49 protein-coding genes (2 of these 49 cut by a window edge) are annotated in these 57,671 nt (G+C 71.8%); 17 read left to right on the forward strand and 32 right to left on the reverse strand.

What is annotated here, in order from left to right; genetic code table 11:
• The 10 genes from BJ981_RS07685 to BJ981_RS07730 all read right to left on the reverse strand — a co-directional run.
• Nucleotides 1-325, reverse strand: partial view of an LLM class F420-dependent oxidoreductase gene (locus BJ981_RS07685; protein WP_204070506.1) — the start only. 740 nt of this gene lie to the left of the window's left edge; the window shows 325 of its 1,065 coding nt (coding positions 1-325); its start codon is at nt 323-325; its stop codon lies off the left edge, out of view.
• Nucleotides 326-434: 109 nt separating this feature from the next.
• Nucleotides 435-1,199: an enoyl-CoA hydratase/isomerase family protein gene (locus BJ981_RS07690; protein ID WP_184609326.1), complete on the reverse strand. Its 765-nt coding sequence runs from the start codon at nt 1,197-1,199 to the stop codon at nt 435-437.
• Nucleotides 1,200-1,235: 36 nt separating this feature from the next.
• Nucleotides 1,236-2,204 (reverse strand): alpha/beta fold hydrolase, encoded by a 969-nt coding sequence (locus tag BJ981_RS07695; protein WP_184609327.1) that lies wholly within the window; start codon nt 2,202-2,204, stop codon nt 1,236-1,238.
• Nucleotides 2,205-2,300: 96 nt separating this feature from the next.
• Nucleotides 2,301-3,236 (reverse strand): phosphotriesterase family protein, encoded by a 936-nt coding sequence (locus BJ981_RS07700; protein ID WP_184609329.1) that lies wholly within the window; start codon nt 3,234-3,236, stop codon nt 2,301-2,303.
• Nucleotides 3,221-4,108 (reverse strand): MaoC/PaaZ C-terminal domain-containing protein, encoded by an 888-nt coding sequence (locus BJ981_RS07705; protein WP_184609331.1) that lies wholly within the window; start codon nt 4,106-4,108, stop codon nt 3,221-3,223. Before BJ981_RS07705 ends, BJ981_RS07700 begins: the two co-directional genes overlap by 16 nt.
• Before the next feature lie 3 nt (nt 4,109-4,111).
• On the reverse strand, nt 4,112-4,897 hold the full coding sequence (locus BJ981_RS07710) for a citryl-CoA lyase (RefSeq protein ID WP_204070507.1): 786 nt from the start codon (nt 4,895-4,897) through the stop codon (nt 4,112-4,114).
• A 100-nt stretch (nt 4,898-4,997) separates the two neighbouring features.
• The gene (locus BJ981_RS07715; protein WP_184609337.1) at nt 4,998-5,930 is read right to left on the reverse strand and encodes an SDR family NAD(P)-dependent oxidoreductase; all 933 of its coding nucleotides are present in this window, start codon (nt 5,928-5,930) and stop codon (nt 4,998-5,000) included.
• 7 nt (nt 5,931-5,937) lie between these two features.
• Complete coding sequence (gene tcuA, locus BJ981_RS07720; RefSeq protein ID WP_184609339.1) at nt 5,938-7,443, reverse strand: FAD-dependent tricarballylate dehydrogenase TcuA; 1,506 nt, start codon at nt 7,441-7,443, stop codon at nt 5,938-5,940.
• Between the two features lie 195 nt (nt 7,444-7,638).
• Entirely contained in the window at nt 7,639-8,688 is a 1,050-nt protein-coding gene (locus BJ981_RS07725; RefSeq protein WP_204070508.1) for an AbrB family protein, read from the reverse strand.
• Nucleotides 8,689-8,819: 131 nt separating this feature from the next.
• Nucleotides 8,820-11,105: a heavy metal translocating P-type ATPase gene (locus BJ981_RS07730; RefSeq protein WP_184609343.1), complete on the reverse strand. Its 2,286-nt coding sequence runs from the start codon at nt 11,103-11,105 to the stop codon at nt 8,820-8,822.
• Nucleotides 11,106-11,388: 283 nt separating this feature from the next.
• Between BJ981_RS07730 and BJ981_RS07735 the strand changes: the two genes are divergently transcribed.
• Nucleotides 11,389-12,234: a universal stress protein gene (locus BJ981_RS07735; RefSeq protein ID WP_184609345.1), complete on the forward strand. Its 846-nt coding sequence runs from the start codon at nt 11,389-11,391 to the stop codon at nt 12,232-12,234.
• A gap of 10 nt (nt 12,235-12,244) precedes the next feature.
• Here the strand turns inward: BJ981_RS07735 and BJ981_RS07740 are convergent, their stop codons facing one another.
• The 7 genes from BJ981_RS07740 to BJ981_RS07770 all read right to left on the reverse strand — a co-directional run bounded on the left by BJ981_RS07740 (nt 12,245) and on the right by BJ981_RS07770 (nt 22,527).
• On the reverse strand, nt 12,245-12,898 hold the full coding sequence (locus BJ981_RS07740; protein ID WP_184609347.1) for a response regulator: 654 nt from the start codon (nt 12,896-12,898) through the stop codon (nt 12,245-12,247).
• Nucleotides 12,895-14,196, reverse strand: coding sequence for a sensor histidine kinase (locus tag BJ981_RS07745; protein WP_184609349.1), 1,302 nt, complete (start codon nt 14,194-14,196; stop codon nt 12,895-12,897). Before BJ981_RS07745 ends, BJ981_RS07740 begins: the two co-directional genes overlap by 4 nt.
• A 121-nt stretch (nt 14,197-14,317) precedes the next feature.
• On the reverse strand, nt 14,318-15,730 hold the full coding sequence (locus tag BJ981_RS07750; protein WP_184609351.1) for a S41 family peptidase: 1,413 nt from the start codon (nt 15,728-15,730) through the stop codon (nt 14,318-14,320).
• A 255-nt stretch (nt 15,731-15,985) separates the two neighbouring features.
• A complete protein-coding gene (locus BJ981_RS07755) occupies nt 15,986-17,875 on the reverse strand; it encodes a SpoIIE family protein phosphatase (RefSeq protein WP_239139526.1) in 1,890 nt (629 codons plus the stop codon).
• A gap of 742 nt (nt 17,876-18,617) precedes the next feature.
• Nucleotides 18,618-19,895 (reverse strand): alpha/beta hydrolase, encoded by a 1,278-nt coding sequence (locus BJ981_RS07760; protein ID WP_184609355.1) that lies wholly within the window; start codon nt 19,893-19,895, stop codon nt 18,618-18,620.
• A gap of 77 nt (nt 19,896-19,972) precedes the next feature.
• Nucleotides 19,973-20,626 (reverse strand): response regulator, encoded by a 654-nt coding sequence (locus BJ981_RS07765; protein ID WP_184609357.1) that lies wholly within the window; start codon nt 20,624-20,626, stop codon nt 19,973-19,975.
• Nucleotides 20,623-22,527, reverse strand: coding sequence for a sensor histidine kinase (locus BJ981_RS07770; protein ID WP_184609359.1), 1,905 nt, complete (start codon nt 22,525-22,527; stop codon nt 20,623-20,625). Before BJ981_RS07770 ends, BJ981_RS07765 begins: the two co-directional genes overlap by 4 nt.
• Nucleotides 22,528-22,648: 121 nt before the next feature.
• Between BJ981_RS07770 and BJ981_RS07775 the strand changes: the two genes are divergently transcribed.
• The 4 genes from BJ981_RS07775 to BJ981_RS07790 are packed head-to-tail and all read left to right on the forward strand — an operon-like array spanning nt 22,649 to nt 27,944.
• Complete coding sequence (locus BJ981_RS07775) at nt 22,649-24,241, forward strand: ABC transporter substrate-binding protein (RefSeq protein ID WP_184609361.1); 1,593 nt, start codon at nt 22,649-22,651, stop codon at nt 24,239-24,241.
• A complete protein-coding gene (locus BJ981_RS07780) occupies nt 24,238-25,221 on the forward strand; it encodes an ABC transporter permease (protein WP_184609362.1) in 984 nt (327 codons plus the stop codon). The genes BJ981_RS07775 and BJ981_RS07780 overlap by 4 nt, the downstream gene beginning before the upstream one ends.
• A complete protein-coding gene (locus tag BJ981_RS07785) occupies nt 25,218-27,155 on the forward strand; it encodes a dipeptide/oligopeptide/nickel ABC transporter permease/ATP-binding protein (protein ID WP_184609364.1) in 1,938 nt (645 codons plus the stop codon). Before BJ981_RS07780 ends, BJ981_RS07785 begins: the two co-directional genes overlap by 4 nt.
• 3 nt (nt 27,156-27,158) lie before the next feature.
• Nucleotides 27,159-27,944, forward strand: a complete 786-nt coding sequence (locus BJ981_RS07790; protein WP_184609366.1) for an ABC transporter ATP-binding protein — start codon at nt 27,159-27,161, stop codon at nt 27,942-27,944.
• Between the two features lie 28 nt (nt 27,945-27,972).
• On the opposite strand, the gene BJ981_RS07795 is transcribed toward BJ981_RS07790, so the two are convergent.
• Genes BJ981_RS07795 through BJ981_RS07805 form a run of 3 tightly spaced genes read right to left on the reverse strand, consistent with a single transcriptional unit; the run spans nt 27,973 to nt 30,719 of the window.
• The gene (locus BJ981_RS07795; protein ID WP_184609368.1) at nt 27,973-28,719 is read right to left on the reverse strand and encodes a class I SAM-dependent DNA methyltransferase; all 747 of its coding nucleotides are present in this window, start codon (nt 28,717-28,719) and stop codon (nt 27,973-27,975) included.
• A gap of 18 nt (nt 28,720-28,737) precedes the next feature.
• Nucleotides 28,738-29,961, reverse strand: a complete 1,224-nt coding sequence (locus BJ981_RS07800; protein ID WP_184609370.1) for an ATP-grasp domain-containing protein — start codon at nt 29,959-29,961, stop codon at nt 28,738-28,740.
• The gene (locus BJ981_RS07805; protein ID WP_184609372.1) at nt 29,958-30,719 is read right to left on the reverse strand and encodes a class I SAM-dependent methyltransferase; all 762 of its coding nucleotides are present in this window, start codon (nt 30,717-30,719) and stop codon (nt 29,958-29,960) included. The genes BJ981_RS07800 and BJ981_RS07805 overlap by 4 nt, the downstream gene beginning before the upstream one ends.
• A 377-nt stretch (nt 30,720-31,096) precedes the next feature.
• Here BJ981_RS07805 and BJ981_RS07810 point away from each other — a divergent pair, with 377 nt between their 5' ends.
• Nucleotides 31,097-32,182 (forward strand): pyridoxal-phosphate dependent enzyme, encoded by a 1,086-nt coding sequence (locus BJ981_RS07810; protein ID WP_204070533.1) that lies wholly within the window; start codon nt 31,097-31,099, stop codon nt 32,180-32,182.
• On the opposite strand, the gene BJ981_RS07815 is transcribed toward BJ981_RS07810, so the two are convergent.
• The 6 genes from BJ981_RS07815 to BJ981_RS07840 all read right to left on the reverse strand — a co-directional run bounded on the left by BJ981_RS07815 (nt 32,153) and on the right by BJ981_RS07840 (nt 38,173).
• Entirely contained in the window at nt 32,153-33,283 is a 1,131-nt protein-coding gene (locus BJ981_RS07815; RefSeq protein WP_204070509.1) for an MFS transporter, read from the reverse strand. The two genes, BJ981_RS07810 and BJ981_RS07815, sit on opposite strands and share 30 nt — an antisense overlap.
• A gap of 300 nt (nt 33,284-33,583) precedes the next feature.
• Nucleotides 33,584-34,636, reverse strand: a complete 1,053-nt coding sequence (locus BJ981_RS07820) for an enolase C-terminal domain-like protein (RefSeq protein ID WP_184609376.1) — start codon at nt 34,634-34,636, stop codon at nt 33,584-33,586.
• An 18-nt stretch (nt 34,637-34,654) separates the two neighbouring features.
• Nucleotides 34,655-35,269 carry a sigma-70 family RNA polymerase sigma factor gene (locus BJ981_RS07825; RefSeq protein ID WP_239139528.1) on the reverse strand — a complete coding sequence of 205 codons (615 nt, stop codon included), beginning with the start codon at nt 35,267-35,269 and terminating at the stop codon, nt 34,655-34,657.
• Between the two features lie 395 nt (nt 35,270-35,664).
• Entirely contained in the window at nt 35,665-36,222 is a 558-nt protein-coding gene (locus BJ981_RS07830; RefSeq protein WP_184609378.1) for an MFS transporter, read from the reverse strand.
• 171 nt (nt 36,223-36,393) lie between these two features.
• A complete protein-coding gene (locus BJ981_RS07835) occupies nt 36,394-37,581 on the reverse strand; it encodes an acyl-CoA dehydrogenase family protein (RefSeq protein WP_204070510.1) in 1,188 nt (395 codons plus the stop codon).
• Between the two features lie 46 nt (nt 37,582-37,627).
• On the reverse strand, nt 37,628-38,173 hold the full coding sequence (locus tag BJ981_RS07840; RefSeq protein WP_184609380.1) for a MaoC family dehydratase: 546 nt from the start codon (nt 38,171-38,173) through the stop codon (nt 37,628-37,630).
• A 209-nt stretch (nt 38,174-38,382) separates the two neighbouring features.
• Between BJ981_RS07840 and BJ981_RS07845 the strand changes: the two genes are divergently transcribed.
• A complete protein-coding gene (locus BJ981_RS07845) occupies nt 38,383-39,180 on the forward strand; it encodes an SAM-dependent methyltransferase (RefSeq protein WP_239139529.1) in 798 nt (265 codons plus the stop codon).
• A 74-nt stretch (nt 39,181-39,254) separates the two neighbouring features.
• Here BJ981_RS07845 and BJ981_RS07850 read toward each other — a convergent pair whose 3' ends face one another.
• From BJ981_RS07850 to BJ981_RS07875, 6 genes are all read right to left on the reverse strand, one after another.
• Nucleotides 39,255-40,730: an MFS transporter gene (locus tag BJ981_RS07850; protein WP_184609383.1), complete on the reverse strand. Its 1,476-nt coding sequence runs from the start codon at nt 40,728-40,730 to the stop codon at nt 39,255-39,257.
• A 278-nt stretch (nt 40,731-41,008) separates the two neighbouring features.
• Entirely contained in the window at nt 41,009-42,076 is a 1,068-nt protein-coding gene (locus tag BJ981_RS07855; protein ID WP_184609385.1) for a solute carrier family 23 protein, read from the reverse strand.
• Nucleotides 42,076-43,251, reverse strand: coding sequence for an agmatinase family protein (locus tag BJ981_RS07860; RefSeq protein ID WP_184609387.1), 1,176 nt, complete (start codon nt 43,249-43,251; stop codon nt 42,076-42,078). The genes BJ981_RS07855 and BJ981_RS07860 overlap by 1 nt, the downstream gene beginning before the upstream one ends.
• Nucleotides 43,252-43,335: 84 nt before the next feature.
• Complete coding sequence (gene meaB, locus BJ981_RS07865; protein WP_184615786.1) at nt 43,336-44,316, reverse strand: methylmalonyl Co-A mutase-associated GTPase MeaB; 981 nt, start codon at nt 44,314-44,316, stop codon at nt 43,336-43,338.
• A gap of 37 nt (nt 44,317-44,353) precedes the next feature.
• On the reverse strand, nt 44,354-45,340 hold the full coding sequence (locus BJ981_RS07870; protein ID WP_239139530.1) for an aldo/keto reductase: 987 nt from the start codon (nt 45,338-45,340) through the stop codon (nt 44,354-44,356).
• Complete coding sequence (locus tag BJ981_RS07875) at nt 45,337-46,227, reverse strand: carbon-nitrogen hydrolase family protein (protein ID WP_184609389.1); 891 nt, start codon at nt 46,225-46,227, stop codon at nt 45,337-45,339. Before BJ981_RS07875 ends, BJ981_RS07870 begins: the two co-directional genes overlap by 4 nt.
• 73 nt (nt 46,228-46,300) lie before the next feature.
• Here BJ981_RS07875 and BJ981_RS07880 point away from each other — a divergent pair, with 73 nt between their 5' ends.
• The 10 genes from BJ981_RS07880 to BJ981_RS07925 form a co-directional block, all read left to right on the forward strand.
• Nucleotides 46,301-47,710, forward strand: a complete 1,410-nt coding sequence (locus BJ981_RS07880; RefSeq protein ID WP_184609390.1) for an amidase — start codon at nt 46,301-46,303, stop codon at nt 47,708-47,710.
• A 68-nt stretch (nt 47,711-47,778) separates the two neighbouring features.
• Nucleotides 47,779-49,323 carry an AMP-binding protein gene (locus BJ981_RS07885; protein WP_275422324.1) on the forward strand — a complete coding sequence of 515 codons (1,545 nt, stop codon included), beginning with the start codon at nt 47,779-47,781 and terminating at the stop codon, nt 49,321-49,323.
• The gene (locus tag BJ981_RS07890) at nt 49,316-50,494 is read left to right on the forward strand and encodes a thiolase family protein (protein WP_184609394.1); all 1,179 of its coding nucleotides are present in this window, start codon (nt 49,316-49,318) and stop codon (nt 50,492-50,494) included. The genes BJ981_RS07885 and BJ981_RS07890 overlap by 8 nt, the downstream gene beginning before the upstream one ends.
• The gene (locus tag BJ981_RS07895; RefSeq protein WP_184609402.1) at nt 50,485-50,922 is read left to right on the forward strand and encodes a Zn-ribbon domain-containing OB-fold protein; all 438 of its coding nucleotides are present in this window, start codon (nt 50,485-50,487) and stop codon (nt 50,920-50,922) included. Before BJ981_RS07890 ends, BJ981_RS07895 begins: the two co-directional genes overlap by 10 nt.
• Before the next feature lie 34 nt (nt 50,923-50,956).
• Nucleotides 50,957-52,522 (forward strand): methylmalonyl-CoA mutase family protein, encoded by a 1,566-nt coding sequence (locus tag BJ981_RS07900; RefSeq protein WP_184609404.1) that lies wholly within the window; start codon nt 50,957-50,959, stop codon nt 52,520-52,522.
• A complete protein-coding gene (locus BJ981_RS07905) occupies nt 52,519-52,932 on the forward strand; it encodes a cobalamin B12-binding domain-containing protein (protein WP_184609405.1) in 414 nt (137 codons plus the stop codon). Before BJ981_RS07900 ends, BJ981_RS07905 begins: the two co-directional genes overlap by 4 nt.
• Nucleotides 52,933-52,936: 4 nt before the next feature.
• Nucleotides 52,937-53,746, forward strand: a complete 810-nt coding sequence (locus BJ981_RS07910) for an IclR family transcriptional regulator (protein ID WP_184609407.1) — start codon at nt 52,937-52,939, stop codon at nt 53,744-53,746.
• Between the two features lie 528 nt (nt 53,747-54,274).
• Nucleotides 54,275-55,459, forward strand: a complete 1,185-nt coding sequence (locus BJ981_RS07915; protein ID WP_184609409.1) for an ABC transporter substrate-binding protein — start codon at nt 54,275-54,277, stop codon at nt 55,457-55,459.
• A 150-nt stretch (nt 55,460-55,609) separates the two neighbouring features.
• Nucleotides 55,610-56,476: a branched-chain amino acid ABC transporter permease gene (locus tag BJ981_RS07920; protein WP_184609410.1), complete on the forward strand. Its 867-nt coding sequence runs from the start codon at nt 55,610-55,612 to the stop codon at nt 56,474-56,476.
• Between the two features lie 8 nt (nt 56,477-56,484).
• Nucleotides 56,485-57,671, forward strand: the 5' portion of a protein-coding gene (locus BJ981_RS07925) for a branched-chain amino acid ABC transporter ATP-binding protein/permease (protein WP_184609412.1). 667 nt of this gene lie beyond the right edge of the window; only the first 1,187 of its 1,854 coding nucleotides appear in the window; its start codon is at nt 56,485-56,487; its stop codon lies off the right edge, out of view.

A 57,671-nucleotide genomic window follows, 5' to 3' on the forward strand; every position in this document is an offset into this window, starting at 1 on the left:
CGTACCAGCCTTCGACGACCTGCGGGCCGGAGAGCCCGAGCCCGATCACGGCCCGCCCTTCGGAGAGCTGGTCCAGGCTCATCGCGGCCATCGCCATCCCCGTCGGGGGGCGCGCCGCCATCTGGGCGATGTCGGTGCCGAGCCGCATCGTGCGCGTATGCGCGCCCCACCAGGCCAGCGGCGTGAAGCAGTCCGCACCGAACGCCTCATAGGACCACGCCGACTCGTAGCCCGCGTCCTCGATCGCCCGCACCGTCGCGGCGACGTCCCCCGGGTGTTCCGGGTCGGCCAGCCCGCCGATGGCGCATCCCAACCTTTCGATCACCGTGCATTCCTTTCGTCACTGGCCTCGTCATCGGCCTCGTTACCGGCCGTCATCGACCGCGTCTCCGGCTTCGTCATCGGCTTCGTCATCGGCTTCGTCATCGGCTTCGTCATCGGCCGCGGAACCGCGCGGGCCGGCCCTCGCGCGCCGCGGCCAGCCCTTCGAGCCGGTCCTCGCTCGTGAGGAGCCGGTCGTACAGCTCGGCCTCCAGTTGAACCCCGCTGTCGATCTCCAGCTGGGTGGACAGGTCGATGGCGCGCTTGGCCTGCGCGACCGCCAGCGGCGCCGCCGCGCTGATCTCGGCGGCGAGCGCGCCCACCGTGGCCTCGAGGTCGGCGGCGGGCACCGCATGGCTCACCAGCCCCCACTGCCGGGCCTCGGCGGCGGTGAACCGGCGGCCGGTGAAGATCAGCTCCTTCGCCCTGGGAAGGCCCACGAGCCGCGGGAGCAGCTGCGTGCCGCCGCCCGCCGGCATGCTGCCGAGGGACGTCTCGACGAGCCCCATGACGGTGTCCTCGGCGGTGACCACGATGTCGCAGCTGAGCGCCAGCTCAAGACCACCGCCCAGCGCGTAGCCGTGCACCTGTGCGATCACCGGGCGCGGGCAGTGATACATCGCCGAGAACACCCGGGGCACGAGCCGGCGCCGCCGCCGCAGGTCGTCGACCGTCATCGTGGCGCGTTCGGTCCGATCCGCGCCGACGCTGAAGGCTCTGCCCCGGCCGCGCACCACGACGCACCGGACGTCCGCCTCTTCCTCGATCTTCGCGAAGACCGCGAGCAGGCACCGGTACATCGGCGTGTTGACCGCGTTGAGCACGTCGGGCCGGTCCAGCGTCACGGTCGCGACGTGCCCCGAGATGCTCAGATCCACGAGCTCCTCGGCCCCGGTGCCTGCCGTTTCCATGGTCTACCGCCGGTGCTTGCCGAGGAAGGACAGCACCGTCTCGTTGAACGCGCGGTAGGACTCCCAGTGCGGGGCGTGCCCCGCCTCACTGAAGATCGCCACCTCGGCGTTGCGGACGTGCCTCGCCATCTCGCGCAGGCGCGTCGGCGGGAGGTACAGGTCGCAGTCGCCGGTGAGCAGGAGCATCGGCGTCCTGATCGACTCGATCGCCGGCCACATCAGCGCGTTCTGCGGGGGCTGCTGCACGGTCGTGACCGGCAGCTGCGCCTGCTCGGTCCACTGCGTCATCGCCGGCGGCTTCGCCGCCCGGTAGGACGGGCCGAGCTCGCGGAACGTCTCGGGCAGCGCGGCCCAGCCCGGCGGCAGGATCGCCGTGGTGCCCTCGTTCCACGCCGGCTCCTGGATCCCCGCCAGCGTCGAGCCCACCGTACAGCTCAGCAGCCGGTCCGGGACCGACAGGCCCGCGTCGAACGCCGCGAACGCGCCCGCGGCCAGGCCGACCAGGTGGAACTTCCCGACGCCGAGCGCGTCCATCAGCGCCACCAGGTCTCCGACGACCGTGCCGGGCCGCTCCGCCGGCCCGGCCTCCGACCCGTGGTATCCGCGTCGTGAGTAGCTGATCACCCGGTAGCCCGCGGCGGCGAAGGCTGCCTGCTGGTAGCCCCACGAGCCGCCGTTCCCGGTGTGCGGGTGCATGAGCACCACGGCCTGGCCCTTGCCCCGGCTCCCGTCGCCGGTGTCCCAGACCGCCAGCTTCACGTCGGGGATCTGCACCTGCTTCCTGCCGGTCATCGCGGGCACCGGGCCCCACGACGTCTGCGCGGGCAGCACGGTCTCGCGCCCGCCCGGCTTCGCGCCGCGCGCCCGTTCAGCCGCGAACGCGGCCGACGGGACGAGCGCGGCGGCGCCGGCCCCTGCAACCCCGGCGAGTACGTGGCGTCGATTGATCGTCCGACCGGTCCTGTCTTTCATCGCATCTCACACTTTCTTGGAACTTGACAGAACAGGCCGCCAATGCATCCGGCAGCGGTCGTCCCCGAACGTTCGGGCCGGGAGAAATGGCGTACCTCAGTTGTCGCCGGGGCGTCGCCCGACGAGCAGTTGAAGCGGGTTCTCGCGGAAGATCGTCTCCACGACATCCTCGGAAACCCCGGCCGCGATCAGGTCAGGGCCGACCTGTCGCAGCACGTATGAATAGCCCGGCCCACCACGGCGCTCGCGCATTCCCAGCACGCAGACGTCGTGGGACAGCAGCAGGCTCTTGGCCCATCCGCGGCGGATCAGCTCGGCCGCGTTGGCGACCCGCTGCTCCTGGAGCAGCCGGTCGCCCGGGCCGTTGCCGTCGTACATCACCATCGCGCCGCGCCGGGCCAGCCGCTCGTGGTAGTCGACGTCCGGATAGGTGTCGCAGTGGCCGACCGCGACCCGGCTCAGGTCACAGCCCTCGTCCTCGAGCACGTCGAGCTGCCAGGCGCCGACCTCGCTCTTGACCGCGTGCAGGATCAGTCCGAGCCCGGTCTCCCGCTGGGCGCGGGCGGCGGCGCGCAACACCCGCTCCTCGACCCCGGACACCCACTCGCGGTCGGCGCCGATCTCGCCGATCACTCCCGGCCGCACGCCGTCCTCGCCCTCGAAGATGTCGATCAGCAGGCGTTCGGTGAGCTCGGCCGTGCTCACCTTGTTCATGTCCTCTTCGTAGTAGGGCTCCCGGTACCACCCGCAGCCCATGACGATGTGCACGTCGGCGCGTTCGGACACCGACCGGAGCACGCCGGGCTTACGGCCGAGGCCGCCGCTGGTGGCCTCCACGACGGAGCCGCCGCCGAGTTCCTTGAAGACGGTCAGGTCCCGGACCGCCTCGTCCGGGTCGTTCAGCGCGGCGAGACCCATCTGCCGTGTCACCCGGAACAGGTCGCACGCCACGTGCTCGTGCGGCAGCACGCGCCCGAGTTCGGACGCCGCGACCGGTCCGCGTACCGTCTGAACCGTCAGTCCCTCAGCCACTGCCCGTCCTCTCCTTCGGTTCGCTCGATCACCGCACGGCCGAGAGTGCTCACCATGCCGTCGGCGGAGACGCCGTAAAGCGTGAGATGACGCGAGAGCCCGTCCCCCGCGCCGTCGTCCGCCCGGGCGAGCACGCGGAACGGCGCGCCGACCCGGTCCATCCCGCGGTAGGAGGCGCTCAGCTCCCGCACGAACGTCCCGCGGCCGCCCCACTGCACGGCGGCGCGCGCCAGGTAGGCGAGCTTGAGCAGGCCGTGGGTGATCGTCCCCGGCAGACCCCTCGCCCGCGCGAACGCGTGGTCGTAGTGCACTTCGTAGAAGTCGTCGGTGGCCGCGGCGTACCGCACGACCTCGCGGCTGCTCGGCACGACCTCGATCACCGGCATGGCGTCGGAGGGCGGCCTGGTGCGATGCCCGGATCCGCCGCGCCCCTGCCGGGCGCCCGTGCGGATCGTCGTCGTGGACGTGCGCGCCACCACGTCGTGCGTCATGCGGCGCCGGTACGTCGTCGCGAGCTGGTAGAACGTCAGCTCGCTGTCTCGGCCCGGCTTCGTGGTGACCGACTCGATCACCGTGCGCCGCTCGAGGATCTCGCCCGGCATCACGGGCGCCTCCCACCGGCACCAGTTGCCGGCGTTGAGCCGGACCGGCGCGTCCGGGACGCCCATGGCCGCCGGGTCGGTCCGATGGGCCACCAGGAACGTCGGGGGCAGCAACGCGGGGCAGGGCACGTTACCGTCGGCGTACGGCGGGCCGTCCAGGCCGGTGATCTCCTGGAGCACCCGCGCCCGCCACTCGTCGCAGACGAAGATCTCCCAGCCCGTTTCCGCCTGCGGCCGCGACTGCGGCTGCGACTCCACCGCCTCTGACACCGCTCACACCTCCGGTTCGATGCGGCTCGCGGCCCGCAGCGCGGCGCGCACGGCAGGGGTGACGGGCGATTCGAGCTCCTCGCCGATGTGCGCGACCAGGCCGGCCGTCCGGCTCATCAGGGCGAAACCGCGGTGCAATCGCCAGGGCACACCCGCTTCGAGCAGCAGCGCGGCGGCGGCGCCCGTCGCGTTGAGCGGGAGCGCCTTCCCGGTGAGCGCCGCGGCCCGCTCGACGACGAGTTCGAGGTGCTCGACGTGCCGCGCCGCGACCTTCTGGGCGCGCGCGACGGCGAGCAGCTTCCCGGCACGCGGGTCGCCGTCGCGGTGCAGGCTGTGGCCGAGGCCGGGGATCCGCTCGCCCGCGTCCACGATGGCGCGCAGCCGCGCGTCCACCGCGTCGCCGGCCGCGGCGCCGGCGGCGACATCGCCGGCGATGTCCGTGAGCAGGCGCCCACAGCCCTCCATCGAACCGAGCAGCACGCTTCCCGCGCCCAGCAGGCCGGCCGCGACCGCGCCCTGGATCGCCTCCGGAGCCACCCAGAACGTCAGTCGCGCGGCGAGCGCGCTGGGCGTCAGCCCGTGGTCGAGCAGGCTCACCAGCACCGCGTCGACCACCTTGGCCTGGGCGGGGGTCGGCCTGCGTCCGGTCACCGCGAGCAGCGCGACCTCGGTGTAGGTCAGCTCGCCGAGCAGGTCGTCGACGAGGTCAAGTCCGCGCACCCGCACGTGGTGCTCGTCCGCCGCTCCCACCGCGGTGCCGATCTCCAGCGGCACGCTGCGCCCGCTCACCGCGACGTCTCCTCGGCGCGCGTGGCGTGGCACGCGCGCCCGTCCCGGATCGCGGCCGGATCGTGCGGATCGTGTGGGGAGCTCGCTGTCGACCGAGCGTTCATGTTCCGTCTCCCACCCCGAGGGGGTCCGTGGTCTGGTGGTCGGACTCGGCCGGCGTCGGCAGTCCGAGCGCCGCGAACCGGCGCAGCGGCGTGGCTCCGAGCCGCTTCCGGACCGCGTCCGTCACGTCGGAGTACGTGAACTCGTCAGCGAGGCGCACGCTCTCCTGTTCCTGAGGAGGCTCCCACCGGGCGAGCCGGCGGCCGGCCGCGGTGAAGGTCTGCCCGGTGATGTGGCGGTTGGCCGGGTCGAGCAGCGCGCGGATGAGCTCGGCGATCAGTTCGGGGCCCTGTCGCTCGGTGTCGGGCCTGCTGGCCTGCATCCGGTCGCTGAGCCGCGAGGTCATGCGGGTCGCCGCGGAGGGGACGACGCAGTTGACGTTGACGCCGTAGCGTCCCATCGCCAGCGCCGTGCTCTGCGCGAGGCCCACGACGCCCGCCTTGGCCGCCGCGTAGTTGGCCTGCGCCGGGCTGCCCTCCAGGCCCGCAGCCGAGCTCAGCAGCACGATGCTCCCGCCACGCTGGCGGCGCATCTGCTCGGTGGCGAAGCGCACGCAGTTGAACGTGCCCTTGAGGTGGACGGCGATGACCGAGTCCCACTCGTCCTCCGCCATGTTGAAGATCATGCGCTCGCGCAGGATGCCGTGGCAGGTCACAAGGCCGTCGAGCGAGCCGAACTCCTCGACCGCGCGCCGGACCAGGTCGGCCGCCGCGTCGAACGAGACGACGTCGTGCTGGTGGGCCACGGCGCGGCCGCCTCGGGCCCGGATCACCTCGGCCACGGACTCCGCCACCTGCCGGTCCGGGTCGCGGCCGTCGACCGAGACCCCCAGATCGCTGACGACGACGCCGTAGCCCGCGGCGGCGACGCACTCGGCCACCGCGGCCCCGATGCCTCCGCCCGCGCCAGTAATGATCACTCCGCCCGGCACGGCCACCTCACGCGCTCACCGTCGACGCGGCGACACGGCCGAGCGCACCCGAGGCCGCCGACCCTGCGATCCGCCCGAACACCGAGCCCGCGGTGAGCCCGCTGCCCCCCGGGTAGTTGAAGTAGAAGATGCCGCCGACGATCTCCCCGCACGCGTACAGCCCGGGAATGGGTTCTCCGGTGACGTCGATCACGCGCGCCGACGTGTCGATCTTCAGGCCGCCGAAGGTGAACGTGATTCCACACGTCACCGCGTAGGCCTCGTACGGTGGCGAATCGAGCGTGTTGGCCCAGTTCGACTTCGGCACCGCCAGCCCCGAGGTGCCCCGCCCGTCCTTGACGTTGGGGTTGAACGGGACCGACTGGTCGACCGCCGCGTTGTACTCGCGGACGGTCCGCAGGAACTGCTCCTCGTCGATGCCGTCCATCCGCCGGACGAGCTCCTCCAGGGTCGGCGCCACGATCTTCGTGACCTGCCGGATCCGGTACTCGTCGCGCAGCAGGTGGGTCACCTTGCTGTCGAAGACCTGCCAGGCGATCTGGCCCGGCTGCCGCAGGACCTCCTGGCCGTACTTCGCGTAGGTGTAGTTCCGGAAGTCCGCGCCCTCGTCGACGAACCGCTCACCGCGGCTGTTGACGATGACCCCGAAGGGATAGCTGTGCTTCTGGAACCCGTCGCCGACCACGCGGTCACCGAACGCGGGCGCGTTGCTGTCCCAGCCCACCGCGTGGCAGCCCGACCAGTTGCCCCACGACATGGCGCCGATGTCCATCGCCATGCGGTGTCCGTCGCCCACGTCGAACTGGGTGCCGCGGACCTTGGCGAACTCCCACCCCGGTCCCAGGTAGCGGGTGCGCCACTCCGTGTTGGCCTGGAATCCACCGCAGGCCAGCACGACGGCGTCAGCGGAGATCGTCCGGATCTGCCCGCCGGCCCGGACCACGACGCCGGTCACCCTGCCGCCGTCCTCGGTGAGGCCGATGGCCCGGTGGCCGTAGAACACCTTGCCGCCCGCCGACTCGAACGCGTCGAACAGCGAGTCGACGAGCCCGGGGCCGCCTCCGTTGGCCTCCAGCGTCAGGCCTCCCCAGAAGGTGAACTTCCCGTCCACCTGGAACGCCTGGCGGCCGTAGATCGGCAGGAACCGAACTCCCTTGTCGCGCATCCACTTCAACGTGTCGAAGCTGCGCGTCACGAGCAGATCGACCAGGTCGGGGTCGCAGCGGTACTGCGTGACCCGGGCCATGTCGTCGAAGAACTGGTCCTTCGAGTAGCTGCCGAAGTCGGTCTTCGCGAGCTGTTCTTCTGACAGGTCGGGGACGAGTTGGAGGATGTCCGCCCTGCCGTCGTAGGCGAAGCGCATGGCTCCCGCGGTGAATCCGGAGTTCCCCCCACGCTCGGACTCCGGGGCGGCTTCGAGCAGCGTCACCTCGGCACCACCCTCGAGGGCGGCCAGCGCGCTACACAAGCCGGCGTTACCGCCGCCGATGACGACAACTCGACTCTGACCCATGCCTGCCCCTCTCCTTGCATGTGCAACGTAAACTCTAATATATCAGATGTCAATGCTCCGGCCGAGCGCCCCTGGTCGCGGGCCGGGTGGCGCGCGGACGGGCTGGGATGCCGTCACGGGAGAGCCCTCGCCGAGGCCGGGGACGGCCGATGTCACAACGCTGCTACCTCGGCCTCGCGGTCCACCACGCGCGCGTCACCCGGCGTGGCGGGGTGAGCGCCTGGCGCTGAGGCGGATGAGCAGAGGGGCGAGAAGGATCATCGTGAAGAGTCGCAGGCTCTGTGTGCTGGAGATCAGTGAGATGTCGGCGTGGGTGGAGACGGCGGTGCTCAGGACGGCGTTGATGCCACCGGGGGTGGTGGCGAGGTAGGCGTCGGCGAGAGGGATGTGCGAGACGCCGGCCAGCAGCCAGGCCAGCAGGGCGCACGCGGCGCTGATCGTCACCGTGCACGTCACGGCCAGGGGCAGGAGCCGGACGACGCGGCCCAGAGCGGGACGGGTGAAGCGCAGGCCGATGTCCAGGCCGATCACGGTGAACAGGATGGTGCGCAGGGATCCGGTCGGGGCGAAGCCCTCCGCAACGCCACCGGCGGTGAGGGCTGCGGTGAGCAGCATGGGCCCGAGCAGGACCGGGCTCGGCAGGCGGACGGCCCGGCCGATCAGGGCGCCGGCGAGGGCGACGGCGCCCAGCATGACCAGCCCCACGCCCTGATGGTGGGCGGCGACGACGGGCCCGAGCTCATGGTCGGCGTCGAGCAGGCGACCCGTCGCGCTCGGCATCAGGATCCACTGGACCAGCAGCGGGGCGGACCCTGCCACGATCAGGACGCGGAGGTACTGGAGCAGGGCGACCACGCGGCCGTCGGCGTCCAGATCGCGGGCCGTGGCGACCACCGCCGCCGAACCGCCCGCCACCATACCGAGCGTGGCGCTGGCCCGGTCGAGGTGGCCCAGGCGCGTCATGACGCCCGCGGCTCCCAGGCTGAGCATGATCGTGACCGCGGTGACCAGGGCGAGGGGGAGCAGGTCCGCGCCGGCCCGCTGGATGCTCACCGGACTGAGATAACTGCCGACCAGGATTCCCAGCGCGGCCTGGCACGCCTGATTGACCCCTCGCGGAACCTCGCGGGTGACCAGGCCGGCCAGCGCGAGGACGAGACCCGCCAGCAACGGCGCGAGCAGGTGGGGAGCGGGGACCACCGGCTCGGCCAGCTCCCCGGCGGCGAACGCCCCCGCGATGAGCACAGGCCAGACCGCCCAACGCCATCGTCCCCCCGGACGGTGCGCCGACGGCAGGAACGCGGAGCCGCGCCCCCCGCGAGCGTTCCCCATATGGTCACAGTACCGAGGCGGTCGGACCGGTCCTCGCCGGGCGGTCAGCCCGGGTCGGGGGGCGTGCTCCGGACCAGGGAGAAGTAGGCCTCTTCCTCCTGGGCGAAGTGCAGCGTGAGCACCGCGTGCAGGCCGTACAGGCAGGCGCGCAGGTCGTCGAGCCGGTCGGGCGTCACCCCCGACGGAGAGGCGAGCTCGATATGGCGGCCCAGCCGCCGCACCAGTCTGTCGATCTCGGCGTGGGCTCTGCTCATCGTGGCGGTGGCCTCGGGGTCGCGCAGGAGCCGGGTCATCGCCGGGTAGAGCCGGGCCTCCTCCGCGTGCTCGTGCGGCAGCAGGTCCTCGGTCAGGAAGTCGTGGACCTGCCGGATGCTCCGCAGCTCCTCGTACGGCGCCTCGTACCCGATCTGTCCGGCCACCTCGCGGATCTTCTCAAGCGGCGGCCGCAGCCGGGCGTGCTCCGCTTCGAACCGGCGCAGCATGGCCTCGACGGGGGCGTCCACGTGCAGGCGGGTGCCCCGGGTGGGGCGCAGCGCGCGCAGGGCGTTGAGGATCACCGCGACGTCGATGACCTCCTGAAGGACCGCGCCGGCGACCGGCGCCAGCCCGCCCGCGGCGGCCACGCCCATGGCGGCGATGGAGAGTGCCATGCCCGTGACGGCGCTCTGGACGGCGATGCGCCGGGTGCGGCGGGCGATGTCCATGGCGTCGGCGAGCCGGTCGAGCCGGTCGCCGGTCAGCACGACGTCCGCCGCCTGGGCCGAGGCGGCCGAGCCGTAGGCGCCCATGGCCACGCCCACGTCGGCGGCGGCCAGCGCGGGCGCGTCGTTGACGCCGTCCCCCACCATGACCGTCGTGGCGGCCCGCGATTCGCGCCGGACCTCGGCCACCTTGCCCGCGGGCGTCTGTTCCGCCAGCACCGCGTCGACGCCGAGCACGGCGGCCACGCTCTCGGCGACCTCGGCGCGATCCCCGGTGAGCATCACCACCCGGCCGATGCCGGCGGTGCGAAGCCGCCGCAGGGTCCTGGCCGCGTCGGCGCGTACGGCGTCCCGCAGGAGGATCACGCCGATCGGCTCGTCGTCCACGCTCACCCAGACCGTCATCGCCCCGTCCAGGGCGGCCCGGGCGCGCTGGGCGGCCTCCCAGGGCGACGTCCGGGGCCCCGGCGCCTTGCCGACGCCGACCCGCTTCCCCTCCACCAGGCCCGCCGTGCCGGTTCCCGGCTCCTCGCGCACGTCTTCGGGGCGGGGAAGGACGAGGTCGCGCTCGTGCGCGGCGCGGACGAGCGCGGTGGCCAGCACATGCGAGGACACCTGGTCCAGGCCGGCCGCTAGGCGCAGCACCTGCTTGGTGTCCTCGCCCGGGGCGGCCACGACGTCGACCACCTGCGGGCGACCGGCGGTAAGGGTACCGGTCTTGTCCATGACCAGGGTCCGCGCCTTGCCCAGGGTCTCCAGTGCGCCGCCGCCCTTGACGACGACGCCGTGCCTGGACGTACGGGACAGTCCCGCCGCGATCGCCGCGGGCGCCGCGAGCAGCAGCGGACACGGCGTGGCCACGACCAGGACGGCCACCGCGCGCACCGCCTCGCCGGAGAACAGCCACGCGCCGCCGGCCAGCCCCAGCGTGGCGGGCAGGAACCAGGCGGCGTACCGGTCCGCCAGCCGCACCACCGGGGCGGTGCCGGCCTCGGTCCGCTCGGCGAGCCGCACCACGCCCGCGTAGGTGCTCTCCCCGGCGGTCGCCGTGGCGATCAGGTCGAACGCGTGGCCGGCGTTGACCACGCCGCTCCGCACACCGTCCCCCGCCTCGTGCCGGACCGGCAGGGACTCGCCGGTCAGCGCGGACTCGTCCAGCAGCGCCGTTCCCCGCTCGACCACGCCGTCGGTCGGCACCATCTCGCCGGCGGGGACGAGCAGCCGGTCGCCGCGGCGTATCGCCTCGACGTCGATCACATGGGCGGTGCCGTCCTCGTAGCGCCGCGCCGTGCGGGGAGCGCGCTCGTACAGGGCGGTCAGATCCCTGCGGGCCCGCCGCAGGGCGTAGTCCTCCAGGAAACGGCCGCCGGCGAGCATGACGCCGATCACCGCGCCGGCGAGGAACTCCCGCACCGCGAGCGCGCCCACCAGCGCGAGCACGGCGATCAGGTCCACGCCGAGGCGGCCGGCCCGCAACGCGGAGACCACCCACCAGGCGGCCGGGACCACCGCGGCCGCCGCGCCCGCCGCCCACACCGCGTCGCCGCCGTTCCCCGCCCCGAGCAGGTGGAGCAGCCCACCGGCGGCGAGCGCGGCCAGGCTGCCGGCCACGAACAGGTATCGCCTCACACCCGCAGGCTTCCGCAGGAGCCTCGCCCGGCCCAGTGCGCTTGTCCCTGATTCGGCGGGACGAAAGTCATCGCGCCGAAGTCCCCGACGACCTCTCCCATGGGGACCAGGCCGAATGTCCCAGGGACCAGGGCCCTCGGCCTCTTCGCGCCCGATCTTCTCCAAGGTTCACGGACGGGGGCTCGACAAGGCGCAAAGTCCCGGCGGCGGGTGACCTTCGGCCACTGCGGCCCGCCGGGAGCTTCGTGTCTCCTGGAAAGGGAGCAACCAAGGACGGGGTGCCATGTCCGGTGTTGTCGCGGTCGGGATCGACGATTCGGTGTCCGCGGCCAAGGCGGCCGACTGGGCCACCGACGAGGCCGCGCGCCGGAACGCCGCGTTGCGCATCGTCCGCGTACGTGAGCCGTGGGCGAGCGAGTACCCGATCGGCCGCGTCGGAGGGTTCGAGGCCGCGCTGACCGATCACTGCAGAGGCATGCTCGCCAGAGCCGCCCAGCGGGCGGCCGCCCGCGCCCCCGGCGTGACCGCCGGCACCGCCCTGCCCACGGGCGCCGTGGTCGAGCGCCTGCTGCAGGAGTCGACCACCGCCGACCTGCTCGTCGTGGGCGGCAGAGGAATGGGCGGCTTCGCCGGGCTCCTGCTCGGAGCCGTCGGCCTGGGGTTGGCCGGCCGCACGGTGTGCCCGCTCGTCGTGGTGCGCGGATACACCGACGACCAGACCCACGTGGTGGCGGTGGGGGTCGACGGGTCGGCCGGATCCGAGGCCGCGCTGCGCCATGCCTTCGAGGAGGCACTGCTGCGGCGCTCCGCCGTCCGCGCGGTGTACGCCTGGACCGAGCCCGCGTTCGCCTCTCTCTCGGGCTTGTTCTTCGAGGAGAAGATCACCGCGATGCGGCCATGGCTGGCCCCCTGGAAGGAGAAGTATCCCGACGTCCAGGTGAGCGAGTCCGTCATCTGCCGCCACCCCGTGCCGGCCCTGGTCGACGCCTCCAAGGAGGCCGACCTCATCGTGGTCGGCTCCCGCGGCCGGGGCGCCGCCTCTTCCGTGGTTCTCGGATCCGTCGGCCACGGCATCCTGCACCGCGCGCACTGCCCCGTCATGGTCGTCACCTCCCCCGGACCCCGATGAGCCCGCCGGCTCACTCACCCGGGCGGACCAGGCCCGTCTCGTACGCGTGGACGATCGCCTGGGCCCGGTCGCGGAGGCCGAGCTTCGCCAGGACGCGGCCCACGTGGGTCTTCACCGTCTGCTCGGACAGGACGAGCCGTTCGGCGATCTCCTGGTTGGACAGGCCGTGGGCGACCAGGGTGAGCACCTCCGACTCACGTTCGGTGACTCCGTCCAGGGTGGCGCGGGGACGGCGCGGCCCGAGGCGGGCGAACTCGGAGATCAGCCGCCGGGTGACGGAGGGCGCGAGCAGGGCCTCGCCGGCCGCGACCACGCGGACGGCCTCGGCGAGCCGCCCGGCGGAGGCGTCCTTCAGCAGGAAGCCGCTGGCGCCCGCCCGGAGCGCCTCGTACACGTAGTCGTCCAGATCGAACGTGGTCAGGATCAGCACCTTCGGGGGACGGTCGGCGGACAGGATCCGCCGGGTGGCCTGCAGGCCGTCCAGCACCGGCATCCTGACGTCCATCAGCACCACGTCGGGCGAGAGTTCCGCGACGCGGCGCACGGCCTCCTCGCCGTCGGCCGCCTCGCCCACCACGTCGATGTCCGGCTGCGTGCTCAGGAACACCGTGAACCCGGTCCGCACCATGCCCTGGTCGTCGGCGACGAGCACCCTGATGCTCATCCGGCGTCTCCTCCGATCGGCAGGGTCGCGGTCACCACGAACTCCGCGCCGACCGGGCCCGCCCGGAACGTGCCGCCGAGCATCGCCGCCCGCTCCCGCATTCCGGCCAGCCCGTGGCCCGGCCGCTTCCCCGCGACTCCGCCCGGCGTGGTCGCGAAATCGGCGGGCAGGCCGTTGACGACGCGGATCCGCAGCTCGGCGCCGTCGCGGACCAGCTCCGCGGTGACGTCCGGTCCCGACCCGTGCCGCATCGCGTTGCTCAGTGACTCCTGCACGATCCGGTACGCCGTCAGCCCCACCGTGCCCGGCAGGTCGCCCAGCTCGCCCGAACCGGACACCCTCAAGGTCACCCCGGCGCGGGACGCGGTCGCGACCAGCTCGTCGATCTGGTGGAGGCCGGGCTGGGGAGCGGTGTCGGCGCCCTCCGCGCCGCGCAGCACGCCGACCACCTGACGCATCTCGGCCAGCGTCTTCAGCGACAGCGCGCGGATCTCGGCGAGCCCCTCCGCCAGCAGGCCCGCGTCGCCTGCCGCGCGCAGCGGGGTCGCCTCGGCCTGGATGGCGATCACCGACATGTGGTGGGCGACCACGTCGTGCAGCTCGCGGGCGATCCTGGCCCGCTCGGCCAGCGCCGCCCGTTCGGCCAGGGCGCCCTCGGCACGCCGCTCCTCCTCGGCCAGCCTTCCGGTCGCCAGCCGCCGCGCCCGTACGTTGTGGCCGAACAGCACGGCGACGGTGATCCCGGTCACCGCGGGGACCACCGTGCCGGCATCGACGGCCACCGCCGCGAGGCAGGAGACCAGCCACACCCCCGCCGCGACCGCGCCGTCACAGCGGACCCCGACGGAGTACGCCACGAGCAGGCAGGCGATCGCCGCGCCCGGCGTGTACGGCGGGCCGAGGAACCCGCCGATCACGGCCGAGCCGGCCGGAACCACCAGCAGCGCCCACCGCCAGGCCGCCAGGGGCCACCGGTCGCGCAGCACCAGCGGCAGTGAGAAGGCCGCCGACATGATCACGAGATACGCCTCGTCGTGCGGCCACCGCGCGGCGGCCGCGGGGCCCTCCATGTACGCGACCCCGCCCGCGAACGCCACGAACGCCACGAACGCGTCGCCGAGCCGGACGAGATCCAGGGTGACGCCCCGCAGGCCGCGGGGCCACGGCACCCGCACCTGCCCGCGTCGTGGCGCGGGCGGCGGCGGGTCGGCCGTACCGGTGACGACCGCCCGCAGCAGCGCCCGCGCCACGGCCCGCAGGAGCGGCCCCGGCTTCGCGGTCGGCCCCTGATAGATCATTTCTCCAGCTTATGGACGTGCCGGGCGGGTCGCTTCGTCCTCATGGGCGACCTTCGCGTCCCCCTGTGGCGGGAGGCCGCCCCGCCGGCACGCCGCCTACCGGGCAGCGCGCCAGTGCGGGTCACCGGCCGGCTCTCCCGGCCGTGCGCAGGTAGGCGAGCGCCCGCTCGAAGGCGGCGTCGCGGCCCGCGGCGAGCTCGCCGTCGCTGAGCGTTTCGGCGATCCTGTCCTGCGGTGGGATGCCGGTGACGTCGAAGGTGGTCCCCTGCCGGGTGAGGAACCGCTCGTTGGGCAGGGCGAAGGTCCAGCCGTTGGGCAGCGTGCGCCACAGGAAGTCCGAGAACGCGCCCTGGGTGGCGTCGCCGATCCGCCGAGGCGCGGGGGTGCGGGCCGTCATCGCCTGGCTGAACGTCTCCCCGGCGCTGATGGTCAACGGGCTCGTCAGCAGGGCGATCGGCCCGGTGTGGCGAGAACCCGCCGGACGCACCCAAATCGGTCGCGCCCGGGTGAACCGGGTGGGGTCGGAGGGGTCGTCGCGCGCCTGCTTGGCGTAGGCGACGTACGGCCGGCCGGTGAGGCGGGAGGCGAGTCGGATGCCGAGGGCGTCGTACCCGCCGAAGTTGAGGCGGACGTCGAGGACGAGGCCCTTCAGGCGTGACGTCCGGGCGGGGGTGAAGATCTCGTTCAGCGCGCGGTCCAGCTCCTTCGCGTTGGCCGCGAAGCCGCCGTCGGCGTACCCGTCGAAGGCGGCCAGCCTCAGGTAGCCGAACCCGCCCGGCAGGTCGGCGTACCCGATCACGCCGCGGCCCCATGTCGTCAGCGGCTTGTGGACGTCGTGCTTCTCCACGAGATCGAGGACCCCCTCGTTCAGGGCCAGGAAGGCCGGCAGGCCGTCCAGCGGCCTCGTGCCGGGGCGCAGCGGCCGGGCGAACTCGTCCTTTCCCGCGCGCAGCGCGGTGTGGGCGTCGCCGAGGTCCTTCAGGATGTCGCGCAGCACGCCGAACAGCTCGGCGTCGGTGGTGTTCGGGCCGATCCGGGGACGGTATCGGTCGCGGACCGCCTGCCAGTCGACGCCCTTCGTCGCGAAAAACGGGTAGTTCTCCGCGAACGTGGTCCAGAAGACGTCGAACACGGCGACCGGGCCCGTGGCGGGGGCCTTCACCGAGCAGCGGGCGGGAAGGCCGGGCAGCCGGCGCAGACCGATCTCCCCGACGGCGCCCACGTAGCGCAGCCGCGCCCGCTGCCGGCCCTGGAGTGTGATCGTCATCCGACGGGAGCCGTCGTCGGCGACGAACGCCCCCGGCCCACCCTGCCGCCTGGCCGACATGACGCCCGCCAGGCAGCTGATCGCCGTCGTGTCGAAGTACCGGAGCCGGTCCCCGCCGACGGTGATGATCGTGCCGTAGCCGTCGGCCTGCCACACACCGTCCAGTGCTGCGTCCCGCGCGCTCGCGACCGCCGCCGCGGGCGCCGCCGTCATGACCAGGACGGCCGCCAGAGCCGCGCCCCCGATCCGTGTTCCGCTCTTTCTCATGGCGCCGACGGTACGAACGCGGTCCCGTAACCGGCGTCACCCTGGAGGACCGTTCCTCGGCTCCCTCCTGGGAGTGACCTGATCCGCGGGCCGACCCGTCGGGAGTTCGCGGCCTCGGCGGAAACGTCGGTCAGCCTGGCTACGATCTGTGCTTGCCTGGTGACATTGGCCGGCGCCCCTCCCGGCGATGCCCGCGCCACGGACGGCCACGACCGTCCGTGGCGGGCACTGACGGCTCGATCCGCTGCCAGGCCTTCAACGGGGAGGGACGTGAATCGCGAGCACGGTAATGTCGTCATCCGGCTCATAGCCGGACATCATGCGATCTACTAGGAAATTCACCAGTAGATCAGGATTATGCCGAGTCGCAGGCGAGGCTTCCGTTGCGACATTGCAAATCTCTATGAGTCCGGCGTCCAATCCGCGCTTCCTGTTCGTCACGAGCCCGTCAGAGTAGAGGACGGCGGTGTGCCCGGGCGGAATGCGAAACCGGGCCTGCCTGCGGACGACGGGCCAGCCGAGCGGTGTACCAGGCTGGCCGGCGAACAGAACCGCGGGACCCTCTGGCGACACCAGCAAGGGGGGCGGGTGGCCCGCGAGCCCGATCGTGCCCTCCCCGGTGCCAGGCTCGACGATCAGATAGGCGAGAGTGGCGACCTGCTCTCCATCCTCGATAGCGTCGAAGACCCGGTCAAGGCCGGTGAGCACTGCCGCAGGCGGCGGGTTGGTGAGAGAGAGGGCCCGCACGGCATTACGGATCCGGCCCATCCCCGCAGCGGCTTTGACACCCCTGCCAGTGAATTCGCCGACCACGACCGCGATCCGTCCGTCCTGTACGGCGAATGCGTCGTACCAGTCGCCGCCCACCTGCGTGTTGCGGCTACTGGACATGAAGCGCCGGACCAGCGTGAGCCCGGGAACCTCAGGCAGCCGTTCGGGCAGCAGACTCCGCTGGAGCATCTCGGCGGTGCGATGCTCGTGCTCGAACAATTGCGCCCGCTGGACGGCAAGAGAGCCCTGTTCGGCCAGGACCCTGAGGAAAACCTCCTCTTCCTGCGAGAAGTTCCGTGGACGGGTGAAAGAGAACTCCAGCGCCCCCAGCACCCCCCCGGCGACGAGCAGGGGCAGGCCTATCCAGGCTCGTTCGTCAGTGCGGGACAGGTAGTTGTCCAGCGCGCCCTCGTCGCCTCCGGCCTCGCGTAGCTGGGCCCTGAACGACTCAGGGGACTCGGCGAGGACCAACCGGTGGCTGTTCAGCGCCATGGTCATCACACTGCTCATAGACAGGGGAATCCATTCGCCGAACTCGTCAGGACCCTCAAGGGCGCCCTCGCCTCTGATCACTTCCAGTCCCATACCATTGGCGTCGAGCAGCGCGACAGTCGCGCGGTCGGCCGTCAGCATCGTACGGCCGATATTCCAGACCACGTCCACAACTTGTTGCAGAGTGATCGCCTCTGCCAGCAGGGCGGTTGCCCGCTGCAGGTGAACTCCTTCGTGAATGGCGCCGGCGGAATGGCCTTGCACTGGTGGCCGAGAGTCCAGCTCATCGAGAAGTTCTTCGAGTACCTGGACGCGTAGTTCCGCCTGCCGGGTTCGGTCGCGGGCCAGTTTCAGTTGCTCGCTGAGATAGCTGATCTCGTGGTCGTATCGCGTGCGGTCGTGATCCCAGGCGGCACGAAGACGCTCATTCTCGATGACCAGGTGCTGGAGGCTTCCGTTACGCTCGGTGAGCTGGCGCTCCAGTGTCTGGGCGTAGCGCTCGGCCTCCTTCCAGCTAGTGACCGCGATCTCTAACTCATCACTGACCTTACGGATCCGGTACTCGTGCGGATGAGCGACTTTGAGAGCGGCCATCTGAAGGTCTACGAGGTGCGCGCGGACCTCATCGGTCACGGCAGTTCCTGCACTCGCCCGCAAGGCCAGCACCTGATCGAGAAACCACCTGTCAGCGGGCACTCGTTTGCCATTCAGGTACCGGGACACACTGCCCTTATCGATCGGGTGAAGCCGGGAGAACAGGCTTATCGACATACCCAGGGCGGTGAACTGAGCGCGCAACTCTTTCGCCCACACCATGACCTGCGGACTGAGTTCCGGGCTCAATGGCGCCAACTCGGCTGGACGGCGGTCGATCTCGCTCACGCGTCCATCATCGCCCTTGCGCATTGGCCCCGGGAGCGCTCGTCGCCATTGATGGCGTTGCCAACTGTTCGCAACGTGACACCTGTGGCCGTTGCAGTGCGGCGCAACACCTCGGACTTCTGGCTTCCTAGAGCCAAGCACTTGCGCCCTGCCCCGCCACAGCGGGGCGGACTGGAACGAGAGGAATCCTCGTGAATCGCCCGGCTCGCTCAACGTCCCCGCTCCTGACCGTTCGGGCCGCCCTGATCTTCGGCCTGTCCCTGATCTTCGGCGCGGCGGCCGGAGCCCTTACCTATTGGGCCACTAGATCCGCCGCCGGGGCGTTTCTGGGCACTGGCGCCGCTACAGGTGGCACGATCGGGCTTCTCAACCAAATCATCAGCGACACCACTATCGACAATGGCGACTAATGCCACAGCACGCAATACCAATCCTCGGCTCCATCAGGCTGCCTGCGTGATCGCCACTCACGACGGAGCAAGACCTCTATGGCTTTCATGGCCCGCGACGTACAGCCAAGGACCTGGTTGGGAGCCGAGGAAACAGGCGAAGGGTTCAAGTCACCCTCGGATCCGCACTCTGGTGCATGGTGGGCCTGGCCTCGACTACGACGACCTCTCGCACGGGTTCGCAGACGAGGCGCAGGTCCACAGATCCCGGGTCACGGCGCCGGCTTTCGCGTGGGTGACCAGACGCTCCACGACCGGACGTCCGGGTTCACCAGACGCGGCTGTGATCGCGATCAGGAGGCCCCGTCCGCCGGTGAGCGGGCGGGGTCGGTGGGCGCGGTGTAGGCGGGGCGGGGAAGGGGGCGGTCGAGGAGGAAGGCCGTGAGGAGGCCGCGGTAGAGGTCGGGGCGGCCGTTGGCGATGGAGTGGCCGGCGCCGGGGATGTAGACGAGGGTCGACTCGGGGAGTGTGCGCCGGTAGTCGTAGGTGACCTCCCACTTCAGGTAGTCGCACTGGCCGCGCATGATGAGCGTGGGCACATGGACGCCGCGCAGCCTCGGCCGCGGGTCGGCGACCGCGGCGGCGTCCGCGGCGGTGATCTGGTTGCCGTAGAAGCCGGGCAGGTTGCCGTGCACCGGGGCGGGGGGCGCGTTCTCGCAGCCGGTGGCGTCCTTGGCGACGAGCAGAAGCTCCCGCATCCGGGTGTCGGCCTCCGCGTCGGGCACCATGGCGTGCGCGGCGGCGGGGTTGAGCTGGAGGAGCAGTGCCTGCGCCAGCATGCGCGGGGTGCTGGTCAGTTCGTCGGCTCGGGCCTGGAGGCCGGCGGGCAGGGTGTCCCAGGGAGAGCCGATCCCGTTCGGGAAGGCGGGCTCCCAGATGGCGCCCGGCGAGGTGAGCACGGCCTTGGCGACGCGATCGGGGTGCGCGGCGAGGTAGGCGGCCGAGAGCGTGCCACCCCAGGAGCGGCCGACCAGGATCATCTTCTCTGCGCCGATGGTCTGGCGGATCGCCTCGAGGTCGGCCACGTGCCGGGCGACCGTGTAGCCGCTCGGGTCGGCCAGCCGGGTGGAGCGTCCGGCGCCGAGCTGATCGTAGGCGTAGACGTCGAAGCCGGCCGCCGCGAGTTCCCGGCCGCCCTCCGGGAGCCCCTCCCCTGGCGTTCCCGGTCCGCCGTGCAGGAAGATCACGGGCGGGCGGCCGGCCACGCCCTCTCCGCCGAGCTTGACGTAGGCGATGGTCGAGCCGGTGGGCAGCCGCCAGAACGCGACCGGCGCGGGGGGCGCGGCCGGCGCGGGCACGGGGGACGCGCGGAACACCGTGAGCGCCGCGAGGGCGGCGACCGCGAGGGTGTTGACCACGACGTAGGGGATGACGAGCCGTGGTGCGCCGAGTCTCCGGAACGCGGGCCGCCCCAGTAGCCGGCTGATCACCGCGACCGCTGCCAGCCCGGCCGCCGCGAACACCGGCACGCTCGCGGTCACCACGGCGGTGAGGAAGAACGCGACCACCCCGGCCACCACCGCGGCGATCTCCGCACCGACCAGCAGGACCGCCCCTGACACACGTTTCATACGGCAACGCTATGAACGGCGGGCGGGCCGTCCCTCCTGCCCAGGACCGATCCGGACTCCCGCCGCGCGGCGGGGTGTCAGTGGTTCCCGGGACGGATCAGGCCCGATTCGTAGGCGTAGATGGTGGCGTGCAACCGGTCGCGCACGCCGAGTTTGGCCAGGATCACCGAGACGTGGTCCTTGACCGTGGCCGGACTGATCCGGAGGGCACGGCCGATCTCGGCGTTGGACAGCCCTCGGGCGAGATGCCGCAGTACCTGGCTCTCGCGTGGCGTGAACCGGTCCAGTGCGGTCGCCGGGGCGGGGGTGGAGGCCGCGGCGAGGCGGCCGAGCAGCCGCTGCGTGATCGCGGGGTCCAGTAGCGCGTCGCCACGGGCGATGACCCGCACCGCGTCGACGACCCGCGCGGGCTCGGCGTCCTTGAGCAGGAAGCCGGACGCGCCCGCGCGCAGAGCCCCGAACACGTACTCGTCGAGGCCGAAGGTCGTCAGAACGATGACCCTGGTGCCGGAGGCGCGGGCGGTGATGGACGCGGTGGCGGCCAGCCCGTCGAGCACCGGCATCCTGACGTCCATGAGCACGACGTCCGGCCGCAGCGACGCGACCATCGCGACGGCGGAGTGCCCGTCCGCGGCCTGCCCCACCACCTCGAGATCAGGCTCGGCGGCGAGCACGGCGCTGATACCGGCCCTGACCACCGCCTGGTCGTCGGCCACCATCACCCTGATCATCTGGGCAACCACACGTGTACGGTGCCGCCCGCTCCCACGGCCGACGCGCCGCCGTACGCGTCGGCCAGCACGTGCAGGCGCCGCCGCGCGTCCGGGCTCGTCGCGCCCGCGACGAGCACACCGTCATGCCGGTAGGACACGGTGACCGCTGGTCCGGAGAACTCCTGTGCGGCTCGGAACATGCCCACCTCGAGCTCCGGGACCAGTCCCCGCGGATCGCCGATCTGACGTACCGCGACCATCTGCCGCGCGGCCAGGACCGCCAGCCCGGCGAGCGTCGGCGGCGGGTCGTCGGCGCCCGAGGGCCGGCGCAACTCGTCCAGCAGCTCCCTGACCGCGCCGAGCCCGGCGCGGGCCTCGTCGAGCACCACGCTGAGCCGACCTTCGTCGGCCGCCACCACGACCGCTTCCGCGTGTCGCGAGGCCGTACGGCGCAGCCCCGCCGCGACCCGCTCGCGTTCTGCCCGCGCGGCGGCCGACAGCCGCCGCCTGTGCAGGTCGCCGGCCGCTCCTTCCGCCTCGCGACGCCGTGCTCGCGCCCGCGCCACCATCGCGCCCAGCGCCCAGACCGGCACCGTCACGACGGCCACGCCCAGGGCGAGCACCGCCCAGACGGCCGCGCCGTCACCGCTGACGCCCGGCCCCATGGCCAGCGCCAGGCCGCCCACCGCGGCGACGAGCAGGGCCGCGAGCAGCCCCCGGGCCCGATCACGATGGACGCCGAAGGCGTACACCTGCGCCAACTCCACCCAGAAGCCCCACAGGAACAGGTCACCCGCGGGTATCGAGGACCATCCGGCCACCCACGCCGCCAGGGCGATCGGGTAGATCGACACCATCGCCGCGAGGCTCCACAGCGGCGCTCGCGTACGCCACCACAGCGGTATCGCATGCGCCACGAACAGGGGGACCAGCACGGCCAACTGCTTGGTGGAGACCGTCGTGGAGCCCGGCAGCAGGCTCGCCCCTATCGACAGCGCGAAGGCGAGCCCGACCAGCGCGGCGTCCCAGGCGCGTGGGCCGCGCCACCACTCCGCCCTGACCGGGGGGACCTCGGCGGCGGCGGGAAAACGCGCACGCACCGTCCACCCGGGGCCGTCAGGGCTCGCCTCGAAGGTTCCACCGCGGCTCGCCACCGTCGCGGCCAGCCCTGCCAGCCCATGCCCGGAACCGAGGTCGCCATGCCGTGCCGCGCCGCCGCCGTCACTGACCAGCACTGTCAGGCAGCCGGAGTCGTGCTCCACGCCGACCCGCACCTCGGCCCCGCTCGCGTACCGCGCCGCGTTGGTCAACGCCTCGCGGACCACGCGGTAGGCCGCGTCCGCGACCTGCGGTGACACATGGTCGACCGTTCTGCGGTAGGTGAGGCCGAGCTCAGGCCACGAGCCGATCAGCCCGTCTATCGCCGCGAGATCGGACACGGTGGTATCCACGACGGCCAGTTCGGCGGCGGCCGACCGGCCCTCCTGTCCGGCGTGCCGCAGAGCGTCCTCCTGGAGCCCGCGATCGGTCACGTGCAGGGCCGAGGCCGCGCTCACCGCGATGCTCGTGAGGCGGTGAGCGGCCGTGTCGTGCAACTCGGCGGCCAACCTGAGCCGCTCGGCGTCGGCCGCCGCCGACCACTGCGCCGGCCACGCCGCGCGGTACGCGGCCAGCGCGTCCCGTCGCGCTCGGCTCCGTCTGCGCGACCGGCCGAACGCCCAGGCCATCGCGACCAGGCCACCTGACAGCAGGGCCAGTCCCGCCACTGACCGCGGCGGCTCCCCGACGATCGCGGCCTCACCCGCCACCACCACAACGATCACACCCGCCGCCGCGGCCGCGGCCCCGGCGGTGCGCCGAACGGCGATGCCGTACAGAACCATGGCGGCGACGAGGAGGGTCCATGACACGACGCTCACCACCAGATCATGCCTCGCCCCGAGGAAGTGGCGGGAACCAGGCCGGGTGTGCGGGCGACTACTGATGGGAGCCACTCCCTGGCACCCGTGGTGCCGTCAGCCGCCGCCCTCAGGAGGATCCGTGCCGCGACCACGTTCGCTCGTCGCCGCCCTCGCCGTGTCGCTCGCGTTCGCCGGCGCCTGTAGCTCCGGATCCGGCGGCGCACCCGCGAGCGGCGCTTCGGGGTCCACGAGCGGCGCTTCGGCGTCCACGACGCTGCGCATCGGGCTGAGCGCGGAGTCGGGGGCGCTGGATCCGCACGCGTTCACCGGGAACTTCCTGCTGCTGGACGCGATCTACGAACCGCTGGTCACCTACGGCGAGAACGGCCGGCTGGAGCCGGGCCTGGCCGAGTCCTGGACCGTCGCCAAGGACGGCAAGCAGGTGACGTTCGACCTGCGGGACGGCGTGCGCTTCACCGACGGCGCGCCGGTGGACGCCGCCGCCGTCAAGTGGAACTTCGATCGGTGGGTGGGCAACGAGCGCTTCTCCTTCTTCCGGGCGTCGAAGGTCATCACCGCGGTCGAGGCTCCGGACCCGGACACCGTCGTGCTCAAGCTGTCCGAGCCGTACGAGCCCTTGCTCCAGGAGATGTCGATCGTACGGCCCGTCCGGCTGCTCAGCCCGAAGTCGGTCGCCGCCGACGGCAGGTTCCAGAACGCTGTGGGCACCGGCGCCTGGAAGCTCGTGTCCAACACCGCCACGGGAGCGGTGCTGGAACGCAACGACGGCTACTGGGGGCAGAAACCCCGGCTGAAGCGGCTGGAGTTCAAGGTCATCCCCGACTCGCAGGCCCGGATCGACGCGATGGCCAACGGCGAGCTCGACCTGGCCGGCGGCCCGTACCTGGCGCCGATCACCCCCGTGGAGGCCCGCTCGCTCAGCGGGCGCGACGACGTCAAGCTGCTCACCGGCGCGCCGGACGTCTCCATCATGCTCGGGTTCAACCCCAAGGGCCCGGCCGGCGACAAGGCGGTACGGGAGGCCGTCATCAAGTCGATCGACACCGCGTCGCTGGCGAAGGCGCTGTTCCTGGGGCAGGCGCGACCGGCCAGGCGGGTGTTCCCGCCGGACGTGCCCGACTCCGGCACCGATCTGCGCCTGGGCTTCGACCCGGCCGGTGCGGCCGGAGCGCTGGACGCCGCCGGATACACCCTCGGCGGGAAGACCCGGGTCAAGGACGGGAAACCGCTCTCGCTGCGGCTGCTCATTCCCGCGGCCCCGGCCGAGGGGCAGCTCGACCCTCGCACCATGGCCGCGGCGATCGCCGCGGCTCTCGGGCAGGTGGGCATCGGGGTCGAGATCACGCCGGTCGACGCCGCCGCGTACTACGACGAACGCGCGGAGGGCAGGTACGACATCACGTTCTTCGAGACCCTCGGCGCGCCCTACGATCCCTCCAGCTCGATCGTTTCCCTGTTCACCGGCGACGCGCGGGCACCGCTCTGGGCGACGCCGGCCACCGAGGACCTGGTCGACAAGGCGCTGTTCGCCCGGGACCCCGCCTCCCGCGCGACGGCGTATCAGGCCCTCTATGACGCCGTGGCCGCCGACGCCGGGTTCGTGCCGCTGGTCTACCGGCCGCGGCTGTGGGCGGTCCGCGGCGAGGTGCGAGGCTTCGCGGTCCCGGCCACCGACGTCGACCTCGACCTGACCGGAGTCACCATCGGATGAGAGCACCGGGACGGGTGGGCTCCGCCGGACGCCACGCCGCGCGGTGGGCCGTCGACACCGCCGGGGTGCTCCTCGCGCTCTCCGCCGGCGTCTTCGCGCTCGTCCTGCTGGCGCGAGGTGACCCCGCGGCGGTCCTGGCGGCGACGAGAGCCGGCCGCGCCGCCACGCCCGAGCAGATCGAGGTCGTCCGCGCCGAACTGGGCCTCGACGCTCCCGCTCTGGTGCGGTACCTGCGGTGGCTCGCCGGCGCGAGCACCGGCGACTTCGGGGTGTCGCTGCGGACGAACACGCCGATCGGACCGGAGATGGCCGATCGGCTGGACGTGACGCTGAGGTTGGTGGCCGGCTCCGCCGTGGTGGCCCTCGTGGTGGGCATCGCCACCGGCGTCGCCGGAGCGGTGCTCGGACGCGGCCCGCTGCGCGGAGCCCTGCGCGGCGGGGCGCTGCTGGCGGCCTCGGTGCCGGCGTTCTGGCTGAGCTACCTGCTGGTGCTGGTGATCGCCCTTCGCCTCGGCCTGGCGCCGACGTCGGGGATGGCGGGCCCCGCGACATGGGTGATGCCGGTGACGGTGCTCGGACTGCCGGCGGCCGGCGCCCTCAGCCGGGTGGTGGCCGTCACGCTACGCGAGGCGCTCGACCGGCCGTACGTCCTCGCCGCGCGGGCGCGGGGCAGCGGGCCGGTCTCGATCGTGCTCCGCGACGGCCTGCCCAACGCCGCCGGGCCGATCCTGTCCCTGGCCGGAGTCATGGTCGGCGGTCTGCTGGTGGGCACGGTCGTCGTGGAGCAGATCTTCGGCTGGCCTGGTCTCGGCGCCTATTTCGTGCACGCGGCGGCGGCCAGGGACGTCCCTGCCATACAAGCCGGCGCGCTGGCCCTGGGCTGCGGGTTCATCCTGGCGAACCGCCTCGCCGACGTCCTGCACGCCCTCATCGACCGCCGTGGCGGGCGAAGGTCGCGGCTCCGGCAGGGAGGGACGTGACCGAGGGACGTCGCCGGTGGGGACTTCCGGCGAGCGTGCGCGGCGTCACGCCGGCCGCCCTTCCGCTGATCGTGTTCGCGATCGCGGGACTGCTGGCCCCCGTCCTCTCCCCCGCCGATCCGGCGGCCATCGATCTGACGGCGGGCCTGCTGCCGCCGTCCGCGGACCACCTGCTCGGCACCGATCAGCTCGGACGGGATCAGCTCAGCCGCATCCTGTACGGCGCGCGCGTCTCGCTGTCGGTGACGGCGGCGGTCCTGGCGATCTCGATGACCGTCGGCGTCGTCACCGGCACGGTGGCCGGTTACCTGGGCGGCGGCGTCGACCGGGTGATCGCGCGGGTGATCGACATGGCCGTCTCCCTGCCCGGGATGCTGGTGGCGCTGGCGGTCATCGGAGTGCGGGGCCCCGGCGTGGAGAACCTGGTCGTCGCGATGTCCCTGTGGACGTGGGCGCCGTACGCCCGCATCGCGCGCGCCCAGGTCGCGGGCCTGCGGGGCAGCCCGCACCTGGACGCGCTGCGGCTGCTCGGCGCCGGGCCCGTGCGCGTCGTCGGCCGGCATCTGCTCCCGCCCGCTCTCGCGCCGTGCCTGGTCTACGCCGGCACCGACGTCGGCGCCATCGTGCTCGGCGTGGCCACGTTGAGCTTCCTCGGCCTCGGCATCCCGCCGCCGCAGCCCGAGTGGGGTCAGATGCTCGTCGAGGGGCGCCCCTTCCTGGCCTCCGCCTGGTGGCTGGCCTACCCGCCCGGCATCGCGATCACGGCCGTGGTGTTCGCGAGCAACCTGCTCGGGGAGCGTCTGGCGGGCGGCGACGAGCGGCCCTCCATCCTGCGGCTGGTACGTCCGGCGCTCCGGCGTCCGGCCGGGGCATCCGTCACCCCGGCCGCCTCCGCCGATGACGACGCCGTGCTGCTGCGCGTGCGGGACCTGTCGGTCGGCTACCCGTACGGCGACGGGCGTCGCCGCGTCGTCGCCGCGGTCTCGTACGAGGTCCGGCGCGCACGGGTGCTGGCCATCGTCGGCGAGACCGGGAGCGGCAAGACCACGTCGGCGCTGGCGCCCTTCGGCCTGCTGGACCCCAGCGCGGTGGTCACCGGCTCGGCGACGTTGTCGACAGGCGCCGGGGCCCGCGAACTGATGGGCCTCACGCCGCGCGAGCGGCGCCGGGTCAACGGCCGCCAGGTGGGTGTGGTCTTCCAGGACAGCCTCGCGGTGCTCAACCCGCTGCGGACCGTCGGCGCGCACGTCGACGAGGCCGTCCGCAACGCGGGCCGGGGAGGACGGCGGGCCGCCACCCGCCGCGTCAGCGAAGAGCTACTGCGCCTGGCCGGTCTGCCCGACCCCGCCGCGATCGCCGGTGAGCTGCCGCACCGGCTCTCCGGTGGGATGCGGCAACGCGTGCAGATCGCCGTCGCCCTGGCCGGTGAACCGGAGTTGCTCGTCGCCGACGAGCCGACCTCCGCGCTCGACGTGACCGTGCAGGCGCGGGTGCTCGACCTGCTGGGAAGGCTGCGCGACGAGCTGGGCATGGCCATGGTCGTGGTCAGCCACGACCTGGCGGTGGTCTCGCGACTGGCCGACGACGTGGCCGTCATGTACGCCGGGCGGATCGTGGAATCGGGGCCGCTCGCCACCGTGATCGGCGACCCGGATCATCCCTACACCCGTGGCCTGCTCGACGCCGTGCCGCGCCCCGGAGCGGCGCCGGGCACCCGTTTCCGTACCATGCCGGGACGCGCGGGCACCGGCCCGGACGAGACCGGCGGCTGCGCGTTCGCACCGCGGTGCCCGATCGCCGTCGCGGCCTGCGCGAAGGACCGGCCGGCCCTGGAACCGACGGCCTCCGCGCCGGCGCACCGGTCGGCGTGCCCGCGCCATCCCGGCGGGGCCGCGCGCCCACCGCGGACGGCCGATGAGCGGGAGGGGCTCTGACCCATGCTGGAGGTCGAACGGCTCACCGCCGGCTACCTCGGTGGCCGTCACCGGGTGACCGTGGTCAAGGACGTCACGATCCGCGTCGACGGGGGCGAGATCGTCGGGCTCGTCGGTGAGTCCGGCTGCGGCAAGACGACGCTCGCGCGCGTCATCACCGGACTCGACCGCCCCAGCGCGGGCGTGGTGCGCTTCGCCGGGGTGGACGTGCACACCCTGCGGGGCCGGGCGCTGCGAGACCATCGACGACACGTCCAGATGGTGTTCCAGGATCCGTATCTCACCCTCAGCCCTCGGCAGAGGGTACGGCAGGCCTTGGCCGAGCCGCTCCGCATCCACCGGATCGGCGACTCCCGGGCACGCTCGGCCCGCGTGGACGAGCTGCTCGACCTCGTCGGGCTCGATCCCGGCGTGGGCGAGCGCCGGCCCCGGCAGTTGTCGGGGGGCCAGCGGCAGCGGGTGGCCATCGCGCGGGCGCTCGCCCTGGGGCCCCGCCTGCTCGTGTGCGACGAACCCGTCACCGCGCTCGACGTGTCGGTGCAGGCCAAGGTGCTCAACCTGCTGTGCGACCTGCGCGACCGGCTCGGTCTGGGCTGCCTGTTCATCACCCACGATCTCGCCGTGGTCCGGCAGCTCGCGGACCGGGTCGCGGTCATGCGCGACGGCCGTATCGTCGAGCAGGGCCCGACCCTGGAGGTGACCACCACGCCCCGTCACCCCTACACCCGTGCCCTGCTCGCGGCGACCCCCACGATCGATGCCGGATCCGAGGGGCGTCCGCCCGGCTGACGCGCCGTCGAACCGGCGAGGCGACGGGCTAGGCGGGCTTCTCGTAGACGGTGACGTGGGCGCCGGTGCCGAGGTACGGTTCGCGGCGCCAGCCGCCCCAGCGGTGGCGCGGCTCCAACCCGGCGAGGCGGGCCATCAGGTCGAGTTCGGACGGCCAGGCGTAGCGCATGGAGACCGGGGCCAGCCGGATGCCCTGGTCGGTGATGAGAATGTGCTGGCCGTCGAAACGCTGGCCGATCGGGTCGTGGCGGACCGCGACCAGGCGCACGTGGTCGTGATCGACGCGGTGGGTGTCGAGGCTCTGGTTGCGTTGGTAGCGGGCGAGGTCGGGCACCAGGCACTCCAGAACGAACCGCCCGCCCGGGGCGAGCCGCCGGGCGACGTTGGCGAAGCAGCGCACCTGGGCTTCCTGGGTCATCAGGAAGAAGAAGGTGGTGAAGACGACGAAGACCATGGCGAACCGCTCGTCGGTGCCGGTGTCGACGTCGGCCATGTCGCCGATCGTGACGGGGATGCGCTCTCCCCCGGGTTTGGCCCGCATACGGGCCACCATCGCCTCGGAGGCGTCGACGCCCCGCAGGTCGATGCCTTGCGCGGCCAGGGGGATGGTGACCCGGCCGGTGCCCACGGCCAGTTCGAGGACCGGGCCCGCCGGCCCCTCCTTGATCAGCTCGGCCAGGCAGCGCACGGCGTCGGCCGGGTCGAGGTCGGCGTGCCACTCGTCGTAGACGTCGGCGTTGCGCTCGCCGTAGGTCTCCGGTCCGTACTCGTTCATAGGGCTCCTGTCCCGGGGTCAGTCCAGCGGTCGCATGTCGTGGGTGACGGCGCCGGCCGCGGCCAGCGCGTGGTGGAGGCCCAGTTCGGCGGTGGTTCCCTCGGCCATCACGAGGGCGGTGCAGCCCCGCTGGTCGGCGAGGTGGACGATCAGGTCCCCGGCCTGGGCGGTCGGGAAGAACTCGGGGGACCCGGGGAAGAGCGGCAGCCGTTCGGGGCCGCGCCAGCCGGCGAGCCGGCCAGGGGCCGGAGGGTGCAGGAAGGCCATGCCGTAGCCCCGCCCCACGGTCAGCGGCGCGTCCAGCAGCCGGGGCCGCCGGCCGAGCGCGGCGTCGATGACGGCGGTGTACACGTTCTCCCGCAGCGAGCGGCTCATCATCTCCCCGATGACCGCCCCCGCGATTCGCCCGTTGACCTCCACGACCTCGGGGCCGTCCGGGGTGTGGGCGAACTCGGTGTGGGCGACGCCGGCGGAGAACCCGACCGCGCCGAGGACCTCGCCGATCCAGGTCTCCAGCCGGTCCAGCTCGGGCTGTGGGAAGGCGACCGGGAAGGCGACGGCCTCCTCTCGCCGGACCGGTTCGGGCGTGTGGAGGTGCACGGCGACCCCGAGCAGCCTCGTGCGCCCCTCCCAGCTGACCGTCTCGGCGCTGTAGACGGGGCCGGGGAAGTACGGTTCGGCCACGAGATGGGCGCCCATCAGGGTGGCCTCCTTGACCTCGCGGGCGGCCCGGTCGAGTTCGGCGTCGTCACGGATCAGCCAGACCGACCGGGAGGAGGTGCCCGCCGAGTCCTTCACGATCGCGGGGACGCCGATCGCCGCGACCGCCTCGGTGACCGCTTCGGCCGTCGGCTCCACCCGGGTCGCGCCGGCCCTGCTCAGCCCTGCCCGGTGCAGCAGGGTGCGGACCTCGGCCTTGTCCCGCAGGGTGCGGGCGACGTCCAGGCCGAGGGTGGCCAGGCCGAACCGTCCGGCCAGCTCCGCCCCGGGCAGCATCCAGGTGTCGGTGGAGTTGACCAGTCCGGCCAGATCGGGAATCCGGTCGAGGACCGCGGCGCAGGCCGGCACGTCGGTGGTGTCCACGTCGACCACCTCCAGGTCCCGCGGCCCCAGGCGGGCGAGTTCGTAGCCGTACACCGACCGGTTGCCGGTCAGCAGGCACAGCCGGTGCCCGGCCTCGGCGGCGGCGTCCCGCAGGCGTGCGAGGCCGAAGGTGAGGGCTTCGAGGAGAACGATGGTCACGGCCGGCCCGCCTCGGCTTCCCGCGGGCGGGTCGCCTGGACGACCAGCCGCTTCGCGTTGTTGTCGTACGGCTCCCCGGCGAAGCCGCCGAAGCAGACGATGTCGGTGAACCCGGCGGCGGCCAGCATGGAGCGGATCTCGGCGGCGCTGTAGACGAACTGCTCGAAGAACCCGTGCCGGGCCGTGCCGCCCCGCACCAGAGTCCAGTCGCTGCGGAAGCGGGTCCAGTCGTCCAGAATGGTGTCCCGCATGAACAGGGAACCCCCGTCGACCTCGACCACCTTCGGGGTGCCGGCCCACCGGGCGAAGATCTCTTTGCTGAACAGGTCCATCAGCAACCGGCCGCCGGGCACCAGGCTCCGCCAGGCGTTGCGCAGCACGAGCTGGTTCTGCGCCGGGTCGGCGAAGTACCCGAAAGAGGTGTACATGCTGACGACCTCGTCGTAGCGGTGCGGCTCGACGAACTCCCGCATGTCGGCGCGGACCAGGCGGACCGTCAATCCGGCCGCCTGGGCGGCCTCGCGGGCCCGGTCCAGCATGGCGCCACTGAGATCCACCCCGGTGACGCGGGCTCCCCGCTCGGCGAGAGGTACGGCGTAGGTGCCCGGGCCGCAGCCCAGGTCGAGCACCGTGGTCCCGGGCGGCAGGTCGAGCAGCGGGGAGGTCGCCACCCATGCCCGCGCCTCTCTCAGGCGCTCCGGCGCGAACAGTGCCCCGGCGAAGTCCGCCCAGAACGTGTCGTCCTCAAACCACTCCACCGGCAGCTCCGATTCGTGCGACGACCCATGAATCACAGGTCGCGCGGCGACGGGGAGAAGTTCCCGGCGATGGAGGAGAACCGCGTCCGGTGCGGCCGCCGGACGGCCGGGGACGACCGCGACAGCCGATCAGCATCGGCCATGACGCCATGTCAGCGGCGAATCTCCGATCTTTTTCCCTTCATCCGGAACTAACCCCGCCGGCGGGGCGACCAATCCAGCGACGATGCGCCGGCGTTCCTCGTCGGCCCGGGCCCCGCATCATCGTGCCTCCACCGTGGCGGCGTCCCGCCGTCATGGCCACCCGCACCCCGATCCAGCACGCCGAGGAGCGTTCCACCATGCCGTCCCTGGGCACGTCGACGAGCACGCCGCCGCTGCACTCCCATGTCACCGACGCGATCAAGGCGCCGAGCCTGATCCGCCTTTCCGGCAACATGGTCCTCGCCCGCTTCGAGACACTGAAGATCTACGCCGCCCTCGGGGCGGTACGGGCACTGCTGGAGGCGGGAACCGTACGCCCTGGCGACACCCTCATCGACAGTTCCAGCGGCATCTACGCACTCGCCCTGGCCATGGTGTGCCACCGCCACGGACTGCGCTGCCACATCGTCGCCTCCACCACGGTGACCCCGGCCATCCGGTCGCAGTTGGAGATCCTCGGCGCCACCGTGGACCAGATGCCCGCCGAGACGAACCTGCGGCTCGACCAGCACCGGCGGGTGGCCCGCGTCCAGGAACTCCTGCGCGGAAACCCCCACATGCACTGGATGCGCCAGTACCACGACCCGGTGCACTGCCTGGGGTACGCGGAGACGGCGGCGCTGGTGCGGACGGCCCTGCCCGACACCCCGCTCACCCTGGTGACCAGCGTCGGCACGGGCGCGTCGAGCGCCGGCCTGATCCAGCCGATCAGGGAGCACGAACCGTCGGCCCGGCTGGTCGGGATCCAGCCCTTCGGCAGCGTGAGCTTCGGCAGCGAACGGTTCGCCGACCCCGAGGCCATCATCGCCGGCATCGGCAGCGCCATCCCCTTCGACAACGTCCGGCACGAGCTCTACGACCGGATCCACTGGATGAGCTTCCGGCACGCCATGGCCGGCACGATCGCGCTGATGCGCGCGCACGCGGTCTTCGCGGGCCTGTCCACCGGCGCGGCGTACCTGGCCGCGCGCTGGGAGGCGCGGCGCCATCCGGAGCGGACCCACCTGCTGGTCGGGGCCGACACCGGGCACCGCTACGTCGAGAAGGTGTTCGCCCGCCACGACGAGGCCCCGGACGCGGACACGCTCCAGCCCACCGAGATCACGTCGCTCGATGACCTGACCCCGCCCTGGTCGACCATGCCCTGGGCACGCCGCCGACACCCTTCCCCACCCGGCCGCATGCCTGCGGCCACCCCCCTGACGGCCGACTCACCCCGTCCCTGCCCGTCAGGCGGCCGGCCGGCCGCGACCGGATGAGAGCCGCCCGGCCGCGAGCACGAGTACCGGGTACAGGACGCACTGGGCGGCCACGACGAGCCAGAACATCGGAAGGTGGCCGCCGCGCTCGAACACGTCGTACACGGTGCCGCCGACGACGCCGCTGAGGCAGGAGCCGACGCCGACGGCCAGCCGCTGCTGCCCGAAGACCACGGTGGCGGACCGCCTCGACCTGGCCAGCGCCTCGAGGTCGTTCTTGAGGAACAGCACCGCGCTGCCGACACTGATGACGGCGACGCCGGCCACGAGCGTGAGCCCGTTCCCGCCGGCGAAGGCGACCATGCCCGCCGCCAGGCAGCCGAACCCGATGCCCATCGCCGCCGCGTGACTCATCCGCTCGACGCGCCGCGCCACCAGCGGTTGCACGAGCACCAGCCCGAGCGAGTACCCCATCATCGCCACGCCGAAGACCACAGTGGCCACGCGCCCCTGCGCGTAGCTGGAAAGGTACTGGTAGAACTGCATGTGCACGTAGAAGGTCAGGGCGGTGACGACGAAGGGCAGCACCGCCAGGCCGTGCAGCATCCGCCGGAACGGCTCCACCGCCGGGGCGTCCTCGACGCGCCGCTCCCCGCGCAGGAAGACATGCCCGAGCGCCACGCTCGCGTAGACCGCGGTGACGACGGTGAACATCTCGCCGGGACGCTGGATGAGCAGGGCCCCCACGACCGGTCCGAGAGCGATGCCGAGGTTGCCGGCGGCGTTGCCCGCGGAGACCAGCCGGGGCCGTTGCTCGCTGCTCGCGCCGCGCACGAGGTAGCTGCGGTACGCGGGCGAATAGAGGGAGCCGCCTGCGGAGATGAGGATCAGGCCCGCGACGGTGAGCACCGGGGCGCCCGCTCCCGTCAGGAAGGCGACCCCGCCGAGGCTGTAGAGGACCAGGGCACCGATCAGCGATCGCCGCAATCCCACCCGCTCGGCCACCGCCGCCGTGAACGGCGCGGTGGCGAACTGCACCAGGGTCGCGGCCCCCAGCACCACGCCGGCCTGCTCCATCCCCATGCCCATCCGCTCACGCAGCAACACGGCCATGAACGGATAGATGGAGAAGGAGCCGACGTTGACCAGAAAGCCGCCCACCAGCACCGCGAGGTGCGCCCCCGTGAAGGGACGACCTCGCGGGATCGCCGGTCGGCGGCCCCCGGCTCCGCGCGTTTCGGGCCGGGGCGAGGGCGGCGCCGTCATCGGCCGGCCGACCCGCGGGGAACGGCCCGGGATGCTCCGGCGGGACGCCGTTCCAGTACCTCACACCAGTTCACCGGCGACCTCCCGACCGCTCGCGTCCGCGACGACCCGCCCCGCGGGAACCATGGCGGGACGGTGAGAAGACGGTCGTGCGGAAGGCCCGTGCGGTTCCCGCTCCTCCGGTACGGGCCGCCATCACCATCCCACGGCCGGCGCGGGGCCGGGGTCGGATCCGCCCTCCTCCCGGGACACGACACCCAGGCCAGGGGCATCCCCGAGGACGATGTGCCCCCGGTCGAGCCCCAGCCCCCGGAAGGGCGGATCGCGCAGCAGGAACTGGCTGTCGATGTCTATGCGTTCGGCCAGGGGAGACAGCAGGGCCGCCTGGCTCAGTGCCAGCTCCGACTCGCAGTTGCAGCTGAGCATCACCGACAGGCCGACTCGCCGCGCGGTCTCCATCACCCTCCGGGTGGCCCGGACGCCCCCCGACTTGGCCAGCTTGACCACGACGCCGTCGGCGAGCGCTCGCGCGGCACGAACGCTCGCCACGTCGGTGCAGCCCTCGTCCAGGAAGACCGGCAGCCGGTCCGGCACCTCCCGGTACCGCCGATAGTCGTCGACCGCTTCCACGGGAAATGGCTGCTCGACGAGCTGGATGCCGAGGTCGCGCAGGTGCGGGGTCAGCAGCCGGGCCGTCTCGAAATCCCACGCCCCATTGGGGTCGACGCGGACCGGCAGGGCGGTCGCCCCCCGCACGGCGATCAGCCGGTCGAGATCCTCGGCGCCGCGCACCTTCATCTTCAGCGCGCCCACGTGCGGGGCGTTCGCGACCGCCGCCAGGGTCTCCGCCACGCCGGCGATCCCGATCGTGTACCCGGTCGGCTCGGTCAGGGTGCGAGGGACGCCGAGCAGCCGCCAGGTCGGCTGCCCGGCTGACCGGCCGAGCCAGTCATGCACCGCGCCGTCGAGGGCCATCCGGGCGCCCACCGGCGCCTTCCAGTCCGCTATCCGGTCGAGGACCTTCTCGGGATCGGACAGGCCGGGACCGAGAATGCTCTCGCCTTCCGCGGTGACCGCGGCGATGACCTCCTCCAGGGTCTCGCCGTGCGCCCAGGCGGGCGTCCCCTCCCCGTGGCCGGCGACGCCGTCGTGAACGATGGTCGCGACACAGGTGTCGGTCGAGTCGTAGGCGAGGCGCGAACTCCGGAAGACCGTGAGCAGGCGCAAGGTCAGACGGCGGACGCTCACCTCCATGGGGGCCACGGGTCACGCGGCCTGGTCGGCGGCCAGCAACGCCTCGACGAGCTGGCCGCGGGCCCTGGCCACGCGGGAACGCACCGTGCCGACCGGGCAGCCGATCAGCTCGGCCGCCTCGGCGTACGACAACCGCGAGACCTGGGTCAGGACGAAAGCCTCGCGCCGTTCGAACGGAAGCTGGAGCAGAAGGTCGGCCAGCGCGACGCCCTCTTCCGGGCCCGGCACGTCGCGTGGCTGGCACCGTTCGGCGGCCGCCTGCCAGTCCGGCAGTTCCGCGACGACCGGGCGGACCGCCGCGGCCCGGAACCGGTCGACGACCACCCGCCGGACGATGGACAACAGCCACGTCCGCGCGGATGACCGGCCCGCGAACCCGGGCAGGCTGCCCAGCACACGCAGGAACGTCTCCTGGGTGAGGTCCTCCGCCGCCGGTATCCCGGCCAGGTAGGCGGCGAACCTGCGCACGTCGCCATAGACGGCGCGCACGAACGCCTCGACGTCATCGGGCCTGCCGTCGCGTGCCACCATCGCGAGCCGGGTCAGCCGATCATCGTCGGCGGGCGCCGCGGTGCGTCCGGCCAAGCCGGACGGCGGGGTCATCATGGGCAGGGGGGAACAAGACATGGCCACGCTCCAACCGAATTCGGGGTACGAGGACAGCCGGGCGGGGACGGACCACCCGGAGAAGGAAGTAATGAGGCTCGGCGGCCCTCAGACCAGGCCGGCGAGGATCGCCGCGGACAGGCCGCGCCCGCTCAGGGCTGTGCCGCGACGCCGGCGACCGCGGGGCGGCGGCGCGGCACGCCGAGCCGGACGGAGGCCCGAGGACGGGCAGCACGCAGCGCCGGCGCCGGTCACCGGCGGACGGCACGGATTCGCCACCGGGCGACGCGACACCGCCACGAGGCGGCCTCGGCCCGCGCGGCCACGGCGTGGCCGGCGCGGCCGCCCACGCGTACATCGGCAGCGTCCCAAGGCCGGGTGCCTCTCGGCCGTCGCGAGCCCAGGCGGGTGCGGACTCAGCCGGCGAGAATCGGGCTCGGCGGCCCGCGCCGGGTGACTCCCTCGGCGACCATCAGGCCACCGCACGGATGGACGTCGAACGCCGGCACCGCTCGCCGCGGCGGCGTCAGAACCTCGCCGGTCAGCATCACGAGCAGGCGGACCAGGGGGATCCGCACACCGCACAGGCGGATCATGAGCCACAACGCGCTCTCGCCGCGGTACACCCACCATCCGGTCAGCAGTGCGACCACCAGGTGGATCAGCACCATGCCGATGCCCGAATGAGCGTGACCGCCGAACCCGGCCTCGGCGGGAACCGGGGCTCCGGCCCCGAAGATCTGATGGAGCGCGACCTGCGAGCAGACGGTCGCGGCGAGGATCTCACCAGGTCCGCGTTCGCGGCCGCTGAGGACGTAGGCCAGCGCCGTCACGCCGAGCACGCCGGCGAACAGCAACGGCGCGGGGATCGGCCCGCCCCCGGCGAAGACGTGCCCGCCCGCCGAAACCGCGATGCACACGGCGCCGAAGACCAGCGCTCGTGGCAGTCGTAACACCGACTCCCTGCGGGACACAGTGCACATCCTTACAGGCGTCCACACCCGCTGAAAAGCCCCAGAAACCCTTAGTGCGCGAGGGCACTCCATAGCGCCCGTCGTCCACCAGAACAGGCGTGAGACCCCGGTGAAATCGACAGAAGGCGCGGGCGGGTGTGGGGGCCGCGGGCACCGTTGTCACGATCGCGGTCAGTAGGAGCGGGGCAGTCCGAGGACGTGCTGTCCGAGGAAGGCCAGGATCAAGTTGTTGTTGACGGGGGCGACCTGGTAGAGGCGGGTCTCGCGGAACTTGCGCTCGACGTCCCAGGTGTCCACGAATCCGTTGCCGCCGTGGATGTCCAGGCAGACGTTGGCCGCCTGCCAGCTGGCCTCGCTGGCCAGGAACTTGGCCGTGTTCGCCTCGGCTCCGCTGTGCCGCCCGCTGTCGAACAGGGCGGCCGCGCGGGTGCGCATCTGGTCCGCCGCGGCGACCTGGGTGTAGGCGCGGGCCAGCGGGAACTGCACGCCCTGGTCGGCGCCGATGGGGTGACCGAAGACGTCACGCCGCCTGGCGTACGCGATCGCCCGGTCGAGGAACCAGTACCCGTCGCCGATGGCCTCGGAGGCCAGCAGGATGCGTTCGGCGTTCCAGCCGTCGATGACGTAGCGGAATCCGTGCCCCTCCTCGCCGATCAGGCTGTCGGCGGGGATCCGCATCCCCTTGTACCAGACCTGGTTGGTGGCGTAGTTGAACATGGTGCGGACCGGTTCGACGACCAGCGTGCCGGGCTGCTCCCGCCGGACCTGACGCAGGTCGACGAGAAAGAGACTGATGCCCTCGGTCCGTTCGGCGGGCTCCTCCGCGAGCGGACGAGTGCGGGCCAGCAGCATCAGAAGGTCCGACTGGGCGATCCGGCTGGTCCAGTTCTTGTGGCCGGTCACCACGTAGTCCTCGCCGTCGCGCACCGCCATGGTGCGGATCCGGGTGGTGTTGGATCCGGCCTCGGGCTCGGTGATGGAGAACGCCTGCAGCCGCAGCGCGCCGGTCGCGATCGCGGGCAGATGGCGCCGTCTCTGCTCCTCGCCGCCGTGCCGCAGCAACGGCGCCATCGTGTACATCTGGGCGTGGCAGGCGGCGGAGTGGCCGCCGGAACGGTTGATCTCCTGCAGGATGATGCCTCCCTCGGTGACCCCCATCCCCAGCCCGCCGTACTCCTTCGGAATGAGGACCGACAGGTACCCGGCCTCGGTGAGGGCGCGGACGAACTCCTCCGGATAGGCCCGCTCGCGATCGCGGGCGCGCCAGTACTCGTCGCCGAAACGCTCACAGAGCTCGCGCACCTCCGCGGACAGCCGCTGGTGGGCCGCGTCGGTGTCGTGAATGGCGATATCGTTCACGCCCGATCCCCTCCTCGATCGGGCGTGCAGAGCCACGATCGGACTCTCATGGCCCCTGTACCGCGCGCCGTGCTCGCTCGTCCCACACCGGCCGCACGGCGGTCACGTCGGGCCCGTGGCCACGCCGGTAGATCATCATGGTGCGCTCGAAGATGATGACGATCTCGCCACGCTGGTTGAAGCCGATGGTGCGGACGGTCACGATGCCCACCTCGCGGCGGGAGCGCGACTCCCGGACGGACAGCACCTCCGACTGCGAGTAGATCGTGTCGCCCTCGAACACCGGGTTCGGCAGCCGCACCCTGTCCCAGCCGAGGTTCGCCATCACGTGTTGCGAGACGTCCGTGACGCTCTGCCCGGTGACCAGGGCCAGCGTGAACGTCGAGTCCACCAGGCGCCGGCCGAACCCGGTCTGGGCCGCGTAGTGCGCGTCGAAGTGCACCGGCATGGTGTTCTGGGTCAGGAGGGCCTGCCATACGTTGTCGGTGGCGGTCACTGTCCGCCCCAGCGGATGCCGGTACATGTCGCCCACGGAGAAGTCCTCGAAGTAGCGGCCCGGCCACGAGACCCGCTCTGCCGATTCGGTGGTCATCGCGACCTCCTCTTCGGTCGGCTTCCTTCCCAGTCTGCTACCCCGGGAGTTTCGAGACGACACTCAGGCGGTTCGCCGGTCGTCACGGTGCGCGTTCGCGTGTTGCTGTGAGAGGTGCATTCGCGAGATCCTGGTACCTGAATCCCGCTAACGTGGGCCATATGGCGGTAGATCGACGTGGAGGTGCGGGGTTGGCCGACGACGGGCAGGTGGGAGTCAATCTCAGGACGAACGTGCCGCACTCGGCGCGCGTCTATGACTACCTCCTGGGTGGCAAGGACAACTTCGAGGCCGACCGCACGGCGGCCGAGGACGTCATCAAGATCGCGCCGTACATGCCGACGTCCGTGCGCGCCAACCGCGACTTCATGGTCAGGGTGACCCGCTACCTGGCGGCCGAGCGTGGCGTCGACCAGTTCATCGACATCGGAACCGGGCTGCCCACCTCGCCCAACCTGCACCAGGTGGCCCAGGAGGCCGATCCTGCCGCGCGCGTCATCTACGTGGACAACGACCCGCTCGTGCTCGTGCACGCCCGCGCCCTGCTCACCAGCACCCCGGAGGGCAGGACCCGCTACATCCAGGCGGACCTGAACGACCCGGACGCCATCATCGACTCCCCTGAGGTCCGCGAGACCTTCGACTTCAGCCGTCCCGTCGCGCTGTGCCTGATCGCCGTGGTGCACTTCATCCATGACGAGGACGAGGTGCGCTCGATCATCGAACGCCTGATGAAGCCGCTGCCCGCGGGCAGTTTCCTGACCCTGTCGACCATCGCGCTCGACAGCGCGCCCGGCAAACTGGTGAGCGAGGCCGTCGCCCAGTACAACCGCCGCGGCATCATGTCCAAGGCCCGCACCAGAGCCCAGATCGAGGAGTTCTTCACCGGGTTCGAACTGATCGAGCCGGGCGTGGTGCCGGTACACCGATGGCGGCCGGACGACAGGGCGCTCCTCGTGAGGGACTCCATGGTCTCGATGTACGGCGGGCTGGCCGTCAAAGCCTGACCGGCTCCCTCGCCCGGCCTGACCCGCGACCCCGGAACATCCCGCCCACGACTCGCGCCCAGGTCGAGCAGGGCTCAGTGTCCGGGCACGGGCGACGGGGAGGGGTCGCCAGTGGTGCGGCGGCGGATGAGCAGGGATACCGCACCGCCGGCGGCGATCGTCAGTCCGACCGCGAGGTACGCGCCGTCGAAGGCTCCGGTGGTGTAGATCGGCTGGCCGCCGGCCACGCGGGCGATGTTGCTGTTCATGACGACGAACACCACCGGGGTGACGATCGACGCGATGAGCGTGCGGCTGACCTCGACGATGCTGGAGCTGATCACCTGCCGCTCCGGCGGCACGGACTCGATCACGAGGTTCGGGATCGCGGCGGAGCCCACGCCCAGGCCGAGAGCGGCGATCGTGGTCGCCACCATCAGCATGGCGTAGTCCGCCTTGAACAGCGCCGAGGCGATCGTCCCGAGGATCAGCACGCCGGAGGCGATGATCAGATGCCGGCGGGCTCCCTGCCTGGCCGTCAGGCCCACCAGCAGGCCGCCGACGACCAGGCCGGCCCCGGAGGCCATCCCGAACAGCGCGTAGCCGGTGGCGGTCAGGCCGAATCCGTAGCCGGCGCCGATCTCGCGCGGTGTCATCGCCAGGATCGGCAGGACCAGGGTGATCGACGCGCCCGCCCCGTACACCAGGCCGCCGCCCGCCACGATCGGCAGCAGGCTGCGGCTGCCCAGCAGTCGCAGGTCGATCAGCGGCTGGGCGACCCGCCGCGCCTGGAACACCCAGCACACGACCAGCGCCAGACCGGCCAGGACCAGCGCCACCACCGGCAGGGACAGGAACCCGAGTTCCGGCGCGATGCTCACCCCGAGCAGGATCGCCGCGACACCGAAGCCCAGCAGCGCGGCTCCGGCGAAGTCGGGCCGGGACTCGGAGACCCGGACGCCGCTCTCCGGGACCACGGCCGCGGACAGCGCCAGCAGCACCGTGGTCAGCACGGCGAGGAACCAGAAGACGCCGCCGACGCCGTAGCCATCGATCAGCCAGCCTGCCAGGAACGGCTGCCCGATGACGATGAGCCCGGTGCCCGTGACCGTGACGCTGACCGCGAAGGTCACCAACCTCGGCGGAAAGAGATCTCTGATCAGCGAGTAGCACAGGAACACCAGCGCGAACGCGGCGCCCTGCATTGCCCGGCCGACCGCGAACAGCAGGAAGGAGGGCGCGAGCGCGGAGACCACCGATCCGATCGTGGTGCAGCCCAGCACGATGAGCAGGACCTTCTTCTTCCCCACGATGTCGGCGATCTTGCCGATCAGCGGCATGGCGACCGCCGCCGCCAGGAAGGCGGCGGTGAGCGTCCAGCTCGCCTGGGTCGTCCGGTACTCCCCGCTGATCGCGGGCAGCGCCGTACCGGCGAGGCTCATCGACACCGGAATGACCTCGGAGACGAGCACCAGGACGATCAGCCGCCCGACCCAGCGGGCCGACCATCGTTCGTCGGGACCGCCGGCACGCGCGCCCGTGTGCCCACCGGCCACGTGGTTCGTGGTCATCGCTCCCCCGCACTGCCAAGTAGACCCAGGTGAGGTCGCGCGCCAGGACGTTCTCGTCGATCTCGTAGCCGGCGGCGACCGGGGAAGCGGATGGGCATGCCAGATCCTTTCGGGGGGTGGGCCAGGAGTGCTGAGGTGACGCTAGGAAACGGCAGGTGCCCCCGCATCGCGGATCCCGTTCATCGGGACGGCTCCCACCACCGCCGCCTGGCGGCCGTCGCCGCGCGGCGGCGTGACCAGGTCGCGTGAGAACGAACTCGCGCGAGCCGTCGTGATCGTCAGGCGCCGGGCAGGGCGTGCTCCAGCAGGGCGATCACCTCGCCGGCGACGATTCCGTAGAACGGGTTGCCGAACGCCGTCACCGCCATCGCCACCGCGTCCGGCAGGCGGTTGACCTGCCTGATGTTGTCCGGCAGCACCACGAACACGCCGATCACGATGAGGAACCCGGCCACCGACTGCAGCGGCACCCACCGTCCCATCCGCTCCACCAGCCCGAACGCCGAGATGGCCGTCATCAGAGCGAGGAAGAGCACCGCCGAGAAGACCGGCATCTCCGTGGCCGCCGTCGCCGACGGGGTGGGCTCCAGCGGAGCGCCGCCGAACAGACCCGCGGCCAGGCTCGCCACGCCGTCGACGAGGAACACCTCGTTCAGCTTCGGCCGGGTTCCGGCCAGCTCGGAGTTGACCGTGTCGTAGGAGACCACCGTGCCGACGCGCAACGCGAACAACGACAGCGCCCCCACCAGCACGGGCCGTGACACCATCTCGCGCCATTCGAACGGGATCAGCCGCGGCTTCTCCACCTTGGGAGCTTCCGCTTCCTCCGGTTCGTCGCCCAGCCGCGGCCCGAGAAAGCGGGCGACCAGCGCGCCGGCCGCGATGGCCGCGACCACGGTGACCGCCAGGTCGTCGGTGAGCAGGAACGCCGACACCCCGGCCACGGTCGAGGCGATGCCGGTGGCCCTCCTGTCGCGGATGTAGTCGACCCCGGCCGCGGCCAGCATGATGCCCACCCCGGCGACGGCCCCGGCGATCACGCCCTTGTCGAACAGCTCGATGAGCGGTTCGTACAGCCCGAGCAGGCCGAGCACGGCGGTGGGCACCGCCGACAGGACCACGACCCAGTAGATCTGCGGCGTCCGCTTCACGCTCTGGGTCGCCACGGCCACGGACTCGACGGTGAAGTTCAGCGGCGTGACGACCCGGGTCACCGCCGTCAGGATCGCCGCGAGGGCGAACCCGATCGCCATCGCCCGGGCCCTGTACCCCCTGTGTACGGCGTACAGGCCCTCGCCGAGGCCGTCCGCACACATGCCGAGCGCGGCGAGGACGGCGGAGAACACTACCCGCCGTCGCCCTCACCGGTCCGGTCGTCGATCTCGCGCGCCCGCGGGGTCTGCGGCGCGCCGCTCCTGGTCCGTCCCAGCTTGCCCGCCTTGACCGACGCGGCCAGCACGTCGCAGATCAGCCGCACCCCGAGCAGCGATGTCACGTCCGAGCTGTCATACGGCGGCGACACCTCCACGACCTCCATGCCGAGCAGACCTTCGGCGGCGAAGCGGCGCACCAGCTTGAGCGCCTCGCGCGGGTAGAGCCCGCCGGGCTCGGGCCAGCCGGTGCCGGGCGCGAACCCGGGGTCGATGGCGTCGATGTCGAACGACAGGAACACGCCCTGCGCGCCGTTGCTCCAGGCCACCTCCAGCGCCAGGTCGGCGACCGCGTCCAGGCCGTGTTCCTCCAGGTCCTCGACGGTGATCACCACCGAGCCGCCCTCGCGTGCCTCCAGCACGCCGGGCCTTGGCACCTGCCAGCCGCCGATGCCGATCTGCACGAGGTTGCCCATGTCGAAATGCAGTTCGTGGGCCGCCCAGTACCACGGGGTGGTGTGCATGCGTTCGTCGAGGTCGCGTTTCTGGGTGTCCAGGTGGCGGTCGAAGTGAATGACGCCGATCTTGCGGCCGAACGCGTTCATGACCCCTCTGGCGGTGGGGAACCCGATCGAGTGGTCGCCGCCGAGGATGACCGGGAAGACGCCGTGGGACACGATGTGCTCGATGCCCTTGGTGATCTGGTCGAAGGCCTTCTCGATGTTCGCCGGGGTGATGAAGATGTCGCCCACGTCGACGATGTCGAGTTGTTCGCGCAGGTCCACGCCGTGCTCGTAGTAGTACGGCGAATAGAGGGAGGAGATGCTGCGCATGCCCTCCGGCCCGAAACGGGGTCCGGGGCGATAGGTGGTGCCGGTGTCGAGCGGCACGCCGACCACCGCGACCTCGTGCTCGCCGACCAGGGTGACGTCCTCCAGGTACGGGGCCTTGAGAAACGTCTTGATGCCCGAGAAATGCGGTATCTCGCCGCGCTGGAACGTCGAGGCCAGTTCCTTGTCCTGGATGGAGTCCGCCGGCGGCAGGCCCAGACGGTGTATGCGCCGGAGCTCCTCCTGGTATTTGCGGTCGGTCAACTCGCCCTCAAGGCGCTTGGCCCGCTCGCCGATCAGGTCTTCCGGATCGATGCCCATGAGCTGTTCTTGCGCGTGGCCCGGACAAGCGCACCGCGCGGGAACGCCCGCATCACGGAAAGGATCTACCTACGCCATGGGACGTCACACCGTCGGACGAGCCGATCGGTTCAGGGCGGCGATGACGTCGTCGGCGGCGGTATAGAGGTCGACCTCGCCGGCGAGCAGCCGCCGCGCCAGCGCGTCGAGGCGGTCGTCGTGCGGGCCGGCGAATCGTGAGCGAAGCCGCGCCAGAGCGGCGCTCTCGATCTCCTCGCGTGCCCGGGTCAGCCGGCGGCGGTGGTCCTCGCCGGACTCCTCCAGGTGGGCCAGGTGCTTGTCCAGTGCGGTCAGCAGGTCGCCGGCGCCGTCGCCTCGGGTGGCGACCGTGGTCACTATCGGAGGCCGCCATGGCCCCTTCGCCACGCTCGTCATCGTGCGCAGTTCGCGGACGGTCGCCTGGGCGCCTTCGTGGTCGGCCTTGTTGACCACGAAGACGTCGGCGATCTCCAGGATGCCCGCCTTGGCCGCCTGGACGTCGTCTCCCATTCCCGGGGCGAGCAGCACGACGGTGGTGTCGGCGAGCCTGGCGATGTCGACCTCGATCTGCCCGATGCCGACCGTCTCCAGCAGGATCACGTCACATCCGGCCGCCGCCAGCACCCGCAGCGCCTGGGGGGCGGCCCAGGCCAGCCCGCCCAGATGTCCCCGGCTGGACATGCTGCGGATGAAGACGTCCGGATCGGTGGCGTGGCCTCGCATGCGCACGCGGTCGCCGAGGAGCGCACCGCCGGTGAACGGGCTGGAGGGATCGACGGCGAGCACGCCCACCCGGTGGCCACGCCCGCGCAACGCCGCGATGAGCATGTTCGTGGTGGTGGACTTCCCCACACCCGGCGCGCCGGTCAGGCCGATCACCCGTGCGCCGCACGGCCCGCCCGCGCCGGTCGCCAACCGGGCCATGACCTGACGCAGCACCCCGTCCCGGCCGGGGACCGCAGCGGCGTCCTCGACCAGCGAGATCAGCCGCGCCACCGCGCGCGGGCTGCCCCGCCGCACCGCGTCGGCGAGCTCCTGGACATCCACGTTCCGCTCGGACGGCACCGGCGACCTCCCGCAAGCCTCAATCGTCCAGTAGCTGCATTCGGTCCGGCGCGTAGCGTTCGCCCATGACGGCGCCGGCGGGGACGGCGCCGGCGGCCGCCGCGATGTCCGCGGCGGTGAGCGTGACCGTGGCCGCCGCCAGGTTCTCCTCGAGGTGGGCGCGCGTGGTCGCCCCCTGGATCGGCACCACGTCGTCGCCCTGGGCGAGCAGCCAGGCCAGCGCGAGCTGGGCCGGTGTGATCTGCAGCCGGGTCGCCTGCTCGGTCAGGGCGTCGACGATCGCGAGGTTGTGCCGCAGGTTCGCCTCGGCGAAGCGGGGCTGGGCCACCCGGCGGAAGTCGTCGCCGTCGAAGTCGCCGACCGACCGGTACTTGCCGGTGAGGAAGCCGCGGCCGAGGGGCGAGTAGGGCACTATCCCGATGCCCAGCTCGCGGCACGGCCCGAGCTGGTCGTCCTCGATGTCGCGCGACCACAGCGACCATTCGTTCTGCAGCGTGGTGATCGGGTGTACCGCGTGGGCGCGCCGGATCGTCTCGGGGGACGCCTCCGAGAGCCCGATGCAGCGCACCTTGCCCTCGGCGACGAGTTCGGCGAGCGCGCCGACGGTGTCCTCGATCGGCACCGCCGGATCTACGCGATGCTGCTGGTAGAGGTCGATGTGGTCGACGCCGAGGCGTCGCAGCGACGCCTCGCAGGCCGAGCGGACGTAGTCGGGCCGGCCGCAGACGCCGGTCGTCTGGCCGCCGCGCCGCACCACGCCGAACTTGGTGGCGAGCACGACCTGGTCGCGGCGGCCGGCGATCGCCCGGCCGACCAGCTCCTCGTTCGAGCCCGAGCCGTACGCGTCGGCGGTGTCGAGCAGGGTCACGCCGAGGTCCAGCGCGCGGTGGATGGTGGCGAGGGACTCGGAGGCGTCGTGGGCGCCGTAGTAGTCGCTCATCGCCATGCATCCCAGGCCGAGGGCGCTGACCTCGAGCGGGCCGAGACGCCGGAGCGGCATTGTCATGTCGAGGCCTTTCCGCTCAGCGTCGTGGCCGGGTCCGACAGCGGCGCGGTGATCGGTGCGTACAGCTCCGGCCTGCGGTCGCGGAACAGGGTCAGGTAGCGGCGCTGCGCCGAGAGCTGCTCGGCCACCAGGGTGGCGCGGATGCCCTCCTCGCGGTCGCTGCCCGAAGCGGCGAGGGTGCTGCCGTCGGGGGCCGCGATCGCGCTGTGCCCGAAGAAGACCTGGCCGTCGTCGGTGCCGGTCCGGTTGCAGCCGGCGAAGAACAGCGCGTTCTCCATCGCCCGGGTCGCGCAGCGGGCGATGATGCTGCCTTCCGGCACCCGGCCCGGCTGCACCGCGGCCGCCCACAGCGACAGGATGATCTCGGCGCCGTCGAGCGCCTGGACGCGGGCCAGTTCGGGGAACCGGACGTCGTAGCACAGCTGGAGCCCGATCCTGCCGAGCGAGGTGGGGTAGGTGGCGACGCGGTCGCCGGGCACGTAGTACTCCTTCTCGTCCCGGCAGGCGTGCACCTTGTGCTGCACGCCGACGAGCGCGCCGCTCGGATCGATCAGCACGGCGGCGTTGTACAACAGTTCGGGGATCCGCGGGTGCCGCTGCGAGATCCCGGCCACCACGTGCGCTCCGGACCGCCGGGCCGCGTCGGCCAGCCGCTCGGTGGTCGGGCCGGGGATCGTCTCGGACGCGGCGTACAGGCGGCGGGCGTAGTCGTCGTCGCGCGCGGACCGCACGTACCCGGTGTTGCTCAGCTCGGGGAAGACCACCAGCTCGGCGCCGTGCCGGTCCGCTTCGGCGATCACCAGCTCGGCCATCCGCTCGGCGTTGCGCTCCGGCGCGAGCATCTCACTGCTGAACTGCACGAGCGAGAGCTGTACTTTCTCCTTCACGGCACCCCCTTCTCCGCCAAACCATATCGCGATACCTTCGTTTCATCTAGTGGTCTACCCAGAGGAGGCGCCGATGCGGCCAGAAGAGGCGGTGCGTGCCTCGGCCGGCACCTTGGTCGCGGCATATCGCAGCGGCCGGACGAGCCCCGTCGAGGTGACGCGGGCCGTGCTCGATCGCATCGGACGCGACAACCCGGCGCTGCGCGCCTACTGCCTGGTGGACGAGCACCGTGCTCTGGCCCAGGCCGAGGCGTCCCACCGGCGGTGGCGGCGCGGCGAGGCCCTCGGCCCGCTGGACGGGGTGCCGACCTCGATCAAGGACCTGTTCCTCACCGCCGGCTGGCCGACCCGGCGCGGCTCACAGCGCGTCGACGCCGACCAGCCGTGGACGGTGGACAGCCCGGTCGCGGCGCGGTTGCGCGAGGCGGGCGCCGTGCTGCTCGGGAAGACCACCACCCCGGAGTTCGGCTGGAAGGCGGTCACCGACAACCCCATCGACGGGGTGACCAGGAACCCGATCGATCCCCGCCTGACCGCGGGGGGATCCAGCGGCGGCAGCGGCGCCGCCCTCGCCGCCGGGATGGGGGCGCTCTCGGTGGCGACCGACGCCGCCGGGTCGACCCGCATCCCCGCCGCGTTCTGCGGGGTCGTCGGCCTGAAGCCCACCTACGGACGCATCCCCCTCTACCCGGGCAGCGACCTCGGGTGGCTCGGGTGCGCGGGGCCGATGGCGCGAACCGTCGGCGACGTCGCGGCCCTTCTCGACGTGCTGGCCGGCCCGGACGACCGCGACCCGAACGCGATGCCGCCGCCCACCGGCTCCTACCGCGCCGGGATGCGGCGTCCGGTGCGCGGGCTGCGCGCCGCCTACTCCCCCACGCTGGGGTACGCCGAGGTCGACCCTGAGGTCGCGAAGGTGGTCGAGACCGCGGTGGCCGCCCTGGGCGACGCCGGCGTGCTGGTCCAGGCGGCCGATCCGCCGTTCTCCGACCCGCTGGACGTCTTCACCGTGCTGTGGTCGACCGGCATGGCGCCACTGCTGCGTTCGCAACTGGGCGGTTCGCCGCACGGCATCGACCCGGGCCTGGCGGAGCTGATCGAGCAGGGCTCCCGTTACTCGGTCACCGACCATCTCGCCGCGCGCCGGGCCGCGCTCGACATCGGTACCGCGATGGGCGCGTTCCACCGCGATCACGACGTGCTGCTCACCCCGACGGTGCCGATCGAGCCGTTCGCGGCCGGTCACGACGTGCCGCCGGGGAGCTCCGCGCGCAGTTGGCTGGAGTGGACGCCCTTCACGTTGCCGTTCAGCCTGTCACAGCAACCGGCGCTGAGCGTGCCGGCCGGCGTGACGTCCCGCGGCCTGCCGGTGGGGTTGCAGATCGTCGGGGCCCGGCACGCCGAGGACCTGGTGCTCGCCGTCGGCGCCGCGGTCGAGCAGGCGCTCGGGTCCACGGCGGGCCCGGCCGGTCATTGTGCCTGAGCGGGCTTCCCAGTATCGTTCTGCGAAACAGACAAACTGCACAATGAAACGAGGGGACTGTTCTGGACATCGCGTACCTCCTTCGTAGAGCCGCCCGGATGTACCAGGATGTGCTCGCGGTCGACGACGGCCGGACCGCACGCACGCACGCGGAGCTCATCGCCCGAGGCGAACGCCTGGCGAACGGGCTGGACCGCGTGGGCATCCCACCTGGCGCGGCGGTCGGCATCCTGTCCGGGAACCGCACGGAATACGTGGAGGCGGACGTCGCCCTGGCACTCGGGCGGCGGGTGCGAGTCGCGCTCAACGCGCGGCTGCACCTGGACGACTTCCGCTACATGGCCGCGGACGCCGGTCTGGCCGCGCTGTTCTACTCGGCCGAGTTCGAGGAGCACGCCGCGGTGCTGGCCGAGGAGTCCGGCGTGCTGCCCATCGCCTTCGACGCCGTCGCCGACGGACCGGGCGAAGGACACAGCATCGAGTCACTCGCCGCGGACGCGCCGGGGGACGCCCGGGTCCGCGACACCGACCCCGAGGGCGTCGCCTGGATCTCCTACACCTCGGGCACCACCGGCCGGCCCAAGGGGGTCGTGCTCTCGCACCAGGCGATCCGGGAGGTCGCGCTCAACCTGCTGCTGGAGCTCGGCCCGGTCGTCCCCGGGGAGCAGATCGTGCTCACCCAACCCATCTCCCACGGCGCCGGGTACTTCGTGCTGCCGTACCTGATGTCCGGCGCGGGCGTGTATGTCATGCGGCATTTCGACCCCGAGCAGGTGTGGCGCCTCTCGCGCAACCCGGCCATGCGCACCTTGAAGGCCGTGCCCACCATGCTCGAGGCCATCCTCGCCGCCGAGCCGGCCGCCGGCCGCGCCGCGGACTGGGGCTTCGAGTCCATCGTGTACGGCGCGTCCGGCATCGCCCCCGCGCTGCTGAACCTCGCGGTGGAGCGCTTCGGCCCCACGCTGGTGCAGGACTACGGCCAGTCCGAGGCGCCGGTCACCATCACCTGCCTGCAGAAGCGCGATCACCTCGATCCGTCGGCGCGGCTGTCGGCCGGCCGGCCGTGGCGCAGCGTCGCGGTGGAGGTCCGCGACGGCGACGGAGCCCCGGTGGGCCCCGGCGAACTGGGCGAGGTCTACGTGCGGGGCAGGCATCTGATGACCGGCTATCACGGAAAGCCGGCCGAGACCGGCGAGGTGCTGCGCGACGGCTGGCTGCGCACCAAGGACCTCGCGGTCACCGACGAGCGTGGCTTCGTGTTCCTGCGCGGGCGCCGCGACGAAATGATCAACACCGGAGGGTTCAACGTGGCGCCTCGTGAGGTCGAGGACGTGCTGGCGACCTTCAGGAACGTGGAGGAGGTCGTGGTGCTGGGCATGCCGGACGAGCGCTGGGGGGACGCGGTGACCGCGGTGGTGCGCCCGGCCGCGGGCACCCGGCTCGACGTCGAGGAACTGCTGGCGTTCGCCCGGCCGCGCCTGGGGATCCGCGTGCCCAGGCGCGTGGCGGTCTGGTCGCGGATTCCGCGCAACGCCTACGGCAAGGTGGACCGCAATGCCATCCGCGCGGCCCTGGAGGGGTCCGGCCAGTCGGCGGAGTCGGTCCATGGCTGAGGACGTGGTGGTCGCCGGCGTGGGCATGCACCCCTTCGGCCGGTATCCCGACCGGTCCCTGAAGGACCTGGCCCGGGTGGCCGGGTTGCGTGCGCTGCTCGACGCCGGCATCGGGCCGCGGCGCGTGCGGATGGTGTACTCGTCCAACGCGATGGCCGGCATGTTGCAGGGCCAGGAGATGGTGCGCGGGCAGACCGTGCTGCGCGAGATCGGGATCGAGGGCGTGCCGGTCGTCAACGTCGAGAACGCCTGCGCGGGTGGCTCGACCGCGTTCGCCCAGGCCGTCATGGCGATCCGGTCGGGCGCGGCCGACGTCGTGCTGGCGCTCGGCTTCGAGAAGATGTTCGTCGCCGACCGATCCCGGACGCTGGACGCGCTGGAGTCGGCCGCCGATCTCGACGTCGTCGCCGGTCTCGGCATCCAGTTCACCGCCGTGTACGGGCTGCGGCTGCGGCTGCGGCTGGCCGACGGGTCGATCACCCGGCGGGACCTGGCCGAGGTCTCGGTGAAGAGCCACGCGAACGGCGCCCGCAACCCGTACGCGCAGCACCAGGTGACCGTCACCGCGGAACAGGTGCTGGAGTCCCGGTGCATCGCGGATCCGCTGACCCTGCTGATGTGCAGTTCCATCTGCGACGGCGCGGCGGCCGTGGTGCTGGCCCGCAGCGGGGTGCTGTCGCAACCCGGGCGCCCGACGGTGCGCGTCCTGGCCTCGGCGTCCGGATCCGGCTTCACCCTGGACCCGGCCGGCGGCCCCTCGGGCGCGACCCTGTGCGCGGAGCGGGCCTACGAGCAGGCGGGAGTCGGACCCGGCGACGTGAACGTCGCCGAGGTGCACGACGCCATGGCGCCGGCCGAACTGCTCTACTCCGAGGCGCTGGGCTTCTGCCCTCCCGGCGACGGGGCCCGGTTCTTCCGCAGCGGCGCGACCGCCCTGGACGGCCGCCTGCCGATCAACCCCAGCGGCGGGCTGGCCTCGCGCGGGCATCCGGTCGGGGCCACCGGGCTGGCCCAGCTGGCCGAGCTGACCTGGCAGTTGCGGGGCGAGGCCGGCGAGCGGCAGGTCCGCCGTCCGCGCATCGCGCTGGCGCAGAACAGCGGCGGCTGGCTGGAGGGAGAGTCGGCCGCGGTCAACGTCCACCTTCTGGAACGGATGGAACCATGGATCTAGCAGCTGCACTCGACTGCGCCCCGACCGGCGAGCGTCCGCGATTCGATCTCGCGGCCGGCGCGCTGGTCGGGGGCCGCTGCGCGGACTGCGGCGGCACGGCGTGGCCGGCCCGCGCGGTGTGCCATCGCTGCGGTGGCGCGGACGTGCGGCTCGGCGCCTTCTCCCGTACCGGCACGCTGGTGAGCTGCACCCGCGTCATGGTCTCCCGCCCCGGGCTGGAGGCGCCGTACGTGCTGGGACAGGTGCGGGTCGACGACGGGCCGGTGGTGTTCGGCCAGATCCTCGGCCTGGACGATACGGAGATGGTGCCCTGCCCGGTCACCGTGCGGGTGGACGCGGCCCGGTACTGGTTCACCCCCGATCCGGGGCCGGACCGGCCGCAGGACGATGCGGGCTTGCACGCGCCGACCGACGAGCGGCAGAATTGAAACGACGGTATCGGTAAACGAAATGGGCGGCTACATGGACGATGGCAAGGCCGGCCTCGACGAGGTGGTGACCCGGGCCAACGACGGCGAGGTGCCGATCCGGCGCAGATATGGCAGCGGCGGATCCGCCGCGCTCGAACAGTGGGCCGGTGGGCTCGCCACGTCCCCCGGGCCGTACCGTCCCCGCTTCATGGTCTATTCCGGCCTCGGCACCCCGGACATGACCGCCCGGCGATTGGCGATCCTGCAGGAGCTCGGCGCCGAGTCGTTCCTGCTGGCCGCGGACCTGCCCTCTCAGCTCGGCTTCGATCCCGACCACGAGCTGGCGCACGCCCAGGTCGGCCGCGCCGGGGTCTCCTGCACGACGTTGGCGGACTTCGCCGAGATCTGCTCCGAGCTGGACCTCACCCGCGTGGACAGCGTCGGGCTGCTCGCCAACTCGATCGGGCACATCGGGCTCGGCATGGTGCACTGCGTGCTGGCCGACGCCGGAGCCGACCAGGTGCGCCTGGTGATGCAGAACGACCCGCTCAAGGAGTTCACCGCGCGGGGCACGGAGATCTTCACGCCCGAGCAGGCGGTGCGCATCGCCTGCGACTGCGTCGCCTTCGCCATCGACAACCGGTTGCCCGGCGCGGCGCTGACCGTGTGCTCGAACCACCTCGACGTCGCCGGCGCAGGCCCTGTCGTCGCGACCGCGATGGCCTTCGCCAACGCGCAGGTCTACCTGGACGAGCTGGTCGCGCGCGGCTACGCGGTGCGCGACGCGCTCGGCCACATGATGTTCTTCCTCAACGAGCGAAGCGACCTCTACGTCTCCGCGGCGCTGTTCCGCACCGCCCGGACGGTCTGGGCCGAGCTGGTCGAACAGCGCTACGGCCTGCCGGTGGGCGACCAGCCGGTGATGACCGTGATGGGCTACGCGCACGGGCTGGAGTCGGCGGACGAGCCGCTGGTCAACGTCCCCCGCATCACCCTGAGCGTGCTCGGGTCGATGCTCGGTGGCGTCGACTACCTGTGCGCCAGCGCCTACGACGAGGCGCTGCGCATCCCGTCCGCCGACGCGGCGGCGCTGGCGCTGCGCACCATGGAGGTGGTGGCCTACGAGCACGGCGCGATGGCCTCGGTGGACCCGCTCGCGGGCAGCCACAAGCTCGCCGAGCTGGACGAACGCGTCGCGGCGGGCATCAAGGCCGAACTCGAGCGCATCGACGAGCACGGCGGCGGGCTGGCCGCGTTGCACGACGGCTACATCAGCGCCCGCATCGACGAGCTGCGCGGCACCCGGCAACGCCAGCTGGCCGACGGCGAGCGGGTGATGGTGGGCGCCAACCTGCTGCGCAGCCCGCACGGACCGAAGCTGTTCAGCGGTCACAGCACCGGTGAGGTCGACTTCGCGCAGGTCGAGAAGACCGCTCGGGACCGGGTGGTCGCGCACCGCCGCGACCGCGATCAGCAGGCGGTTGTTTCGGCGTTGGACGGTGTGCGGGCCGCGGCGGCCACCACCGCGAACCTGGTCCCGCCGACCGTCGCGGCGCTGCGCGCGGGGGCCACCGGACAAGAGATCATCGAGGCCACCAGCCGGGGGTTCGCCCAGTGACCACTACTCGACCGATCCGCGTGGTGCTGGCCAAGGTTGGCCTCGACGGGCACGACGTGGGCGTGAACCTGATCGCCAAGGCGCTGATCAACGGCGGGTTCGAGGTGGTGTACCTGGGCAAGCGGGTACCCACCGACGACATCGTCGCGGCGGCCGTCGCGGAGGACGCCGACGTCATCGGCGTCAGCTGCCTCAGCGGCGGTCTCGGGCACTTCACCACCGCGCTGATCGGCAAGCTGCGGGCGAGCGACGCCGCCGACATTCCCGTGATCGCCGGCGGGATCGACGAACCGGGCGAGATCAGTAGGATGCTCGACGCGGGTGCGTACCGCTACTTTGGTCCTGGCTCTTCCACCGAGGACGTGGTAGCTGCCTTCGCCACGGCAGGACAGGACGGCAGGGGAGCGTGAACGGGTGAGCGCGTACGAAACCGACGAAGAAGAGGCGCCCTCGGCCGCGACCGAGGGTCAGGGTGTCGCTCCCGTCCGCTCGGTCGCCCGGGCCGTGGACATCCTGCTGGTGCTCGGCGACGGACCCGGACAGCTGAGCGAGATCAGCGCGGCGGCCGTGCTGTCCAAGGCCACCACGTACCGCATCCTGACGACGCTGAAGAACAAGGGCATGGTGCTGCAGGCGCCGAGTGGCGAGTACCGCCTCGGTCCTGGCTGCTTCCGCATGATGTCCGGCCTCATCGACCTGCGGGCCGGGTTCCCGTTCGACGCGGACGCCGACCTGAAGGCGCTGCGCGCCGCCACCGGCGAGACGATCACGGTGCACGTGCGGGCGGGCCTGTCCCGGGTGTGCATCGAAGAGCTGCCGAGCCCGCAGCCGATCCGCTACACCGCCGGGCTCGGCGTGGCCACCGGCATCCACGTCGGATCGGCCGGCAAGGTGCTGCTGGCGTTCCTGCCACCCGACGAGCTCGAGGACGTGCTCCGCACCATCGACCTGCGGCCGATGACGCCGAGCACGATCACCGACATCGAGGTGCTGCGCCAGGAGCTCGATTCCGTGCGCCGGCGGGGAACGGCGTACAGCGCGGGAGAGCGGGTCGTCGGCGCGATAGGCGTCAGCGCGCCGGTGCTCGACGACCGCGGCCACCCGGTCGCGGCCCTGAGCGTGCTCTGCCCCGCGTCCCGTGTCAACGACGATCGCCGCCGTGAGTTCGAAAGGCTGGTGGCCCGCACCGGCGAGGACATTTCCAAGCGCATTCACACCCGCTAGTCGCCCGCGGAGAAACTCCGCCTCGAAGCGCCGAGACCGCATGGTTCCGGACGCGGAACAGTAACGGTTCAGCCTCGGCGCCGGGAACGGTTTTCCGATGACGCGCCGGCCGGGAATCGAATTCGACAGCGCCGGTCGCCGCGGCGGCCGGAACGTGAGCCTCTCCGCCTGGACCGGCACCGACTGACCTGCTACGTCCCGGGGCCGTAAAGCCCGGACGGCGTGTCGTACTTCTCGCACAATAACGCCTCCGCCACATCGCACCGCGAGCATCGGCTCCGCACCACAACCCCCCACAAGATTCGACACGAGTTCCGAGAGTCCGCCCGCGCGCGCTCCTTGTCGATGAGGCTCTCGGGGCCGCAATGATCACGAAATATGGACCGCACAGATCCAGATACTTCGTCCGGCCGAAACGTTGACAATGAAACGGGCGGGCCATATCGTGAAACGATCGGTTGCCGAGTCGGGCTCCCGTTTTCTTATAGGACCGCCTTTGAGCCACTGACTCTTCAGGAAAGGGCCCATATGAAGAAACGCGCGATCAGCTGTGGTCTGATCCTCGGCGTTCTTGGTTCGCTCACCGCCTGCGGTGGCAGCGAGAGCGGCGGGGACGACGATCCGATTAAGATCGGGATCATCACTCCGCTGACCGGTAACGCGGCAGCGTACGGAAGCGGGTTCTGGCAGGGCGTGCAGGCCGCCGAAGAAGAGATCAACAAGGCCGGCGGAATCCTGGTCAACGGAAAGCGCCACAAACTGCAGGCGACCGTCTGTGACGACCAGTTCGTGCCGTCCAAGTCCGTTTCCTGCGGACAGAAGCTCAGCGAATCGCTGATGATCTACACGCCGGCCACCCAGTCGTCGTTCCCGCTGATGGGCTTCAATCAGAAGGACGGCTTCATTCTGATGTCGACGTCCCAGACGCCGACGTTCACCGCGCAGGGCAACAAGCTGGTGGTGCGCTCCACCTACAACCTGGAGCGGCAGATCCCCGACCTGGCACGACTGGTCGGCGAATACGCCAAGAAGGAGAAGCTCCCGCTGAAGTCGGTCGCGATCATGGAGGTCGGCAGCGACTTCGGGCCGGCGTTCACGGAGACCTTCTCCAAGGCGTGGAAGGCGAACGGGGGCTCCATCACCGGCACCGCTTCCTATGACACCGTGACAACGGACCTCACGAGCCAGCTCACGAGCCTGTTGCGGGGAAACCCGGACGCGATAGCCATCACCACGGTCTGCCAGTCGGCGGCCCTGGTGATGGATCAGGCCCGGCACCTGGGATTCAAGGGGACGTTCATCAACGCGGTGTGCGGCGGTGGCCCCGGACTGACCAAGTACATGAGCAACAGCGAAATGGTCGGCAGCAACGTCTCCGCGGTGAAGACCAACGCCTTCGACAGCATCCCGGTGGTCGGGGCGTTCCACAAGAAGTACAGCGACGAGAAGTACAAGTCGGCCATCGAACAGCAGATTCTCGCATTCGGCTACTTCGGGGTCGACTGGTTCGCCAAGGCGGTGAGCGCCGCGGGCACGACGACCGACGCCGCCAAGGTGCACGCGGCAATGGAACCCGCGCTGAAGGGCCTTCAGCCCAACATCCTGGGTATCACCAAGTTCTTCCCGGACACCGGCGACATAGAAATGACGACCTATCTGGCCCGGACCGAACCGGATGGCAAGTCGTTCGACCCGCTGGCCGACCAGAACTAGCGCCCCGCCCGCCAATATTTGTCCCGTCGCCGTCCGGGCAAACCTTGGCGGTCGCGGCACCGGTGGTGCCGCGACGGTGTGGGGCACCCCTTGCGCGGCGCCCCACACCGAGCACACGTCTCACATCGCCGAGTGGATCGGGTTACGTGTATGCAAGTCCTAGCCAATGGGCTGGCGCTCGGAGCGATTTACGCTCTCGTCGCGTCCTGCCTGTTGCTGATCTTCGGGATTCTCGAGATTCCCGACTTCGCCCTGGGCGGCCGAATCATGGTCGGCGGATACGCGGGCTATTTCGTCGCCGACCACCTGGGCCTGCACTACTGGATCGCGGTCATCGCCGCCGCGCTGGCCGCCGGGGCGATGGGCGTGGTCAGCGAACTCGCCGTCTATCGATGGCTGCGCAACACGCCCAGCCCCCTGTTGAGCGGATTCATCGGGGCCCTGGTGCTCCTCACCGCGACCGAGATAACGGCGCAGCTCCTCTTCACCGCCGACTTCCGTAAGCTGCCGAGCCCGTACGAGTCGAACATCCTGCAGTTCGCCGGCATCAGGATCACCGAGCAACGGCTGCTGGCCGGGGTCGTGGCGCTCGTCCTGATCGCCGCGTTGCACGCCTACCTCCGGGGAACCAGAGGTGGCCGGGCCATGCGGGCGACGCTGGAGGATCGGCGCGGGGCCGAGATCGTGGGAATCTCGCCGAAGAAGACGGCCATGATCGCCATGCTGCTCGGGAGCTGCCTGGCCGGTGTCGCCGGCGCCCTGCTCGGGCCGATGTATCTGGTCTATCCGACCATGGGCGACAACATCCTGATCAAGGGCCTGATCGTCATCGTGCTGGCCGGCATGCGCAGCAGCCTCGGCGCGATCAGCGCCGCGCTCCTGCTGGGCATCGCCGAGAGCTTCGGAGCGAGCTACCTGAGCGTAGGTTTCTCCGACGCGTACGCCTTCATCTTCTTGATCATTGCCCTGATGGTGCGGCCCAACGGCCTGTTTACGAAGAGCGTATTGGTGCGGTGAAGTCCGTGATGAGCAAATCCGTAATGAGCAAGCCCGTCATGGCCCGCGCCGCCGCCGGCTTGCGGCCGCGTGAGCCCAGGAGCCGGGAATGGCTGGTCATCGTCCCGATCGTGGCCATCTGCGCGCTTCTGCCGCTGGTCGTCCGCGGTCGGTACGAGGTCGGCGTCATGACCCTGATCCTCATCTACGCGATCGCGGCTTACGGCCTGGACCTGGTCCTCGGCCACCTCGGCCTGGTGTCCGTCGCGCACGCCGCCCTGCTCACCGTCGGCGCCTACACCCTGGTCATCCTCACGACCAAGTACGGTGTCGGCTACTGGCCGGCCGCGGTCGCCGCCATCCTGGTCAGCACCCTGGCCGGGCTCCTGCTCGCCGGGCTCACGATGCGCAGCAGGGGACACTACTTCTCCGTCAGCAGTCTGGCGTTCGCCGCGGTCACGGTGGTGGTGATCACCCAGTGGACGAGCCTGACCAACGGAGCGAGCGGAATCTACGCGATTCCCGCGCCCCCCGGGTTCGAGTCGACGACCGCGCAGTTCTATCTGAGCCTGATCGTTCTGACCGTGGTGCTGGCCGCGATGTTCCTGATCACCCGGTCGACGCTCGGGCGCAACCTTCGCGCCATCCACGCCGACGAGGTGCTGGCGGCGTCGCTCGGCATCAACGTCGTCGCCACGAAGTTGAAGGCGTTCACGGTGAGCGCGGCGATAGTAGGGCTGGCCGGGCCGTTGTTCGCCAGCTGGATCTCCTACATCACCCCGAGCAGCGCCAGCATCACGGAAGGCTTCAACCTCCTGATCTACGTGATCATCGGAGGGTCGGCGACGTTGGCGGGCCCGCTGGTCGGGGCGGCCCTGGTCGTCGGGGTGACGGAGGCGTTCCGGTTCACCGAGCTCTTCCAGACCCTGATCTTCAGCGGCGTCGTCTTCCTGGTGCTCCTGTTCTTCCGGGGTGGCGTCGTCGGAAGCATCGGTCGCGCCTGGGCCCGAGTGGCGGCCCGCCGGCGCCGGCCCGAAACCGCCGCGATCCCCGAGGCCGAGACCGAGACCGAGACCGACGCCGACGCCGGTCCGCTCGCGTTGCCTCATCTGAGCCGGGACGACCGCGGCGAGCCGGGCCGGCCCGGCCAGGTGCTGTTCGAGGCCCGCTCCCTCACCAAGAAGTACGGCGGAGTGACCGCGGTGAGCGATGTCTC

The organism is Sphaerisporangium krabiense (genome assembly GCF_014200435.1).
Classification (GTDB): domain Bacteria; phylum Actinomycetota; class Actinomycetes; order Streptosporangiales; family Streptosporangiaceae; genus Sphaerisporangium; species Sphaerisporangium krabiense.

Excerpts from the sequence above, each read along its gene's own strand:
- BJ981_RS07745 (WP_184609349.1), bottom strand. The coding sequence starts at position 14,196 with ATGATCTATCAGGGGCCGACCGCGAAGCCGGGGCCGCTCCTGCGGGCC.
- BJ981_RS07920 (WP_184609410.1), top strand. The coding sequence starts at position 55,610 with ATGCAAGTCCTAGCCAATGGGCTGGCGCTCGGAGCGATTTACGCTCTC.
- BJ981_RS07790 (WP_184609366.1), top strand. The coding sequence starts at position 27,159 with ATGCTGGAGGTCGAACGGCTCACCGCCGGCTACCTCGGTGGCCGTCAC.
- BJ981_RS07695 (WP_184609327.1), bottom strand. The coding sequence starts at position 2,204 with ATGAAAGACAGGACCGGTCGGACGATCAATCGACGCCACGTACTCGCC.
- BJ981_RS07825 (WP_239139528.1), bottom strand. The coding sequence starts at position 35,269 with ATGTCTTGTTCCCCCCTGCCCATGATGACCCCGCCGTCCGGCTTGGCC.
- BJ981_RS07895 (WP_184609402.1), top strand. The coding sequence starts at position 50,485 with ATGGATCTAGCAGCTGCACTCGACTGCGCCCCGACCGGCGAGCGTCCG.
- BJ981_RS07870 (WP_239139530.1), bottom strand. The coding sequence starts at position 45,340 with ATGACAATGCCGCTCCGGCGTCTCGGCCCGCTCGAGGTCAGCGCCCTC.
- BJ981_RS07795 (WP_184609368.1), bottom strand. The coding sequence starts at position 28,719 with ATGAACGAGTACGGACCGGAGACCTACGGCGAGCGCAACGCCGACGTC.
- BJ981_RS07915 (WP_184609409.1), top strand. The coding sequence starts at position 54,275 with ATGAAGAAACGCGCGATCAGCTGTGGTCTGATCCTCGGCGTTCTTGGT.
- tcuA (WP_184609339.1), bottom strand. The coding sequence starts at position 7,443 with ATGGGTCAGAGTCGAGTTGTCGTCATCGGCGGCGGTAACGCCGGCTTG.
- BJ981_RS07765 (WP_184609357.1), bottom strand. The coding sequence starts at position 20,626 with ATGATCAGGGTGATGGTGGCCGACGACCAGGCGGTGGTCAGGGCCGGT.
- BJ981_RS07735 (WP_184609345.1), top strand. The coding sequence starts at position 11,389 with ATGTCCGGTGTTGTCGCGGTCGGGATCGACGATTCGGTGTCCGCGGCC.
- BJ981_RS07880 (WP_184609390.1), top strand. The coding sequence starts at position 46,301 with ATGCGGCCAGAAGAGGCGGTGCGTGCCTCGGCCGGCACCTTGGTCGCG.
- BJ981_RS07890 (WP_184609394.1), top strand. The coding sequence starts at position 49,316 with ATGGCTGAGGACGTGGTGGTCGCCGGCGTGGGCATGCACCCCTTCGGC.
- BJ981_RS07860 (WP_184609387.1), bottom strand. The coding sequence starts at position 43,251 with ATGGGCATCGATCCGGAAGACCTGATCGGCGAGCGGGCCAAGCGCCTT.
- BJ981_RS07740 (WP_184609347.1), bottom strand. The coding sequence starts at position 12,898 with ATGAGCATCAGGGTGCTCGTCGCCGACGACCAGGGCATGGTGCGGACC.
- BJ981_RS07840 (WP_184609380.1), bottom strand. The coding sequence starts at position 38,173 with ATGACCACCGAATCGGCAGAGCGGGTCTCGTGGCCGGGCCGCTACTTC.
- BJ981_RS07850 (WP_184609383.1), bottom strand. The coding sequence starts at position 40,730 with ATGACCACGAACCACGTGGCCGGTGGGCACACGGGCGCGCGTGCCGGC.
- BJ981_RS07750 (WP_184609351.1), bottom strand. The coding sequence starts at position 15,730 with ATGAGAAAGAGCGGAACACGGATCGGGGGCGCGGCTCTGGCGGCCGTC.
- BJ981_RS07900 (WP_184609404.1), top strand. The coding sequence starts at position 50,957 with ATGGACGATGGCAAGGCCGGCCTCGACGAGGTGGTGACCCGGGCCAAC.
- BJ981_RS07760 (WP_184609355.1), bottom strand. The coding sequence starts at position 19,895 with ATGAAACGTGTGTCAGGGGCGGTCCTGCTGGTCGGTGCGGAGATCGCC.
- BJ981_RS07780 (WP_184609362.1), top strand. The coding sequence starts at position 24,238 with ATGAGAGCACCGGGACGGGTGGGCTCCGCCGGACGCCACGCCGCGCGG.